The following is a 56,579-nucleotide window of genomic DNA, read 5'->3' as shown; positions in this document are numbered from 1 at the left end:
GCCCAAGGTTCAGGAATTGCGTGAACGCGTGACCGCGTTCATGGATGCATACGTTTACCCAGCCGAGCCGGTGTTCGAACGCCAGGTGGCCGAAGGCGACCGCTGGCAGCCCACCGCGATCATGGAAGAGCTGAAAGCCAAGGCCCGCGCCGAAGGCCTGTGGAACCTGTTCCTGCCCGAATCGGAACTGGGCGCCGGCCTGACCAACCTGGAATACGCGCCGCTGGCCGAGATCATGGGCCGCTCGCTGCTGGGCCCCGAGCCGTTCAACTGCTCGGCGCCCGACACCGGCAACATGGAGGTGCTGGTGCGCTACGGCAGCGAGGAGCACAAGCGCCGCTGGCTGGAGCCGCTGCTGCGCGGCGAGATCCGCTCGGCGTTCGCCATGACCGAGCCGGACGTGGCCTCGTCCGACGCCACCAACATGGCCGCCCGCGCCGAGCGCCAGGGTGACGAGTGGGTGATCAACGGCCGCAAGTGGTGGACCTCGGGCGCCTGCGACCCGCGCTGCAAGATCCTCATCTTCATGGGCCTGAGCAACCCGGACGGGCCGCGTCACCAGCAGCATTCGATGATTCTGGTGCCGGTGGACACCCCCGGGGTGAAAATCGTGCGGCCGTTGCCGGTGTTCGGCTATGACGATGCGCCCCACGGCCATGCCGAGGTGCTGTTCGACAACGTGCGCGTGCCTTACGACAACGTGCTGCTGGGCGAGGGGCGCGGTTTCGAGATCGCCCAGGGGCGCCTGGGCCCGGGCCGTATCCACCATTGCATGCGCTCCATCGGCATGGCCGAGCGGGCGCTGGAGCTGATGTGCAAGCGCTCGGTCGAGCGCACCGCCTTCGGCCGGCCGCTGGCGCGGCTGGGCGGCAACATCGACAAGATCGCCGACTCGCGCATGGAAATCGACATGGCCCGGCTGCTGACCCTCAAGGCCGCCTACATGATGGACACCGCCGGTAACAAGGTGGCCAAGAGCGAGATTGCGCAGATCAAGGTGGTGGCGCCCAACGTGGCGCTGCGGGTGATCGACCGCGCCATCCAGATCCATGGTGGCGCAGGTGTCAGTGGGGATTTCCCGCTGGCCTACATGTACGCCATGCAGCGCACCCTGCGCCTGGCCGACGGCCCGGATGAAGTGCACCGCGCGGCGATTGGCAAATACGAGATCGGCAAGTACGTGCCCAAGGAGCTGCTGCGCAGCGCGCGCGAGCAGGGTTGACCCCACCGGTGTAGCAGCAGCGAAATCCTGCACACACCGCACCCGTAGCAGCGGCCGCAGGCCGCGTCCGCACTCAATACACCCACACCTCCACCCGCCGGTTCTTGATGCGGCCTTCGTCCATGTCATTGGTCGCCACCGGCATCTCTGCCCCCAGCCCGCGAATGTCGCGCAGCACCACGCCGCTGCGCGCCAGCTCGCGGCGCACGGTCATGGCCCGCAGGCGCGACAGCAGCAGCGCGCGGGCGCTGTCGTCCTTGGCATCGCCGAAGCCCACCAGGGTCACGTCCTTGAAGGTCTTGCCGCGCGCGCGCAGGTAGGCCAGCACCCGCTGCACGTCGGCCATGGCCTTGTTGTCGAGGCTGGCACTGCCCTCGGCGAAACGGAAATTCACTGACAGGCGCTGGGCGTCGGCCGCCAGCTGGCGATAGTCGGCGGGCATGTTCGCCGTGGCGGGCACCTGGATGGCCTGCACGGTCTGCGAGACGAAACCGTAGCGGGCGACGATGGCCTGGCCCTTGTCGCTCTGGGTAAAACGCACCAGCGCCTGGGCCCAGGGGTTGTTGCGCGCCGGCGGCAGGTAGAAATACAGGCGCCGCGACAAGGGATAATCCTCGGTGGCGATCAGGCTGATGGTGGGCGCCATGGCTTGCGCGGCGCCGTCGCCGATGGCCAGGGCGCGGGCCTGGCGCACGTAGGGCAGGCCGATGAAGCCGATGCCCTGGGGGTCGCGGCTGACGTCGTCCGACAGCTGTTCGCTGGACTCCAGGCGCAGGGCCTGGGGCGCCAGGTTCTTGCCGCGCGGGGTCAGCACTAGCTCCTTGAACGTCTCCCAGGTGCCGGACTGGTCATCGCGTGCGTACAGGTGAATGGGGCCGTGGCCCAGGCCCACCTCGGCCCAGTCACGCACCTCGCCGGCGAAAATCCGCGCCAGTTGCTCGGTGCTCAGCTGCCGCAAGGGGTTGTCGGGGTGCACGATCACCGCCACGCCATCGATGGCGATCACCTGCTCGGCCTCGGCGCTCTTCAGGTCACCCAGGCGGTCCAGCGCCACCAGCTCGCTGTCCTTGATGGGCCGTGAGGCGGCGGCCAGGTCGGCCTCGCCATGCTCCAGCGCGCTGAAACCGGTGCTGGAACCATGGGCGTCAATCTCGATGCGCAGCTGCTGGCCATCCACGGTCACGGCCGACACCTGCTGTTCGTTGGCGTGGTCGCCGGGCTCCACCTTGACCTGCTTCAACCCCTGGTCCTGCAGCATCGCCTGCACCAATGCCGGGCCCAGCTCGGCGCCGATGGTATTGGAACCCTGGATACGCAGGACTGGCACCTCGGCCCAGGCCGTGAGGGGCAGGGCCAGGCAGATGAAAAACAGCAGGCGGGGGAGGCGGGACATCGTCGCAGGCACCGGGGAGGCCGAAGGGGTGCCGGGGAGAATAAGACAAGCAGGTTACCAGTATGTGAACAAGCAGGACGCCTGGGTTTGCTCCCCGACGTGACCTGGCGGCTTGTAGCCGCTGCCGCCAGGCTGCGCTGGCCCTGGTGTTCACTGGAGATCTCCAACGTGAATAAGGGCCGGCGTCGCCTTCGCCAACGGCTACCGAGCTATAGCGGTACGGATCGCACTCAGCTCAACTTCAACCAGATCGGCGCGTGGTCCGACGGCTTTTCCATCCCGCGCAGTTCATAGTCCACGCCAGCATCCGCCACCCGTGGCAGCAGGCCGTGCGAGGCCATGATCAGGTCGATACGCAGGCCGCGCTTGGGCTCGTCCTCGAAGCCGCGGCTGCGGTAGTCGAACCAGCTGAAGCGGTCGGCGACGTCGGGGTTGAGGTGGCGGAAGCTGTCCACCAGGCCCCAGTTCTTCAGGCGCGCCATCCACTCGCGTTCCTCGGGCAGGAAGCTGCACTTGCCAGTCTTCAGCCAGCGCTTGGCGTTGTCCGGGCCGATGCCGATATCGCAGTCCTCGGGGGAAATATTCACGTCACCCATCACCACCAGCGCCTGGTCGTTGCTGAACTGGCCTTCCAGCAGCGCCTGCAGGTCGGCGTAGAAGCGCTGCTTGGCCGGGAACTTGGTGGGGTGGTCGCGGCTTTCGCCTTGGGGGAAGTAGCCGTTCATGATGGTTACCGGGTTGCCGTTGGCGTCGGCGAAGGTGCCCCAGATGAAGCGGCGCTGGGCGTCTTCTTCATCGGTGCTGAAGCCCTTGTGCAGGGCCAGCGGCGCCTGGCGCGACAGCAGGGCCACGCCGTAGTGGCCCTTCTGGCCGTGGTAATGCACGTGGTAGCCCAGGGCTTGCACCTCGGCCAGCGGGAACTGCTCGTCGCTGACCTTGGTTTCCTGCAGGCCGATGACGTCGGGCTGGTGTTTTTCGATCAGCGCCGCCAGCTGATGGGGCCGGGCGCGCAGGCCGTTGATGTTGAACGAGACAATCTTCATGGAGGCGGCAGTCCTGGGTAAAACGCCGATGCTAACGGATGGGCCCGGTTGGGGCCAGCATGGCGAGCTGGGGCCGGCACTGCTAAGGTCCAGTTGGATGGAACCTCGCGACCCTGCCGTATCCCAATACAAGAACGCGCCGCACTCAAGCGGCGCCGTGTGCACAGGAGCTTGACCATGTCCCAGTCTGCCACCGAGACAGCCCAGGTAGTCATGCTGGACGGCGGCTACGCCAGCGAGGTGCGTTCGCTGCTGTACCACGCCTATCGCCACGAACCGACTTTCGCCTACGTGTTCGAGGCCGACCGCACCGGCTACGAGCAGCGGGTGCGGGCCACGGTGCGCGAACTGGTCAAGCAGCATTTCTTCCAGGACCTGCCCGGCATCGGCCTGCTGCATGAAGACCGCCTGGTGGGCGTGGCCCTGATCGCACCGCCCCAGCGCCGCCTGGGCATCACCGAAAGCTGGGCCTGGCGCCTGCGTATGCTGCTCAGCACCGGCCTGGGTTGCACGCGCCGCTACCTGGAATATTACCAGTCGGTGCTGGCCTGCCTGCCCAGCGAAGCGGTGCATGTGCTGCCCCTGCTGGCGGTGCACCCGCAGTACCAGGGGCATCACTTTGGCGAGCAGTTGCTCACCGCCGTGCACAATTGGTGCGCCGACGACGAGCATTCCGACGGGGTCGTGCTGGACACCGGCAACCCCCGTTACCTGGCGTTCTACCAGCGCCAGGGCTACGAGGAAATTGGCGAGATTGCCGTGGGACCGGTCCGTGAACATGTGTTTTTTCATGCAAGCCCGCAACATTTGGAACACATTCGTGTCTAGAATCAGAATCTTGCGAGGGCCGATCCGCTCTTAAAACGCCGCTTTACCGTGATAGCATCCGCGCCATGAAGTTTTCAGGACGATTTACCCGCGGTCTGGTGTTGCTGTTCACGAGTTTTGCCGCGCACGCGCAAAGCGAACTGGTGGTACAGGTAAAACCAGCCAATTCCGAGCTCAAGGCCAATGTCGAAGGCTACATCGGCAGCCTCGGCGACCGTGACGCCGAAGCCCTCGAGCGTTTCAGCCACGGCGCCGAAGAGCAGGCCGCCAAGGCCGCCCAGGCCCTGGGCTACTACCAGGCGCACATTGCCAGCCGGGTGAAGGACGGCGCGAACCCGCAACTGGTGCTGAGCATCGAGCCGGGCGAGCCCATTCACCTGCGCAACGTCACCATTCGCCTCGAAGGGCCGGCCAGCCAGTTCAAGGGCTTCCGCCTGCCCAACAGCGCCGACCTGCGCCCTGGCGCCGTGCTCAACCACGGCCATTACCAGGACGCCAAGCAGCTGATCCTCAACCAGGCCTCGCGCTACGGCTATTTCCAGGGCCATTTCACCCAGCAGCGGCTGGCCGTGGACCCGGTCGCCGGCGTGGCCGACATCGAGCTGGTGTACGACAGTGGCCCGCGCTTCACCCTCGGCGCCGTGCATTTCGAAGGCGACACGCCGTTCGACGACGACCTGCTGCAACGCATGGTGCCGTTCAAGCCCGGCACCCCCTATGACTCGCAGCTGGTGGCCGAGCTCAACCAGGCCCTGCAATCGAGCGGCTATTTCGAAAGCATGCGCGTGGACGCCGCGCCCACCTCTGCCGAAGGGCAGGTGATACCGGTGGACGTGCAACTCAAGACCCGCAAGCCGCGCACCATCGGCATCGGCCCCGGCTATTCCACCGACGTGGGCCCGCGGGTGAAGGCCAACTGGACGCGCCACTGGGTCAACTCCCACGGCGACAGCTACGGCACCGAGGCCGAGGTGTCCGCACCGCGGCAGAACATCGGCCTGTGGTACGACCGCCCGCTGGACCCACCGCTCACCGACAAGCTGCGTTGGGCCGCCGGTTACCAGTACGAGGAAATCGCCGACACCGACAGCCTCAGCAAGCTGCTGACCGTGGGCCCCGAGTGGCACAGCAAACTGCCCAGCGGCTGGCAGCGGGTGATCTCGCTCAAGTGGCAGCGCGAGGAATACCGCCTGGGCAACGACAGCGGCCTGAGCACGCTGCTGATGCCGGGCATCAGCTACTCGTACCTTAAAAGCGACAACAAGGTCGACCCGCACAACGGCTACCGCCTGCAGTTCGACACCCAGGTGGCCAAGGAAGGCCTGGGCTCGGACGCCAACCTGGTGCACGGCAACGTGCTGCTCAAGGGCCTCACCACCCTGGGCGAGAACCATCGCCTGCTGGGTCGCGTGCAGTTCGGCGGCAGCCTCACCAACGGCTACAAGGCCATCCCGCCGTCGCTGCGCTTCTTCGCCGGTGGCGACCAGAGCGTGCGCGGCTACGATTACCAGACACTGTCGCCGGAAAACTCCGATGGCGACAAGATCGGCGGCCGCTACCTGGTGGCCGGCAGCGTCGAATACCAGTACTCCATCGCCGAGAAATGGCGCATCGCAACCTTCGTCGACCAGGGCAACTCGTTCAACAACCTGGAGCTGCCCAGCCTCAAGACCGGCGTCGGCGTGGGCATCCGCTGGGTGTCCCCGGTGGGCCCGATTCGCGTCGACCTGGCGCACGCCCTGGAAGACCCGGGCGGCTTCCGCATTCACTTTTCCATAGGGCCTGAGCTTTGAACCGGGTGTTGAAACGCGGCCTGCTGTGGGCCGGTGGCGGCGTGGCCGTCGTGGCGGGGCTGGTGGTGGCGGGCGCCGTGCTGGTGCTGGAAACCACTGGCGGCAGCCGCTGGGCCCTGGCCCAGGTGCCGGGCCTGGCGGTGGACAACTTCCGCGGCCACCTGGGTGGCCACTGGAGCGCCGACGAGGTGCGCTGGGAGCAGGGCGGCACGCGCCTGCTGCTCAAGACGCCGTTGCTGGAGTGGTCGCCCTCGTGCCTGTTGCACCTGACCCTGTGCATCGAACGCCTGGAAGTTGAACAGATCAGCCTGACCCTGCCGCCCAGCGCGCCGTCCGAAAACAGCGGGCCGCTGCAACTGCCGGACCTGAAGCTGCCGATCAAGCTGCAAGTCGGCGAGATCTATCTGGGCAGCCTGTCCATCGACGGCAGCGAGCAGGTGCAGAAGCTCAAGCTGGCCGCCCAATGGACCGCCGATGGCCTGCGCATCGATTCGCTGCACGCCCAGCGCGATGACCTGGCCCTGGACCTGAGCGGCACCATCGCCCCGGGCGGGCGCTGGCCGCTCAAGGCCACCGCCCAGCTGCAACTGCCCAAGGTGGGCGAGCAGCCGTGGCAGCTGGCGCTGGACATCGACGGCAACCTGCTCGACAGCCTGCAGCTGCACGGCCAGAGCAGCGGCTACCTGCCGGCCACTGTCAGCGGCGAGCTGCAGCCGCTGGCCGACAACCTGCCGGCCCAGCTGCATATCGTCTCCGCGGCATTCAAGGCGGCGCCGAGCCTGCCTGACACGCTGCAGCTCAACCAGCTGGACTTGAGCGCCAAGGGTGACCTCAAGTCGGGCTACCAGATCGTCGGCAAGGCGCAGTTGCCCGCCGAAGGCGAGGCCATGAACCTGGCCCTGACCGGCGTCGCCGATGCCAAGGGCGCCAAGGTCCAGGGCCTGCAACTGGGCGCCAACGACAACCAGCGGGTCAAGCTCGACGGCCAGCTGAGCTGGCAGGGCGGCCTGAGCGCCGACGCGCGCCTGGACTGGCTGGACTTCCCGTGGCACCACCTGTACCCCGACGTCGCCGAGCCCCAGGTCAGCGTGCACCGCTTCAGCACTGAAGTGGCGTACCGCAACGGCAAGTACATGGGCAATTTCAGCGGCGACTTCAACGGCCCCGCCGGCGCCTTCAGCCTGGCCAGCCCGTTCAGCGGCGACCTGGGCGCGGTGTTTCTGCCCCAGCTCAACCTTGCGGCCGGCAAGGGCACCGCCAGCGGCAGCCTGAAGCTGTATTTCGCCGATGCCGTGCGCTGGGACGCCGCCCTGGACCTGAGCAACCTGGACCCTGCGTTCTGGGTCGCGGAGCTGCCCGGCAACCTGGCGGGCCCTCTGCGCAGCAAGGGCGAGCTGGCCGGCGGCAAGCTGCAACTGGACGCCGACCTCGACCTCAAGGGCCGCCTGCGCGGCCAGCCGGCGGTGCTCCAGGCCAAGGCCCAGGGCGCCGACCAGCGCTGGACCCTGGCCAACCTCGACATCCGCCTGGGCGACAACCACATCAACGGCAGCGGCAGCCTGGACCAGCGCCTGGCCGGGCGCATCGACCTCGACCTGCCACGCCTGGGCCAGCTGTGGCCGCAGTTGCAGGGCCAGTTGAAGGGCCGCATCGATGCCGCCGGCACCTTGCAGGCGCCCCAGGGCGAGTTGGCCCTCAAGGGGCAGGGCCTGGGCCTGGGCGACAACCGCCTGCAGGCCATCGACCTGGCGGCCACGCTCAGCAAGGCCCAGCAGGGCACGTTGGCCCTGACGGCCTCCGGCATCCGCGCCGGCGAAACCGCCCTGGGCACGCTGACCGCCAAGGCCGCCGGCGACCTGCGCAAGCAGCAGTTGCAACTGGACCTCAAGGGCCCGCAACTGGTGCTCGCCACCGCCCTGGACGGCACCCTGGACAAGGGCAACTGGCGCGGCCGCCTGGCCAGCGCCGACATCCAGGCTGGCGGCCAGGACTGGCGCCTGGCCGGCCCCGCCAAGCTGGAGCGGCTGGCCAACGGCACCCTCAACCTGGGCGCCCATTGCTTCCAGTCGGGCGGTGCCAGCCTGTGTGGTGAAGACCAGCGGCTGATGCCCGAGCCCAAGCTGCGTTACCACCTCAAGCAGTTCCCGCTGCAAAGCCTGGCCCAATGGCTGCCCAAGGACTTCGCCTGGCAGGGCCTGCTCAACGCCGACCTGCAACTGGACCTGCCCGCCAGCGGGCCCAAGGGCCAAGTGCTGGTGGACGCCAGCGGTGGCACCTTGCGCCTCAAGGACAAGGACCAATGGCTGGATTTCCCCTACCAGGTCCTGCGCCTGAGCAGCACCCTGGGCCCGCGGCGCATCGACACCCAGTTGCAGTTCCAGGGCGAGCGCCTGGGGCAACTGCAGGTGAACGCCCGCATCGACCCGCTGGCCCGCAACAAGCCACTGAGCGGCGATTTCCGCCTGCAGGGCCTGGACATCGGCATCGCCCGGCCGTTTGCGCCCATGGTCGAGAAACTCGCCGGGCGCCTGGACGGCAGCGGCCAGCTGGCCGGCACCCTGGTGGCCCCGCAGGTCAATGGCACGGTCAAGCTCAGCGGCGGCGAGATCGCTGGCGCGCAGCTGCCGGTCAGCTTCACCGACCTGCAGGTGCAGGCACAGATCGCCGGCGAGAGCCTGCACCTGCAGGGCGACTGGAAAAGCGGCAAGGCCGGCCAGGGCAGCCTGGGCGGCCAACTGCAGTGGGGCCAGGCGCTGGCGGCGGACATCAGCCTCAAGGGCACGCGGCTGCCGGTCACCGTCGAACCCTACGCCGAGCTTGAGGCCGCACCTGACCTGCACATCGTGCTGGCCGACGATAAGCTGGCGGTTACCGGCAAGGTGTTGATCCCCACGGGGGCGATCACCGTGCGCGAGCTGCCGCCGTCCACGGTCAAGGTCTCGGAGGACACGGTGATCATCGGCCACCAGGCGCCGCCTGCGGCCGCGCCAATGGCCATGGCCATGGACATCAATGTCGAGGTGGGGCAGGACAAGCTGACCTTCACCGGCTTCGGCCTGAGCGCCAACCTGGCCGGCCACCTGCACATCGGTGACAACCTCGACACCCGCGGCGAGCTGAACCTCAACGACGGCCGCTACCGCGCCTATGGCCAGCGCCTGACCATTCGCCGCGCGCGGCTGCTGTTCGCCGGGCCCATCGCCCAGCCGTACCTGGACATCGAAGCCATTCGCCAGACCGATGACGTGATCGCCGGCATTCGCCTGAGCGGCAGCGCCGAACAGCCGACCACCGAGGTGTTCTCCGAACCCACCATGAGCCAGGAGCAGGCGCTGTCCTACCTGGTGCTGGGGCGCCCGTTGAGCACCACCGGCGAGGACAACAACATGCTCGCCCAGGCGGCGCTGGGGTTGGGGCTGGCGGGCAGTTCGAAGGTGACCGACACGCTGGCCAAGGACCTGGGCATCCAGGACTTCCAACTCGACACCCAGGGCAGCGGCACCACCACCAGCGTGGTGGCCAGCGGCAACCTGTCGGAGAAGCTCACGTTGCGCTACGGCGTGGGGGTGTTCGAGCCCGCCAACACCATTGCCTTGCGCTACAAGCTGAGCAAGAAGGTGTACGTGGAAGTGGCCAGCGGCGTGGCCAGCTCATTGGATATCTTCTACAAGCGCGATTTCTGACCGCTGCCTGCGGCAAACCCGTAGCCGCCTTGGGCGGCTACGGGACCCGCTGCCATGGCTTACGACGGGTCGGCCAGGGCCGCGGCTTCCTGGCGACGGATATTGCCGATCTGGCGTAGGCTCAGGCCGTACTTGTCCGCCAGCTCACTGCGCGAACTGCCCTTGGAACTTTCCTCCTGGATCTGCCGGTTGCGCAATTGCCGGCTGAAGTGATCGGCCTTGGGGATCTCCAGCGCCAGCCCGGCGAAACGTTCAATCAGCCGTGCCAGGGCTTCGGGCGGCAAGTGCTTGGCCAGCGCCGTGCGCTGCGCATGCTTGGGGATGTACTTGGGGCGCCCACCGTACAGGCAGGTGAGGTGATAGGCGTTCTCCACGCCAATGCAGTCGATCAGGCGTTGCAGCGAATGGGGCAGTTGGCTGATATCGACTTGCTTGAGGTCATTGATGTCCATGCTGACGTCCTTGTAATGGCGAAGGAGCTGGATGCCCTTCCAGATAGGGGGTTGTGCCAGGCAAATTCTAAGGCGTATCGCGCGCAGCTACAGACGGCAACGGTGATGTGTGCGGTAGGAAAATGGGTGTTGTTGTGTAGTGCGAATCGGCGTGTCGAGGAGGAGGGGCGCAGAAACAGGCGTTGTGGCGTTTAGCCGCTAGCGTGAGGGTGCTGAAAGCATGGGGGAGGGATAAAAAAGCTGCCACGGGCATGGAAAAAGCGAGCCCGCAGGCTCGCTTCCGGAATCAGCGTCCTTGCATGAAGCCGGGGCCGCCACCATGGCCGCCACCGAAACCGCCGCCACCACCGCCGCCACCACCGCCACCGTGGCCACCGCCGCCACCGCCTGGTGGCATGAACATCCAGCAACCGCTCAGCGATGCGATCATGAGAAGGGGAATCAGCAGAGTGATTCGACGCAACATGGGTAAATCCTCATAGAGTGAAGCACCCGTCCACAAAGCAGGATGGGCACTGTACTATGAGACCCTGAAAACCCCGGCGCATCCCCGCGATCGGGTATGTGCTTGGTGTGGTTGTTGACACCCATTCGATACAAATGAACCAGGAAGTACCCCATGACCCAGAAGCAACGCCTGATCTATTCCGTCTTTATTTCCATCGCCGTGCTGGCCATCATGCTGGGCCTGTCGTGGATGCAGAAGGACGGCCTGATCAGCGAGAAACTGTTCCAGTACATCGCCATTGGCGTCGCCGTGGTAGTGGTCGTGTTGAACGGCATCATGCGCCGCAAGGTCAAGCCCTGAGCCCGGTTGTGCCGTGACGCGGCCTGGCGGCCGCTGCTACGGGGAGGCTGCGTCAGTGCGGGCGCAGCATGCCCAGGGCGTGCTCGCTGAGGCCGTAGGTCTTGTCGGCGTGCATCTCGATCACGCCTTCGCTGCCCAGGCGCTTGAGCACCTCGCGCACGCTCAGGAACGACAGCGGGATGTCCAGCTCCTGCAGGTGCGTGTGCACCGCCCGCACGCCAATGCTGCGGCCCTCGCGCTCGGCACCCAGCAGGGCGTCGATCACCTTCAGGCGGATCAGGCTGGTGCGCAGGCCGTACGCCTTGAGCAGTACCTTGATCTGGCTGTTGCTGCAGCGCTCGGGCAAAGGCTGCGTCGCGGTTTGCGGGCGCGCCGCGGCCAGGGCGGGGGTGGGCATTGGCGAGTTGTGCATGGGAAAACTCCTGTTCCAGAGCTGGTCCGGTGAAATATCGCTCCTACGTATAGGACGAATGGACCGCTTGAATCATGAACCCCCAACTGTGGAAAATTCGTGATTTCCCCGTGTACAGGTTGGAAAAGATTCACATCAAGGCTGGGCAGGAATGCTGTTGAGCACCGTGTTGCCTTCGTTGTTCTGGGTCAGGTAGATGGGCAGCACCTTGGGCAGGCTGGCCACCAGGTTGCGGATGCGCGTGGTGTCGTACATGCCGCCGATGCGGATGTGTGCGCTGTGGTCGTCGCCCAGCACCAGGGGCTTTTCCAGGTAGCGGTTGATCAGCGGCAGGGCGTCGGCCAGCGGCAGGTTGTCGAGGATCAGCTTGCCGTCGCGCCAGGCCAGGCTGTTGTCGCCGGCGTAGGTCTGGCTCAGCTGCGGCTCGTAGTCGCCGGCCTTGTAGCGCGCCTGCATGCCTGGGCCCAGGCGGAAGCCACCGTCCGGGTCGGCGTTGATGCTGCTGACCAGCACCGAGCCTTCCACCAGGGTCACGCGCACCTGGTCCTGGTATTTCCACACGTTGAAGCGGGTGCCGGTGACCTTGATGCGGCCCTCGGCGGCCTTGACCACGAAGGGGTGCTGGGCGTCGTGGGTGACCTCGAAGAAGGCTTCGCCGCGGCTCAGCCGCACCTGGCGGTGGTCCTTGAAGTTGGTGTAGCTCAGCTCGCTGTCCAGGTTCAGCTCGACCCGCGTGCCATCGCCCAGCACCACGTGGCGCAGGGCGCCCTGGCTGGTCTCGTGCTGGTACGCATCCGGCAGCCAGCCGGCGCTCCAGCCGGTGTAGGCAGCCAGGGGCAGTGCCACGGCGCTGATCGCCGCTGCCACGGCCCAGCTACGCAGCGCGGGACGACGTTGGGGAAGGTGCACCCGTGGGGCGGGCGCAGGCCGTGGCAACTGGTCGGACAGCGTCCAGATCTCTGCCATGGCTGCATATTCCTGGGCATGCAGGGGGTCTTCACCCAGCCACTGTTCGAACTGCGCGCGCTCCTGGGCCGAGCAATCCTCGGCGTGCAGGCGCATGCACCACTGGGCGGCGGCCTCGGTGATGGCGTCAGAGTGTTCAGGGGTGGCGGGCATTTCGATGGCAGGCTCCAGAAGCAATGCGCCATTCTAACCCCTGGCCTCGAATGGCTGGAACCCGCAATCATGGCAATTCGCTTATAGACCCGCACTTATTGTTTATCGAGGCCCCCTGCTGCCGTGGCCAGGGGGCTGGCGCAAGCGGGTTACCAGAGCTCACGCCCCAGCGACGTTGCCAGCAGGGTGACGGAGTCGGCGTTGTCGAGAATCACCTGGGCGCGGCGCAACGGGTCGAGCATGAACACCTCCCTTGCCGCGTCGAGTTCCGTGGTTGCGGTGTGCTTGTACACCCGCTCCAGGGCCTTGCCGTCTTTATCGGCCAAGTCACGCAGCACGCCGCTCGTTCGGTCTTCCACCTTGAACAGCCGGTTATGAGGCGTCTGCAGCGACAGGCCGCGCCGGTGCATGTTCAGCTGCTGGATGTAGAATTGCTGGCCGGCGCTGGTGTTGTACAGGGTATCGACCGGCGGGTAGCCGGAGTTCAGGTAGGCGATGTCGGTGGTGCGGTTGGCCTGGTGTGACACTTCATGAATCAGGGTGGTGGCCTGGGCGTGAAGTAACGGGTCGATCATCCGCTTGAGCGGATCGACGTTGAGCAGGATGCTGAAGTCCAGCTGAAAGAATTGTTCGGTCAGGAAGATGCGCCGGTGGTGATCGCCGCGAAACACGAAACCGTGAGTGCGGGTGTAGCCCGGCCGGTTCAGGCCGAATATCAGCCGGCGGGAGTTGAGCGGTTCCAGGGAGCGGTCTTGCAGCCCCGACAGCACGCTGGTCAGGGCACGGCGCACCTGGTGCAGCAGTTTCGGGGTGGTGGCGGCTACGCCAAACGTGTCCATCAACAATGATTCGGTGCGGGCCGGCAGCGACTTTTGCGGTTGGCGGGCATTGAGGTTCTCCAGTGCTGTGATCAGGTAATGGGAGGCTTGGGCGTGGGCTGCGCACACCTGCTGGGCCTTCGCGGGGTCGCCAGTAAATAAGCGCGCCATGCCTTTGTACTGGGTGATGAATACACGGTTGATCTGCTGGTCAGTGCCATGCTGGTCGAGGATGCGCAGGATGTTGTAGCCGTTGCTCAACGGTGGCACCGATATCACCAGTTCCCAAGCGCCGCTCGCCTGCCATTCGATGCGTGGCCCCTCGCGCTGGTCGCGGGTGAGGAACCATTGGCCGTTTTCTTCGCGCACCTTGCACACGCGCCCCTGTATCACTACGTAGAGTTCATGTGCGTAGACATAGACGTTGCGGCTGGTGTCGAAGGTCATGCGCCGCAGGTCCACCTCAGGTGCCTCGAACAAACTGATGCGCTCGGTTTTCGCTGCCTCCAGGCGGAAGTTCGGGATAGCCGGCAGGCCTGCCGCGGGGCGCGGGGCGGCGGGCCACAGGCGACGGCCGATGCCCATCATGTGTTCGGCAGAGTTTTCCGAGCCGGCGAGCAGGCCAAGGGCTGCAACGAAGTCGGTCAAGGCTTCGCCCCAGCGTTGCCGGGACGCGGCGTCGATCGAAGCCTGGAACCAGCTCTCGCTCTGCCACAGGTTGAGCACTTTGGCCAGGGAGCCTGGCAGGAGGATGGAGCCCTGCTCGATGCCCAGGGTCATCAAGTAGCGGAAGGTCGTCCAGTTCGCTTCCTCGGTGGTCACCGTGGCCGTCTTGTTGGCCCGTTTCAATACCACCAGGTTGTCCTGGAACAGGTAGTGCAGCGCACTGCCGGCGACCGGGGTGGCGGGGTGTATCCGGGTGCCATCGGGCCGCAGTTCCACGTCCAGGGGCGATTCACCCAGCATGGGCAAGTGGGGGTGGTTAAACCCGTGGCGTGCGTAACGGTTGCTGATGGCCGGGTCCAGTTGGGCGATGACTTCAGCCTGCATGGCCGTGTCGGTGCGCAATTTGGCCAGCAGGTCGTCGGCATTGGCGTACTCACGGAACACCGATTGTTCGTTGTAGGGGGTGTAGAGCACCAGCGGCCCCTGGGTGATGTCCTTGGGACCGATCAGGTGCATGCCTGTCGCCGTGTCCGGGTCAAGGTAGCTGGCGGCTTGAAACTGCAGGGGGCGGATCACCACATCGACACCGGCCAAGGGTTGCCGCGCCAGGGCATCGGGCATGGTCAGCACGGCCGCCACATAGCGGTACGCAGTATCGCTCAGGCGCTTTGCCAGTTTTTGCTGATAGGCCGCGGTGATCAGTTCTGCCGTCAGCTGGCGGCTATAGCGCAACTGCCGGGTCGCGTAGTCGGCATCGTCGGGGCTCAGGCGGGTGGCCAGCAGCTGGCGATACTGGCTGGCGACGTCGAGGCTGGCCACCATCTTGCGCACGTAGTCGCTGTCCAGCCCCGCCGGCAATGGGCTGGCGTCGGTCATCTCGAGGATGGCAGGCGTACCGGGCAGCAAGGTCAACTGGTCGATGGCGGCGGTGGTCAGGGTCTCGCGTTGCACCTGGGTAGCGGCAGGCAGTTGCGAGGGGATCTCACCGGCCCCCACCAGGCCGGGGGTAAAGTGGCGCAGGGTGATGAGCACATCGTCCGGTTGCGGCGCCTTGTCGCCCAAGTCCTGCTGCAGCCTTTCAGTCACGCGCCCACGGGTGAAGGTCCTGAGGTCGGGGATGTCGAACAGATAGTCCTCGCCCAATGCCTGCAGGCGCGCGCAGGTGCCAACCAGCGCGGTATAGGTGGTGAGCTCCTGGGAGGAAGCATCGGTGAGCCAACTTGGCAGGGTGGTCTTCAGGTGCCAGTAGTCCAGGGCAGTATCCAGTCCCTGCAGGTAGGTGGTGAGGGCGTCCTTGACCGCGGTGAGGTGCACGTAGCGGCGAACCAGCTCACCGCTGAAACGCAGTGTGCAGGTGAGTTGATAGGCACTGCGGGCGGCCTGGCGTTGACGTCGGCGTTCATCGAGTTGCAACCGGCGGGGCACCGAATCGGTGATCGGCCAGGTCGACAGGCTCAGGGGCACCTCGGGTGTGCGGCCCAGCGCCCGGCTCAAGGCTTCATCATCGTCAGGTGGCAACAACGACAGCCAGTCGACGTTCAGTGGCGGGGTACGCAGGCGGTCCCCCAGCGATTGCAGCAGCAAAGTGCGGGTGCTGAATACCTCCACGCCTGCCAGCACCGACCAGAGCAGCACCTGGCCAGAATCATCGCCGTCGGTGTGTACCACGAACACGTTGCTCAGCACCGCCTCGGGCCGGTCGTTGAAGCGCACGCTGACGCCGTGGGCCTTGGCCTGGCCTGCGCCAGTGGGGCGTTGATGTTCCAGTGGGTAGTCCAACACCTGTTGCAACGGGTCGAGGGCGCCGGCCGCAAGCTTGCCAAAACGCCGTTGCATGCCCAGCTCCAGGCGCAGCAGGCCCTCGCGGATCTGCCGGGATTCGGCTTGGGGCCAGGCCCACAGGCCTTGCAGGCGCAAGCCGCGGTCGGCTTCCAGCACCGTGGTAAAGGTCTTGTCCAGGCGTGAGCCTGCGTGGTTCAGCAGCGCTGTCACCAGGCTTTTCGGCAGTGCCTGGAGCACCCCGCCGTGTTGCTCCTGGGCCGCTGGCAGCCAGCGCGGGCGCCCTTCGGGGCGGCTGACGCGCTCTACCAGGACGTCCGCCAGGCTGACCCACAGCGGTTGTTCGTCCCCCGGGGCGCTCAGGTCGAAGGTCACTGACTGGCTCGACAGGTGTGCGCTGATCACGCTCAAGGCCGGGTCCAGTACATCGGCAGCACTTTCCTCCAGGTCGGCAATACCACCGCGCAGGGCTTGGTGGCGGTTGTTGAATTCGTGCAGTTGCTTCATCCACTGGGCGGTCTGTTTCAGCGCGCCGGGCCGCGCCAGCAGCACGCCTTGTTGCAACAGTGGCACCGGCCGCCAGCGTCGCGTTGGGTCCAGGTTCAGCAGGCGCTGGTCGAGCAGCCCCCGAACGTCCAGCGCCTGGTCGACCAGCACCATGGCGCGGCCGGGGCTTGCGCCGCGTTGCAGCAGGCAGCTGCGCAGGTTGCGCGCCTGGCACTGGGCGATGGCGTCCATGCACGCCAGCAGCGGGGTAGGGCCCAAGGGCGGGGTCAGCAGCTGCGGGCGTGCCAGCCCTGCCCATGCCTCATGGTCGGCTTGGCCCACGGCGGCAGGCGCTTCAGGCAATGTGGTCAGGTAAAGCATCAACGACATATGGCTGGCGTGGCGCTGCAGTTCGCCCTGGCCATCGTAGACATACACCGAGGGCCCGGCAGGGTCGGCGATCAGCAGTGCACCCGCCACGGTCACCAGTGGCGTGGTTTCGCCATGTTCTGCCAAGGCCAGCCCGCAGGCCTGGCCCCCGGTCAGGGCCGCGCGCAGCCAGGGCCAGTGCTCGCCCAGCAATTGACCGTTGGCGCGCGCTTGCAGCAGGGCCTGGTAGAAGGCCGCGCCATAGAGTTGGGCAAGGGATGCACGCTGGGGTTGCCAGGCCTGCTGCAGCGCCGCGACATACGCATCGGGCAGGGCGGTGAAGCTCTCGTCCAGCGTGGCTTGCAGCGCAGTGCGAGTCTCGTCGCTCAGCGGCTGGTCGTCGTGGGGCAGCCAGTTGAGCTGCTCGTCGCTGGCCAGCGGTTGCCCGGCGAACACTTGCAGGTGGTATTCGGCCAGGGTCTGGGTCTGCCTGACCGTGCCATCGTGCTGGCTGACGCGTTGTAGCCAGACGTTGTCGGCGTCGGGGGCCTTGTCGGAGAAATGGGCTGACAGAGTTGTTTCCGCGCGTTTGTGCAGCTGGCCGTCCAGGCTGGGCAGTTGCCCGAACCAGCGGGCTGCTTCGGCCAGGTGGTCGGCGCGTTGCAACACATAGGTGGCGCTGATGCTGTCGAACAAGGGTTGCTGCACCTGCTCCAGTTCAAACTGCGCCTGCGGCGCCCCTTGCAATGTGCGCAGGCGAGTCTCCAGGGCCGTGCGGTCGGTAAAGGGCTGGATGCCGTCCAGCAGCGTCCACAGGTAAACGGAGGGGTTTGCCGGGTCGGGGTAGCTGAACACCATGGCGCCTGCCAGCTGCGGGTCCAGGCGCTGGTCGGGGGCCAGCAGCGGTTGGTCGACGCGCAAGGTATCAGGCGATTTGTCGGCCAGCAGCAGCCAGTCGTGCTCCACCTGGCTGAGGCGTTCGTCTCTGAAGGCCTGGCTGACGTTGCTGATAAACCGGCTGCGCAGCAGGTCGGGGTGGAAAAACGGCACATGAACGATAGGGGTAGGCATGACGGCTCCAATTGCCGCGAAATGGGCGCCCAAAGTAGTTTTTCCATGCCTGTTGGCGGCGTTAGTTGTGTACCACCGCCCCTCCGGCGCCTCTGCTATTGACACGGGAGCGGGGGCGGTGTGATTAATCGGCTATCCCCCCTGCTAGGAGCTTGTGATGCCTGCTGTCGACACTCCACATACCACGACCCTGGCCTTCGACCAGCTGGTGCCGTTGCTAAGCCAGATATTCCAGCGCCATGGCGCCTCGGCCTCGGTGGCCCAGGTGCTCGCGCACAACTGTGCCACCGCCCAGCAGGACGGCGCCCACAGCCACGGCGTGTTCCGCGTGCCGGGCTATGTGTCGTCCATGGCGAGCGGCTGGGTGGATGGTGCAGCGGTGCCGGTGGTCGAAGATGTGGCGTCGGGATTCGTGCGTGTGGACGCTGCGCGCGGGTTCGCCCAGCCAGCCCTGGAGGCGGCCCGGCCGCTGCTGCTGGCCAAGGCGCGTGAAGCCGGCATCGCGGTGCTGGCGATTCGCAATTCGCACCACTTCGCCGCGCTGTGGCCCGATGTCGAGCCTTTCGCCCGTGAGGGGCTGGTGGCCTTGAGCGTGGTCAACAGCATGACCTGCGTGGTGCCCCATGGCGGCCAGAAGCCCCTGTTCGGCACCAACCCCATTGCCTTCGCCGCGCCGTGTGAAGGCCATGATCCGATCGTCTTCGACATGGCCACCAGCGCCCTGGCCCATGGCGACGTGCAGATCGCCGCGCGCCAGGGCACGGTCGTGCCGCCCGGCACCGGCGTCGATCGCCACGGCCAGCCCACCACCGATCCCAAGGCCATTCTCGATGGCGGTGCGTTGTTGCCGTTCGGCGGGCACAAGGGCTCGGCGTTGTCGATGATGGTCGAGTTGCTGGCCGCTGCGCTGACGGGTGGCAACTTCTCCTTTGGTTTCGACTGGAGCCAGCACCCTGGGGCGCAGACGCCCTGGACCGGCCAGCTGATCATTGTCATCGACCCGAGCAAGGCGGCCGGCAATGACTTCGCCGCGCGCAGTCGCGAGCTGGTGGAGCGCATGCAGGAAGTGGGGGTAACGCGGATGGCCGGGGAGCGGCGTTATCGCGCGCGGGCCAAGGCCCGACAGGAAGGTGTGCAGATTGGCGTGGAGGAGCTGGCGCGCCTGCAGGCCCTGGCGCTGCGTGAATGACGCGGCCTGCGGCCGCTGCTACGGGGGAAGTGTGTAGCAGCTGCCGCCAGGCGGCGTCCTGCGCGCCCGTTACGAACGGCGGCCCAGCAGCAGGCCCACCACCAGGCCGAAGCCGGCGGAAATGGCCACGGTCTGCCAGGGGTGGCCACCGATGTATTCCTGGGTGGCTTCCACTACTGGCTGGGCACGGTCGCGAGCGCCGCTGACCGACTCCCGGGCTTGCTTGAGCTTCAAGCCAACCTGTTCACGCCAGGTCTCGGCTTCTTCCCCCACCAGTTCCGCGCCATTCTTGAGCAGGGCTTCGGATTCCTCGATCAGCGCCTGCAGTTCACTGAAGGCTTGATCCTTGATCTGATCGGCGGCTTGCGAGGCAGTTTTACGGGCCATATGCGTTGCTCCTGGTAATTGATGGCAGTGAACAATGGATTGCAGCAGTGGGCGAAAGTTGCAGCGGTGTTCAGGTCCGGCTGCCCGACAGTGTAAGATAGCGGCCAATTTTCACGCTGCAGGGTTACCCCATGAGTTTCAATCTGGCTAACATGAGCCTCGCCGAGCGGGCGATGATCGAGGACGAGAAATCCCGCCTGTTCGACCTCTGGCAGTCCAACCTGGGCAAGGCCAAGGCCGACGCCGCGCGCCTGATCAGCGAGAAGTCCAAGCGCAAGGGCCGCTGGGCCGAATGGGTACGCGCAGAGCTTGATGGCATGTCGCCGCCCGAGTACGCCAACATGGTACGTGCCGAGGTCAACCGGCTAATGGCCGCCAACAAGTAACGCATCGCCCACGCAGGCACTGATGGCCTCGCGGACGCGCAGCAGCGCCGGGTCGATCTGCGCGTGGGTGCGCCAGCCCATTTCGATGGGGTAGCGCGGCAGGTTCAACGGGCAGGGCAGGGTCGCCAGCCCGCACACCTGGGCAATGCGCCACGCCGCATGCGCCGGCACCGTGGCAATCGCCCGTGAGCCCTTGAGCAGGTAGGGCAGGGCGGCGAAGTGGGTGGTCGAGGCCTGCACCTGTCGGGTGCGGCCCAAGGCCGCCAGGGCTTCGTCGATGATGCCGATGAAGCCACCTGAGGAAATCAGGATCTGCTCACGGGCGACGAATTCGTCCACTTCAATCTCGGCCTGCCCAGCTGCCAGGCTGGCCGGGTCCACCAGGCTCAAGTAATCGCCTTCACCCAACACCTGGCGGCTGAGCATGCGTTCGTTGAAGCCGCCGGCGGTGATGGCCAGGTCCAGGGTGCGCTCGCTCAGGGCCTGGGCGACGATCTGCGTGTGGGTTTGCCGGAAGATCAGGCGCAGCCCCGGCGCCCGGCGCTCCACTTCCTCGATCAGTGCGCGGCCGAAGGCAATCTCGAAATCATCCGACAGCCCCAGGCTCACCGCGCGGCCGCGGTAGTCGCTGGCGTTGGGGTCGAGCAAGGTCAGGCTCTGCCTGCACTTGTTCAGCGCCTCGCTGATCAGCGGCTTCAACTGGTTGGCCCGCAGGGTCGGCGCCAGGCCGCGCCCGGTGCGCACGAACAGCGGGTCACCATATACCTCGCGCAGGCGTCGCAACGCCGCGCTCACCGCCGACTGGGTCACGCCCAGGCGCAGGGCCGCACGGCTGGCGCTGACTTCGTCGTGCAAGGCTTCGAAGACTTTCAGCAGGTTGAGATCGACGTCGACGATATTCATCTGGTTCATATCATTCAGAATTGAATGGGGCTTTATTCATGATTCACCAGCCGCCGACAATGTGCAAACAGTCCTGCACACGGAAGCTACCTGCTATGTCGAAATCCATCGTTGCCGCCCTGCAAATCGGCGCCTTGCCCGGCGGCAAGGCCGACACCCTGGCGCACATCCTCAGCTACGAAGACGCCATCCGCGACGCCGGCGCCCAACTGGTGGTCATGCCCGAAGCGCTGCTGGGCGGCTACCCCAAGGGCGAGACCTTCGGCACCCAGTTGGGCTACCGCCTGCCCGAGGGCCGCGACGCCTTCGCCCGCTACCACGCCAACGCCATCGACGTGCCTGGCGCTGAAACCGAGGCCCTGGCCGGCCTTGCCCAGCGCACCGGCGCCAACCTGGTGCTGGGGGTGATCGAGCGTAGCGGCCACACGCTGTTCTGCACCGTGCTGTACTTCTGCCCGCAACAGGGCCTTGTGGCCAAGCACCGCAAACTCATGCCCACCGGCACCGAGCGGCTGATCTGGGGCAAGGGCGACGGCTCCACCCTGCCAGTGGTGGAAGGCGCGGCCGGGCGCATCGGTGGTGCGGTGTGCTGGGAAAACTACATGCCGCTGCTGCGCATGGCCATGTACGCCAAGGGCGTGGACATCTGGTGCGCGCCCACGGTGGATGAGCGCGAAATGTGGCAGGTGACCATGCGCCACGTGGCCTGCGAGGGCCGATGCTTCGTGGTCAGCGCCTGCCAGGTGCAGGATTCGCCAGCGGCCTTGGGCACCGAGGTGGCCAACTGGCCGTCGGAAAGGCCGTTGATCAACGGTGGCAGTGTCATTATCGGGCCGTTGGGGGATGTGCTGGCGGGGCCGTTGGTGGGGGCACGAGGGTTGCTGGTGGCTGAAATCGACAGTGAGGATTTAGTGCGTGCTCGCTATGATTTCGACGTGGTTGGGCACTATTCGCGCCCTGATGTCTTCGAGTTGGTGGTGGATGAAACGCCGCGCCCGGGGGTGAAATTCATATAAACACTTCAGCGCCACACACACACACACACGGCTCTTGATCTTGATCCCGTGCGGCCTTTGATCTTGATTGTGTGCCCCATAAAGCGCCAGGGCCGACTGGAGGCGTCGGCCGAGCGGTCCACGGCGTAGCCGGGGAAGACGGAACCGGAGGCGCTTCTATTCCGGGCCGTCGGCCGCTTGGACGACGCCGGAAGGAGGGGACCCGCAGCGAAGCGTAGGGACCAAGCAGGGGCAAGCCTTTTTTGCTTACTTTTTGTGGCGTTTGACAAAAAGTGAGCCGGCGTAAGGCCGGAAAGGTGATTGTGCATCACCCTAGGAAATGGATATGTTCACGATGGTCGGATCCCGCTTCTGACGTTTCTGGATATATCCATTTTCGGGGTGCGACCACCGACCGTTTCGCCCTTACGGCGACTCACTTTTTGGCAGTCGCCCCCCGTGTCAGCCTACCTGTCACCTTTGTTGATTGACTCAATCATCCAAGGGGGCGAAGGTGCAAGGCAATGACGAAGCGTTATGACAATGACTTCAGAGACTGGGCGGTTCAGCAAATGATGCCGCCCCTGAACCGCTCCGTGGCAGAGCTCGCCGTCGCAATCGGCGTCACTCCACAGTCGCTTAGGAACTGGAGACAAATGGCTAGAGATAAAGGGTTGATCGTTCCTGGAAACAACAAGACCAGCGATCAATGGTCCAGCGCTGACAAGTTCAACGCTGTCATGGAGACCGCGCCGCTGAGCGAGGTCGAGCTTTCCCAGTACTGCCGGATCAAGGGTATTTTTCCCGAGCAGATCCAGCAATGGCGCCTGGCCTGTCAGAACGCCAACGCGGCGCTCGATGTTCAACCCAGCAAAAAGCAGACTGCCGATTCACGGCGAATCAAGGAGTTGGAGCGACAATTATCGCGCTCTGATGCCGGTCGCAAGGAGGCGGAGGCTTTGCTGGAACTCAGAAAAAAAGCCAATGCGATCTGGGGCAAGGACAAGGAAGGCTGATCAGCGCCCCCGATCGCATGCAGGCTCTGGTATTGATCGCTGCTGCCGTCGACGCCGGCGCACGCCGGTTTCGTGCTTGCAACGAGCTGGGATTGTGCCTTCGGACCGTGCAGCGTTGGCGTCACAGCGACGCCGACAAGCGTCAGACAGTCCCGCGCAAACCGCCGCCGAACAAGCTCAGCGAAGCCGAGCGCCAGGCTGTGATGGACGCGGCCAACCAGCCGGGTTATTCGAGCCTGACGCCGCATCAGATTGTGCCAAAGCTGGCGGACGAAGGGATTTACCTGGCCTCGGAGTCGACGTTTTACCGAGTATTGAAAGCGCACAACCAGCTCACGCGACGCGGCCGTGCAAAGGCCCCCAAGCGTCGCATCTTGACCACGCATCGGGCGGATGGCCCCAACCAGGTCTGGTGCTGGGATATCACCTGGTTGCCGAGCACGGTGAAGGGTCGTTTTTTCTACTGGTACATGGTCAAGGACATCTACAGCCGCAAGCTGGTGGCCAATGAAGTGCACGAATCCGAATGTGCGGAACATGCCTGTGTCTTGCTGGAAAAGGGCTGTTTACGCGAGCGTACGGCCGGTCGAGCGCTGGTGCTGCACTCGGACAACGGCCATGTGATGAAGGGCTCGTTGCTGCGCGAGAGCATGATTTCACTAGGTGTCGAGCCTTCGTTCAGCCGTCCGCGGGTGAGCAATGACAATGCCTATGCGGAGACGCTTTTCCGCACGGCCAAATACTGCCCGCAATGGCCTGAACGTCCCTTTGACAGCTTGCTTGAAGCGAGGCTGTGGGTGCAGAAATTTGTTGAATGGTACAACGAGGAACACCGCCATAGCGGCCTGAAGTACGTAACACCGAACGAGCGTCACGAAGGCTTGGCCCCCAAATTACTGGAGGCCCGAGATAGGTTGTATGCAGCTGCCCGGGAAAGGAACCCGGTTCGGTGGAGCCGGAACACGCGTAATTGGCAGCTTGCCGAGGCGGTGTATTTGAACCCGGAGCGGCCTGATGCCGGGGTTGCTATCGTGAGTTGAGGCAGGAATTAGGCGACAGGTACATTGACACGTACCGGTCGCCCCAAAAAGTAAGCAAAAAAGGCTTGCCCCTGCTTGGGCCCTCCGCTGCGCTACGGGTCCCCTCCTTCCGGCGCCGATCAACGGGCAGACGGCACCCGCTATAGAAGCCTGCGGGTTACCGTCTCTTCGGCCTGCGGCCTCGGCCCTTCGGGCAGCCCGTTGATCGACGCCTCCAGTCGGCCCGGGCGCTTTACGGGGCATACAATCAAGATCACAAGCCAGATCACAAGCAGATCACAAGCCAGATCACAAGCAGATCACAAGCAGATCACAAGCAGATCACAAGCAGATCACAAGCAGATCACAAGCAGATCACAAGCAGATCACAGGCCAGGTCAGAAGCAGATCAAAGGCTTGGTCATGGCGATTCGCCGCCCCTTCGGGGGGGTAGATGCTGGCCCAATGCAATAATTTCACATCCCATTCGACTAACTGTCATTAAACCGAAATATTCAAAGCATTAAATCGTCACGGCCAAACCCGTGTGGGTAGGACCCACTCAAACCAATTTGCCGAGGTGTTGCCGTGACGCTGCTGAATAAAAATCGTCTGTCGCTTTTGCTGGCCTCCCTGTGCCTTTCGGGCCTGGCCCACGCGACCGATGTAACCGGTGCGGGCTCCAGCTTTGTTTACCCAGTGCTGTCCAAGTGGTCCCAGGACTACAGCAAGCAGAAAGACAACCGCATCAACTACCAGTCCATCGGTTCGGGCGGCGGCATCGCCCAGATCAAGGCAGCCACCGTTGACTTCGGCGCATCGGATGCCCCGCTCAGCGCTGACGACCTGAAAGCAGCCGGCCTGGGCCAGTTCCCCAGCGTCATCGGCGGCATCGTGCCGGTCTTCAACGTCGAAGGCGTGGAAGGCGGCAAGCTGAAGCTGGACGGCCAGACCCTGGCTGACATCTTCCAAGGCAAGATCACCAAGTGGAACGACAAGGCCATCGAGGCCCTGAACCCAGGCGTCAAGCTGCCTGAAACCGCCATCACCGTGGTGCACCGTTCGGACGGCTCGGGTACTTCGTTCAACTTCACCAACTACCTGTCCAAGGTCAGCCCAAGCTGGAACGACCAGCTGAAGTTCGGCACCACCGTGGCCTGGCCTGTGGGTGTGGGCGGCAAGGGCAACGAAGGTGTGGCTGCCTACGTGAAGCAGATCAAGGGCTCCATCGGCTACGTCGAATACGCCTACGCCCTGCAGAACAAAATGGCCACTGCCCAGCTGAAGAACGCCGCCGGCAAGTTCGTCGAGCCTAACGCCAAGGCCTTCCAGGCTGCCGCCGATACCGCCGACTGGGCCAGCGCCAAGGACTTCAACCTGATCATGACCAACGCCCCGGGCGACAACGCCTGGCCGATCACTGCCACTACCTGGATCATCATGTACAAGCAGTCCAAGAACGCCGAGCAGAGCAAGGCCGCCTTTGACTTCTTCAAATGGTCCCTGGAAAACGGCCAGCAGCAGGCCAGCGCCCTGGACTACGTAGCACTGCCGAACTCGCTGGTGCAGAAGATCGAAGGTTACTGGAAATCCGATTTCGCCCATTGATGTGAAGTAAACCGGCGCGCCCCCGCCGGACCTCGGGTCCGGTGGGGGCGTACGCCTTGCGAGTGGATTGCCATGACAGATAACACCCAATACATGACCTCGACCAGCTCTACCACCGATGCCAGCGAAGCCCGTGCGGCACGCGACCATCGCCACGACATGTGGTTCCGGCGCACCATGATGGGTGCCGGCATGCTGGTGCTCGTGCTGCTGCTGAGCATCGCCGGCTCCACCCTGTGGGGCGGCAGCGAAGCGTTTCGCACCTTTGGTTTCGGCTTCCTGACCAGCACCCAATGGGATGTGGTCAACGGCCAGTTCGGCGCCGTCGTGCCTGTTTTCGGCACACTGGTGACCTCGCTTTTGGCGTTGCTGATCGCCGTTCCGGTGAGTTTCGGCATCGCCATTTTTCTTACGGAAGTGGCGCCCATGTGGCTGCGCATGCCGATTGCCTCGGCGATCGAGCTGCTGGCCGGTATCCCGTCGATCATCTACGGCATGTGGGGGCTGTTCATCTTCGGCCCGTTCATGGCCGCGCACCTGGCGCCGTGGATCAACGACCACCTGGGCGCACTGCCCGTGGTCGGCGCGCTGTTCCAGGGCCCGCCCCTGGGTATCGGCATGCTTACCGCCGGTATCGTGCTGGCGATCATGATCACCCCCTTCATCACCTCGGTGATGCATGAGGTGTTCCGCAGCGTGCCTACCACGCTGAAGGAATCGGCCTACGCCCTGGGTAACACCACCTGGGAAGTGGTCTGGGACATCGTGCTGCCCTACACCCGCTCGGCGGTGGTCGGCGGTATCTTCCTGGGCCTGGGTCGCGCCCTGGGCGAGACCATGGCGGTGACCTTCGTGCTGGGCAACGCCCACCAGTTCTCCGCTTCCTTGCTGATGCCCAGCAGCTCGATCGCCTCGGTGATCGCCAACGAGTTCAGCGAGGCCTACACCGACCTGCACCGTTCGGCGCTGATCGCCCTGGGCTTCCTGCTGTTCGTCGTCACTTTCGTGGTGCTGGCGGCTGCCCGCCTGATGTTGATGCGCTTGTCGCGTAAAGAGGGACTATGAACGACAACGAGCGGCTGTACCGTGTTCGCCGCCTGAAGAACCGTATTGCCATGGCCCTGAGCTGTGGCGCCACGGCCTTTGGCCTGCTGTGGCTGGTGTGGATCCTGATCACCACCCTGATCAACGGCTTCAAGGCGCTGAACCTTGCCCTGTTCACCCAGATGACCCCGCCACCGGGCACCGAGGGCGGTTTGGCCAACGCCTTCTACGGCAGCGCCCTGATGTCGGTGCTGGCCCTGCTGATCGGCACGCCGATCGGCCTGGCCGCCGGTATCTGGCTGGCCGAGTTCGCCCGCCACTCCAAGCTGGGCAACACCGTGCGCTTCATCAACGACATCCTGTTGTCGGCGCCGTCCATCGTGCTGGGTCTGTTCATCTACACCGCGGTGATCCTGCCGCTCAACCACCTCACCAACCACCAGGTGGGCTTCTCGGCGTTCGCCGGTGCCCTGGCCCTGGCGCTGCTGGTGATTCCGGTGGTGGTGCGCACCACCGATGAAATGCTGCAACTGCAGCCTTCGACCATGCGCGAAGCCGCGCTGGCCCTGGGTGTGCCGCAGTGGAAACTGACCCTGCAGATCGTCCTGCGCGCCGCCAAGGCGGGTGTGGTGACCGGTGTGCTGCTGGCCCTGGCGCGTATCACCGGCGAAACCGCGCCGCTGCTGTTCACCGCGTTCGGCAACCAGTTCTGGAGCAGCAACCTGCTCAAGCCGATCGCCAGCGTGCCGGTGGTGATCTTCCAGTACGCCATGAGCCCCTTCGACGACTGGCACGCCATCGCCTGGGCGGGTGCCCTGGTGCTGACCCTGTTTGTCCTGGCCCTGAGCCTGCTCTCCCGATTGATCCTTTTGCGCAATAGGTCTCACTAATGACAAGTCTTGCCCAGGAACGCACCAAAATCCGTGTGCGCAACCTTGAATTTTTCTACGACCAGCAGCGCTCGCTGAAATCCATCGACATGGACATCCCCGAGAAGCGCGTGACCGCCATCATTGGCCCGTCCGGCTGCGGCAAGTCCACGCTGCTGCGCGTGTTCAACCGTATCTACGCGATGTACCCGAAACAGGAAGCCAAGGGCGAAGTACTGCTCAACGGCGAGAACATCCTGGCCCCGAACTACTCGATGAACCGCCTGCGCAGCCACGTGGGCATGGTGTTCCAGAAGCCGGTGCCGTTCCCGATGTCGATCTACGACAACATCGCCTACGCCGTGCGCCACCATGAGAAACTGGGCCGCCGCGAAATGGACGACCGCGTCGAGCAGGCGCTGCACGGCGCCGCCCTGTGGGGCGAGGTGAAGGACAAACTGAAGCAGAGCGCCCAGAGCCTCTCCGGTGGCCAGCAGCAACGTCTGTGCATCGCCCGCACCATCGCCCTGAAGCCTCAGGTGTTGCTGCTGGACGAGCCGACCTCGGCGCTGGACCCGATCTCCACCGGCCGCATCGAGCAGCTGATCACCGAGCTCAAGGAACAGTTCACCGTGATCATCGTGACCCACAACATGCAACAGGCCGCGCGCTGCTCGGACTACACCGCGTTCATGTTCATGGGCGAGCTGATCGAGCACGGCGACACCGACACGCTGTTCACCAACCCGGCCAAGACCCAGACCGAAGACTACATCACCGGTCGGTTCGGCTGATCTGACGCGGCCTGCGGCCGCTGCTACAGGTTTTGTAGCAGCGGCCACAGGCCGCGTCACGCGTCACACCCGCACGATCAACCGATGCACCCGCTTGCCCGACGACAGGCTGGTCGACTCGTCATCCAGCAGCACCTCCACACTGCCCAATGCCTCGCGCACCAGCCGCCGATCGAAGGCGCTGTACAGCCGCCCGGCCGCGTCGCGAATGGACGCATCCGGGGTCACCCGCCAGCTCAAATACAAGGTCCCGCCTGGGCGCAACAGCTCGCGCAGGCGCCGGGTAGCTGCGGCCACCTGTGCTTCGGGCAGGTGCATGATCACCGTTTCACACAGCACATTCTGCAAGCTGCCAGCCTTAAGGCCCTCCAATTCGGGCAGGTGCATCAGCGCAAAGCGCAGGTCGGGGTGCAGGGTGCGGGCCTGGGTCAGCAGGCCGCTGCTGGCTTCCACGCCCAGTGCGTCGAAGCCCTGGGCGCTGAGCCACGCCAGGTCGCGGCCACTGCCGCAGCCCACGTCCACCGTAGGGCCGGGGCGGAAATGGCGCAGCAGCAGGGCGTACATGTCGCTGGGAGGTGCCTGGTGGTTCCATTCGCGCGCGTAGTCGGGCGCGCGTTGGTCATAGGCCTGGAGGGTCTTGGGGTCCACGTTCGGTTCCTGGAAAAGGCGGCATGCCATCACTCTAGACAATGTGCCAGCACCAGGGGTTCGCTTTAACCTCAGGCGCTCAGTGCCCAGCCCGGCTCCAGGGGGGGCAGCCCGTGGTGGGCGCGGGCGCGGTCGCAGGCTTCGTTGTGCGTGCCGGTCTCCCAGGACGCCTCGAATTCGCGGCAGGTGCTGGAGCGTTGTTCGTACATGGTGCAGCCCACCGAACAGCCGATTTCCCCGGCCAGGCTGGTGCAGCGCGCCGGCTTGCCCTCGGTGCCACGCATGGCCACGTGGTTGGGGCTGACCTGCACGGTCAGTTCATCGGGCACCAGCCCGCCCACCGAGGTGCATTCGCCCCAGTAGAAAGACACACGGAAAAACGCGCAGCAGGCGCCGCAACTCACGCAAGGGTTGTTATCAGACATGATGAAGGCAGGATTCGATACGGGCGGCGAACTCAGGACGAGGACCGCAACCGAGGGCCTATTCTAGGCATCGCCGCGCCGTTGAGAAGAGGGAAACGGGGGCCTTGAGCAAATATATTTGTGTGGCGTTGCGGGCGCTTTTGTGCAGCGCGAACCGGCGCTGGGCCGGTTCGCGCCGCGCCCTGTTTCAGCGCCCGGCCAGCAGGCGCTGGCGCTTGAAATCGCGCTCGGTGAGGTAGCCGAAAATCAGCCCCAGGGCGCTCCACATCACCAGCTGGATACCCAGGGTGGCGAGGCGGAACTGCCAGAGGTTTTCTGCCGGGAAGCCGTCGGGCACCTCGTTGACCGGCGGGAACACCGAGCCGCCCAGGTTCACCACCAGCAGGTACAGGGCGATGCCGATCAGGGCAGCGGTCCAGGCGCCATGGCGCGGCAGCAGGTTGCGGGCGAAGTTCACGGCGATGACCATGGCCACCACCGACAGCATCACCATCAGCAGGAACAGGTGGGTGCGCTCGCGGATAGTGTCGGGGTCGCCGATGGACGGCGGGTTGGCGGGGTATTTCAGCGCCGGCACCACGATCACCGCCACGAACGCCGCCAGCGCCAGCAACGCGGCCAGCCCGCGTGGGCCCAGGCGCCCGACCCGGCCCACGCAGTTGGCGAAGGCCAGGGCAAACAGCGCGCCCATGCCGGCGCTGTACACCACCACGCCGCTGATCAGGCCGATGCCGCTCTGCAGCTCGCGGCCCACCAGCTCGGGGGCCGGGCCCTGATCCAGGTGTTCCTCGAAGGCAAAGGCCTGGTCAATCTGGGGTTCGCCGAAGCATTTGGCGAAACTGAACGCGAGAAAGCCGGCAAGGATGCCGACGAACATGCCACGCAGGAGCAGTGAACCGGTCATGAAGGCGCTCGTCTAGCGAATAGGTGCTGGCGAGTGTAAACCGGCCCCGGGCCATTGCGACGGGGCTGAGTTTTTTGTCATATAGGATGAAAAAGGAGGACCTGCCATGTACAGCCATATTCAACTGGGCGCACGGGACTTGCCGCGGCTGGCGGCGTTTTATGATGCCGTGCTGCATGAACTGGGGCTTGAACGCATGCCGGATGATAACGATGGCGGGCCCCCGGGGGCCGGCTGGCAGGTGCCAGGCCGGCGCTGGCCGCAGTTTTTCGTGCAGGAGCCGTTCAATGGCCTGCCGGCTACCTGGGGCAATGGCGTACAGGTCAGCTTTGCCGCGCGCAGCCGTGCCCAGGTTGATGCGGCGTGGAAGACCGCGGTGCAGCTGGGTGGCCAGGACGAAGGCGCCCCGGGCCTGCGCCCGCAGTATTCAGCCGACTACTACGGCGCCTACTGCCGTGACCCTGAGGGCAACAAACTCTGCTTCGTGCACGCGGAGGGCCTTAACCCGTAGCAGCGGCCCATAGGCCGCGTCCGGGGGCGCTACGGTGTTGGCGTCGGACGCAGCCTGCGGCAGCTGCTACGGGGATAATCTGTAGCAGCGGCCCAAAGGCCGCGTCCGGGGCGCTACGGTGTTGGCTTCGGACGCAGCCTGCGGCAGCTGCTACGGGGCGGGGGTGTCGGGGGTGTCGGAGATGGCGCGGTGCAGGTCGGCGGTCAGGCGTTCGCCGGCGTAGGCCTGGGCCTGGGCGGATTTCTGTACCAGGCTGCCCAGCCCGAAGAACTCATGGGTGACGCCGCTGTACACCCGGCGCTCCACGTTCACGCCGGCTGCTTTCAACGCGGTCTCCATCAAGGCGCCGTCGTCACGCAGCGGGTCGACCTCGGCGTTGATCAGGGTCACCGGTGGCAAGCCCTGCAGGTTGGCGTGCAGCACGTCCAGGCGCGGGTCCTGTTTCTGCCCCGGGTCGCTCAGCAGCTGGTTGAAGAACCACGGCATCATCGCCGCGTTCAACGGCTTGGCGTGGGCGTATTTGGTGTAGGACTCGGTGTCGCTGCCGGTCTGGGTCACCGGGTAGATGGCCAGCACGTGCTTGGGCGCCGCCAGGCCTTGCTCATGGGCAGCGATGGCAGTGGCCAGGGCCAGGTTACCGCCGGCGCTTTCACCGGCCAGGGCCAGGTGCTTGGGGTCGCCGCCCACGGCGCGGGCGTAGTGGGTGAGCCAGCGGTACACGGCCACGCCGTCATCGGCGGCGGCGGGGAAGCGGTCTTCCGGCGCACGGCGGTAGTCGATCGACACCACCACGGCATCGGCCACTTTGGCCAGGGCGCGGGCCGAGCTGTCATAGACCTTGCGGTCAGCCAGCACCCAGCCACCGCCGTGGAAGTACAGGATCACCGGCTTGAAGCCACCGCCATCCGGGGTATAGACCGTGGCCGGTATCTGCCCTGCGGCGCCCGGCACGCTACGGTCGTAGGCCTGCACGCCAGCCGCGTCGCCGGCCACGCCTTGGTCGGCCAGTACCGCCTTGGCGGCGTCGGCCAGGGTTGGCTGCACCCGCGCGGTCGTCACGTCCAGGGTCTCGATGGGTTGCGGGTTGAGGCTGGCCAGCTTGTCCAGCACCAGGCTCATGTCGGCATCGGTACGCAGGTTGGCGGCTTCGATCTGCGCCAGTTGCTCGGGGGTAGGCGCCTTGGGCGTGCTGGAGCAGCCAGCCAGCAGGGCAACGGCGAGCAGGAGGAGGGTGGAGGGTTTGGTCATCGACAGGGGGCCTTGAACAGAAAGAAAAGACTCACCCAACTGTAGCGCCTGGCGCAGAGCGGCGCGACACAAATCCAGTGTCAGGCAAACAAGGCGGACAGCGCCACTCCATCAGGCCATGGCACGGTGCAACAAATGTAGCACCGGCCGGCAGGCCGGGTCGCGCCGTGCGGACGGCGCTCGATCTCAAGACCGCTGCAAAACCCCAGACATGCACTTGGCGGCCATGACGCAATCCTGTAGCCGCTGCCGCCAGGCTGCGCTGGGCAGTGTGAACCCTGAAGATCTGCAGTGTGGTAAAGGGCCAGCGCAGCCTGGCGGCAGCGGCTACGCGATTGCGGGGGATTTGAGAGGTGCATGGCGGGGTTTTTGTGGCGGTCATGAGATCGAGCGCCGCCCGCGCGGCGCATCGCGGCCAAGGCCGGCTCCTACATCTGTTTCGGGCCAGTTATGCCTGTGGCATCACCTCGTCCGCCTTTGTTTGTAGGGCTGGGGATTTTAGGGATGCCAAAAACAAAACACCCCGCACTCGGCGGGGTGTTTTGTTATGGCAGGGTTAATTAACCCACCAACTGAAACCCAGCATGCTGCACCAGGTCCAGCAACGGCTGCGGGTACACGCCCAGGGCGAACGCCAGGATGGCGATGGCCAGCAGCATCACGCCACCGGTGCGCTGTTCCCAGTTGAACGGTGCATCGTGGCGACGCAGGGTCGGCTCGATCAGGTACAGGGTGACCATCACGCGCAGGTAGTAGAACACGCCGATGGCGCTGCCGATCACCAGGGCGCCGGTCAGCCACCACAGTTGCGACTGCACGCCGGTGGCGATGATGTAGAACTTGCCGATGAAGCCGGCGGTCAGCGGGATGCCGGCCAGGGACAGCATCATCACGGTCAGCACGGCGGTCAGGTACGGACGGCGCCAGAACAGGCCGCGGTATTCGTACAGGGCGTCGGCGTCACGGCCGTTGTACGGCGAGGACATCAGGGTGATCACGCCGAAGGCGCCCAGGCTGGTGATGACGTAGGTCACCAGGTACACGCCGATGGCTTCCAGCGCCAGGCCCTTGCTGGCCACCAGGGCGATCAGCAGGTAGCCGAAGTGGGCGATCGACGAGAAGCCCAGCAGGCGCTTGAGGTTGGTCTGGGTCACCGCCAGCAGGTTGCCGATGATGATCGAGGCCACCGCGATCACTTCCAGCACGGTAGTCAGCACGCCGCTGCTGGCCGCAGGCGACAGCTGGAACAGACGCACCACCACCGCGAACACCGCCACCTTGCTGGCCGTGGCCAGGAAGGCCGCCACCGGCGCCGGGGCGCCTTCGTAGACGTCCGGGGTCCACAGGTGGAAGGGTACCAGCGACAGTTTGAACGCCAGGCCCACGAACATCATACCCAGGCCCAGGGCCGCCAGGCTGCTCGGCTTGCCGGTGGCTGCCAGGGCGCGGCCGATCTCGGCGAACTGCAGGCTGCCGGCGTCGGCATACAGCAGCGCCATGCCGAACAGCAGGAAGGCGGAGCCGGCGGCCGACAGCACCATGTACTTGATGCCGGCTTCCAGCGAACGCTTGTTGAAGAACGCGTAGGCGATCAGGCCGTAGGTCGGCACCGACAGCAGTTCCAGGCCAATGAACAGGCTCGACAGGTGCTGCGCGCTGACCAGCACCATGCCACCGGCGGCGGCCATCAGGATCAGCAGGTACAGCTCTTCGCGGTTGCCCGGGTAGCCCGAGCCGCCATCACCCAGGTAGGCGTGGGCCAGGGTCACGCACGCCAGCGTGGCGACCAGGATCAAGGCAATGTACAGGCAGGCGAAGTGGTCGATCTGGATCAGCGAGGTGACGCTGATGGGCGACACCTTGAGGGCCGGCAGCACCGACAGCAGGGCAATGTTCAGCCCCGCCACCGACAGCAGGAAGGTTTGCGAGTGATTGCGCCGCCAGGCGATCGCCAGCATCACCACGACAACGGTGAGGCTGGTGATCAGCAGCGGTGCAAGCGCGATAAAGTGTTGAAGGGTCAGGTCCATAGCGCTCTTACCGGGCCGAAGCGAGTTGAGTGAAAGCGGTGCCGAACCACTGCTGCACACCGGCCATGGTGGCCGAAGAGGTGTCCAGGAACGGTTGCGGATAGACGCCAAGCAGTACCAGCAGGGCGGCAAGGCCCAGCACCATGATCAGTTCGCGGTTGTCCATGCCGGCCAGGATCGCGTCGGATTTCGACGGGCCGAAGTAGGCGCGGTGGATCATGATCAGCGAGTACACCGAACCGAACACCAGGCCGGTGGTGGCGATGATGATCACGATCGGGGCAATCGGGAAGCTGCCGATCAGGATCAGGAACTCGCCGACGAAGTTGCCGGTGCCCGGCAGGCCCAGCGACGCCGCCGCGAAGAACAGGCTGATGGCCGGCAGGTAGGCGATGCGCGACCACAGGCCGCCCATCTCGCGCATGTCACGGGTGTGCAGGCGCTCGTACAACTGGCCGCTGAGGATAAACAGCGCCGCTGCCGACAGGCCGTGGGCCAGCATCTGGATCACCGCGCCTTGCAGCGCCTGTTGCGAACCCGAGTAGATGCCGATCAGCACGAAGCCCATGTGCGACACGCTGGAGAAGGCGATCAGGCGCTTGATGTCGGTCTGCGCGAACGCCAGGAAGGCGCCGTAGAAGATACCGATCAGGCCCAGGGTCATGGCAATCGGCGCAAACTCGGCCGAGGCATGCGGGAACAGCGGCAGGGCGAAACGCAGCAGGCCGTAGGCCGCGGTCTTCAGCAGGATACCGGCCAGGTCCACCGAACCTGCAGTGGGCGCCTGGGCGTGGGCATCAGGCAGCCAGGAGTGGAACGGCACCACCGGCAGCTTCACCGCGAAGGCGATGAAGAAGCCCAGCATCAGGATGTATTCCACGCCGTGGGGCAGGTTGGTCTTGAGCAGGTCGCTGTAGTTGAAGGTCAGCACGCCGGTGGCGTTGTAGTTGAACAACACCAGGCCCAGGATCGCCACCAACATGATCAGGCCGCTGGCCTGGGTGAAGATGAAGAACTTGGTCGCCGCGTAGATCCGGGTCTTCTTGCCGTCTGCCGAGCTGTGACCCCAGAGCGCGATGAGGAAGTACATCGGCACCAGCATCATTTCCCAGAAGAAGAAGAACAGGAACAGGTCCAGGGCCAGGAACACCCCGACCACGCCGCCCAGGATCCACATCAGGTTGAGGTGGAAGAAGCCGACGTGGCGCTGGATCTCTTTCCAGGAACACAGCACCGACAGCACGCCGAGCAGGCCGGTCAGCAAGATCATCAGCAGCGACAGGCCATCGAGGCCCAGGTGCACGCTGATGCCGAAGCGCTCGATCCACTGGACCTTGAATTCATAGGCCCAGACAGGTGCGGCGCCCGGGGCAGGGGCCAGGTGGTAGTCGCCATGGGCCCACAGCCAGAGGCCGAGGGCGAGTTCCAGGGACATGGTCAGCAACGCGATCCAGCGTGGTAGGGTGGCGCCGGAGCGCTCACCCAGCCAGCACAGAAGGCCGCCGATAAAGGGGATCAGGATCAGCCAGGGCAGAATCATGACGGGCTCAATTCCTTTCGCAAAGTCGCAAGGTTCATAGTCAGACCGCAGCCAGCACAACGGCGCCCAGTACCAGCACGGCACCGGCGGCGATGGAAGCGGCGTACCAGCGCAGCTGGCCCGTTTCGGTACGGCTCATGGCGCTGTTGCCGCCCTTGGCCATGCGCGGGATCAGACCGATGGTGCGGTCCACGGGGTCCTTGCGCAGCAGGTGGCTGATAGCCAGGTACGGTTTGACGAACAGTTTGTCGTAGATCCAGTCGAAGCCCCAGGCGGCGAACCACCAGGCCGACAGCACGCGGCCAAGGCTGCTGTTGGCGATGGCGGTGGCCACGCGGCGCTTGCCCAGGAACAGCATGGCCGACAGCAGGATACCGGCCAGGGCGATGGCGCCCGAGGCGATTTCCAGGCTGTGCTTGGCTTCACCGCCGGCATGGCCGACGCTTTCCGGCAGCACGCCCGCCAGTGGTGGGTGGATCCAGGCGCCGACGAAGGTCGACAGCACGATCAGCACGCCCAGCGGCAGCCAGTGGGAAATACCGTGGCCGGGGTGGGCGTCGGTCTTGGCTTCGCCGTGGAAGGCGATGAAGATCAGGCGGAAGGTGTAGATCGAGGTCATGAACGCGCCCACCAGGCCTGCGTACAGCAGGTAGGTGTGGCCGCTGGCGAAGGCTTCCCAGAGGATCTCGTCCTTGGAGTAGAAGCCCACGGTCAGGATCGGCAGGGCCGACAGCGCCGCGCCACCGACGATGAAGCAGGCGTAGGCCAGCGGCAGTTTCTTCCACAGGCCGCCCATCTTGAAGATGTTCTGCTCGTGGTGGCAGCCAACGATCACCGCACCCGAGGCAAGGAACAGCAGGGCCTTGAAGAAGGCGTGGGTCATCAGGTGGAAGATCGCGCCTTCCCAGGCACCCACGCCCAGCGCCAGGAACATGTAGCCGATCTGGCTCATGGTGGAGTAGGCGAGGATACGCTTGATGTCGGTCTGCACCAGGGCGGCGAAGCCGGCCAGTACCAGGGTCACGCCGCCGACGATGCCCACCAGGTGAAGGATATCCGGCGCCAGGGCGAACAGGCCGTGGGTACGGGCGATCAGGTACACGCCCGCGGTCACCATGGTGGCGGCGTGGATCAGTGCCGACACCGGGGTAGGGCCGGCCATGGCGTCTGCCAGCCAGGTCTGCAGCGGCAATTGGGCCGATTTACCGACCGCGCCGCCCAGCAGCATCAGGGTGGCGAAGACAATCCAGAAGTCGCCGACCTTGAAGTGCGCAGGGGCCCGTACCATCAGTTCCTGGATGTTCAGCGTGCCCAGCTGCTGGAACAGGATGAACAGGCCGATGGCCATGAACACGTCACCGATACGGGTGACGATGAAGGCCTTCAGGGCTGCGTTGCCGTTGGCGCGGTTGCTGTAGTAGAAGCCGATCAGCAGGTAGCTGCACAAGCCCACGCCTTCCCAACCGAAGTACAGGAACAGCAGGTTGTCGGCCAGTACCAGGAACAGCATGCTGGCGATGAACAGGTTGGTGTACGAGAAGAAGCGCGAGTAGCCCTCTTCACCGCGCATGTACCAGGACGCGAACAGGTGGATCAGGAAGCCCACGCCCACCACCACGCCCAGCATGGTCACCGACAGGCCGTCGACGTACAGGGCGAAGTTGGGTTCGAAGCCGTCCACCGACATCCAGCGCCACAGCACCAGGGTGTAGTGGCCCGCTTCAGGCGGCGCGACGTTGAACTGCCAGATGACCCAGGCGGCGACAATCGCCGACAGGCCGATGGAGCCCACGCCGATCAGCGCCGAGAGGTTCTCGGAGAAGCGCCCGCGCGAGAACGACAGCAGCAGGAAGCCGATCAGGGGGAATACGAAAGTCAGGAAGATTAGGTTCATCCGCGCATCTCACTGGCAGCGTCGATATCAAGCGTGTGGAAGCGGCGGTACAGCTGCAGCAGGATCGCCAGGCCAATGCTGGCCTCGGCGGCTGCCAGGGTGATGACCAGGATGAACATGATCTGTCCATCCGGCTGCGCCCAGCGTGCACCGGCCACGACGAACGCCAGCGCAGTGGCGTTCATCATGATTTCCAGGCTCATCAATACGAACAGAATGTTGCGGCGTACCAACACGCCCATCAGGCCCAGGCAGAACAGCACACCGGCTACTGCGAGACCATGTTCCAGGGGAATAGATGACATGAGTTACTCCTTCGCCTCGTTGCGGCCCAGGTGGAAGGCGGTGACCACGGCGGCCAGCAGCAGCATCGAGGCCAGTTCCACCACCAGCAGGTAAGGGCCGAACAGGCTCACGCCCACGGCCTTGGCGCCCACGGTTTCCTGGCCGATGGCCGCGCCCGAAGGCTCGGCGAACAGCACGTACAGCAGCTCGAACAGCAGCATGCCGGCCAGGAAGATCGGGCCTGCCCAGATGCCGGGCTTGAACCAGCCCCGTTCCTGCAGCACCGACGCCGGGCCCAGGTTGAGCATCATCACCACGAAGACGAACAGCACCATGATGGCGCCGGCGTAGACGATCACTTCCAGCACGCCGGCGAACGGTGCGCCCAGGCTGAAGAAGGTCATGGACACGGCGATCAGCGAGATGATCAGGTACAGCAGCGCGTGCACGGGGTTGGTGTTGGTGATCACCCTGAAGGTGGACACCACGGCGACTCCGGCTGCGAAATAGAAAGCGAATTCCATCTTTCTTCCTTAAGGGAGCAAGCTCTTCACGTTGATCGGCTCGGCTTCGTTCTGCGCAGCGCCTTTCGGCTTGCCGGCAACGGCCATCCCTGCAACGCGATAGAAGTTGTAGTCAGGGTTCTTGCCGGGGCCGGAGATCAGCAGATCTTCTTTCTCGTACACCAGGTCCTGACGCTTGAACTCGGCCATTTCGAAATCCGGGGTCAGCTGGATCGCGGTGGTCGGGCACGCTTCCTCGCACAGGCCGCAGAAAATGCAGCGGGAGAAGTTGATGCGGAAGAAGTCCGGGTACCAGCGGCCGTCTTCGGTCTCGGCCTTCTGCAGCGAAATGCAACCTACCGGGCAGGCCACGGCGCACAGGTTGCACGCCACGCAGCGCTCTTCGCCGTCGGGGTCGCGGGTCAGTACGATGCGGCCGCGGTAGCGCGGCGGCAGGTACACGGCTTCTTCGGGGTACTGCAGGGTGTCGCGCTTGCGGAAGCCGTGGCCGAAAATCATCACCAGGCTGCGCAGTTGGGTACCCGTACCCTTAACGATGTCACCAATATATTTGAACATGGGTCAAATCCTCACTGGGCCGCAACGGCTGGCGTGTTCAGCAACACGACGGCAGCGGTCACCAGCAAATTGATCAGGGTCAGCGGCAAGCAGAATTTCCAGCTGAAATCCATCACCTGGTCATACCGTGGGCGCGGGATCGAGGCGCGCAGCAGGATGAAGATCATGATGAAGAACGCGGTCTTCAGGGCGAACCAGATGAACGACAGTTGCGGCAGGATATCGAACGGGCCGTGCCAGCCGCCGAAGAACAGGGTCACCAGCAGCGCCGAGATCATGATGATGCCGATGTACTCACCGACGAAGAACATGCCCCATTTCATGCCGGCGTATTCAATGTGGTAGCCGTCGGCCAGTTCCTGTTCCGCTTCCGGTTGGTCGAAGGGGTGGCGGTGAGTTACCGCGACGCCTGCGACGAAGAAGGTGCAGAAGCCGAAGAACTGCGGAATGATGAACCACAGGTGCTGGTTCTGGTATTCAACGATGTCGCGCATGTTGAACGAACCCACCTGCGCCACGATGCCCATCAGCGCCAGGCCCATGAACACTTCGTACGACACGGTCTGCGCCGAGGCCCGCAGACTGCCGAGCAGGGCGTACTTGTTGTTCGACGACCAGCCGGCGAACAGCACGGCGTACACCGACAGGCCGGCCATGGCGAAGAAGAACAGCAGGCCGATGTTCAGGTCGGCGATGCCCCAGGTCGGGGTGATCGGGATGATGGCGAAGGCGATCAGCAAGGCACTCATGGCCACCACCGGCGCCAGGGTGAAGATCACCCGGTCGACGAACGGTGGGTTCCAGTCTTCCTTGAAGAACATCTTCAGCATGTCGGCGGCGATCTGGAACATGCCGAACGGGCCGACACGGTTCGGACCGTAGCGGTCCTGCCACCAGCCCAGCAGGCGACGCTCGACGAAGCTGAGCAGCGCGCCGCAGACCACCACGGCCAGCATGATCACCAGGGCCTTCACGACAGCAATGATGATGTCGATCACTTCAGGGGTGAACCAGGTCATTGTGCTGCCTCCTGCAGGCCGTCGACGGTAGCGCCGGCGAACGCAGGCGGAATGCCGGCGAAGCCTGCGGGCAGGGCCACCAGGCCCGCGCCGAGTTCTTCATTGATGCGCAGCGGCAGGCGCAGGGCCACGCCTGCCACGTTCAGGCTCAGCAGCGCGCCGTCGTTGACACCCAGGCGGTCGGCTTCCGACTTGGCCAGGCTGACGTAGGCGGGCTGGATGCGTTCCTGCACCGGCGCTGCGCGGGACGAGTTTTCCTCGGAACCGAACAGGTGGTGCACCGGCACCGCGGTCCAGGTGCCACGGGCCGGGGCGAAGGCGCCCGGGATGGCGCTGTACCAGTTCAGGCTGTCGCCCTGGCTCTCGATCAGGCGGGTGCCCGGGTCGCCTGCGCGCAGGTGACCACCGACCTCGTCCTGGAACTTGTTCCAGGCCTGTGGCGAGTTCCAGCCCGGCGACCAGGCAAACGGCACCTGCTGGCGCGGCTCGGCGGAGCCCGAGTAGCCTTCCATGGAGAAAGCGAACGCGGTGTCCTTGTCCTGCGGGGTGCGCGGCTCGTGCACGCTGACGTTGGCGCGCATGGCGGTGCGGCCGCTGTAGCGCAGCGGTTCACGGGCAAGCTTCAAGCCCTTGATGCGGAACGCGGCCGACGGGGCGGCTTCGACGATGCGCGCCAGGGCCGGCTTGCTGTTGGCCACGGCCTGGGTCACCTGGTCCAGCAGGGTGTAATCGACCTGACGGTCCAAAAGCGTGCTGCGCAGGGCGTGCAGCCAGCGCCAGCCTTCGTGGATCAGGTTGCTTGCGTCCAGGTACGCCGGGTCGAACACCTGGAAGAAGCGCTGGGCGCGGCCTTCCTGGCTGACCAGGGTGCCGTCGCCTTCGGCGAAGCTGGCCGCTGGCAGCACCAGGTGGGCGCGGTCGGCGGTGGCGGTCTGCTGGTGATCGGCGACGATGACAACCTTGGCGGCGGCCAAGGCGGCATCGACCTTGGCGGCCGGCAGGCGGGTGTACAGGTCGTTTTCGAGAATGACCAGGGCGTCGGCACGGCCGTCGATCACTGCGTCCAGCGCAGCGTCAACCGACTCGCCACCGAGCATGGCCAGGCCCAGGCTGTTGGCCTCGGGCACCACCAGGCTCAGCGAGCCTTGCTTGCCGGCCAGGTTCAGGGCCTTGGCGATGTTGGCGGCAGCCTCGATCAGGGCGTTGCTGCCCAGCGAGGTGCCGGACACGATCAGCGGGCGCTTGGCTTTCAGCAGGGCGTCGGCGATGCGTTGCGCCAGCTCCAGGGCTTCGGCGTCCAGGCCAGTCACGGCAGGGGCGCTGGCGTCCAGGGCGTGGGCCACGGCGAAGCCGATGCGCGCCAGGTCTTCGGGTGCAGCGTGCACGCATTCCTCGGCCACGTCATCGAGCTTGGTGTCGGTGAGGCTGGCGATGAACAGTGGGTGCAGGGCGTGCTGGCCGATATTTTTGACCGCTGCGTCCAGCCAAGGCTGCACGCGCATGCCTTCGGCCATTTCCACGGCCTTGCCCTTGACCGACTGGCGCAGGGCCAGGGCCATGCGCGCGGCGGTCTGGGTCAGGTCTTCGCCCAGCACGAACACGGCGTCGTGGTCTTCCACTTCGCGCAGGCTCGGGATCGGCAGCGGGCTGTTTTTCAGCACGTCCAGCACCAGGCGGATGCGGCCCAGCTCAGCGGCTTCGATACCGCTGTAGAAGTGCTCGCCGCCTACCAGTTCCAGCAGCGCGTAGTTGCTTTCCAGGCTGGCGCGCGGCGAGCCGATGCCGACGATGTTGCGGCCGCGCAGCAGCTCGGCGGCCTTGTCCAGGGCAGCGTCCAGGCCCAGCTTCTGCTGGCCCAGCAGCGGCTGGCGCGGGCGGTCCTTGCGGTTCACGTAGCCGTAGCCGAAACGGCCGCGGTCGCACAGGAAGTAGTGGTTGACCGAACCGTTGTAGCGGTTCTCCACGCGGCGCAGTTCGCCGTAGCGCTCGCCGGGGCTGATGTTGCAGCCGCTGCTGCAGCCGTGGCAGATGCTGGGGGCAAACTGCATGTCCCACTTGCGGTTGTAGCGCTCGGAGTGGGTCTTGTCGGTGAACACACCGGTCGGGCAGACCTCGGTGAGGTTGCCGGAGAACTCGCTTTCCAGCACGCCGTCTTCAACGCGGCCGAAGTACACGTTGTCGTGGGCGCCGTACACGCCCAGGTCGGTGCCGCCGGCGTAGTCTTTATAGAAGCGTACGCAGCGGTAGCAGGCGATGCAGCGGTTCATCTCGTGGGCGATGAACGGGCCGAGCTCCTGGTTCTGGTGCGTGCGCTTGGTGAAGCGGTAGCGCCGCTCGTTGTGACCGGTCATCACGGTCATGTCCTGCAGGTGGCAGTGGCCGCCTTCCTCGCACACCGGGCAGTCGTGCGGGTGGTTGGTCATCAGCCATTCGACGACGCTGGCGCGGAACGCCTTGGACTCGTCGTCGTCGATGGAAATCCAGGTGTTGTCGGTGGCAGGGGTCATGCACGACATGACGATGCGACCACGGGTGTCGTTCTCGTCGGTGTACTGCTTGACCGCGCACTGGCGGCAGGCACCAACGCTACCGAGTGCGGGGTGCCAGCAGAAGTAAGGGATGTCGAGGCCAAGCGACAGACAGGCCTGTAACAGGTTGTCTGCGCCATCGACTTCGAGCGCTTTGCCGTCTACGTGGATAGTGGCCATGGTTCAAAGTTCTTCGTTGGCCCGCGTGGGCGGGCGTGGCTAATGGAAAGCTGTGTGCTCGCCCCGCCACCCTTCATGCAAGGGCAGGGGGCGGGCAGCCGGCGGCACGGACCACCGGCTTTTGAGTCTTGTTATGCGCCGACCTGGATCGGGCGCGCCAGGTCCGGGCGCAGGCCGCTGCTTGCGGCGATGCCAGCCTCGAATTCCGGGCGGAAATATTTGATCGCGCTGCCCAAGGGCTCCACGGCACCGGGTGCGTGGGCACAGAAGGTCTTGCCTGGGCCGAGGAAACCGACCAGGCCCAGCAGCGTCTCGATGTCGCCTTGCTGGCCGCGGCCTTGCTCCAGGGCACGCAGCAGCTTCACGCTCCACGGCAGGCCGTCGCGGCACGGGGTGCAGAAGCCGCACGATTCGCGGGCGAAGAACTCTTCCATGTTGCGCAGCAGCGAGACCATGTTGACCTTGTCGTCCACGGCCATGGCCAGGCCCGTACCCATGCGGGTGCCGACCTTGCCGATGCCACCGGCGTACATTTGCGCGTCCAGGTGCTCGGGCAGCAGGAAGCCGGTACCGGCGCCGCCTGGCTGCCAGCACTTGAGCTTGTAGCCGTCGCGCATGCCGCCGGCGTAGTCCTCGAACAGCTCGCGGGCCGGGATGCCGAACGGCAGCTCCCACAGGCCGGGGTTCTTGACCTTGCCGCTGAAGCCCATCAGCTTGGTGCCGGCGTCTTCGCTGCCTTCGCGGGCCAGCGACTTGTACCAGTCCACGCCGTTGCCGACGATGGCCGGCACGTTGCACAGGGTTTCCACGTTGTTCACGCAGGTCGGCTTGCCCCACACGCCCACGGCGGCCGGGAACGGCGGCTTGGAGCGCGGGTTGGCGCGGCGGCCTTCCAGGGAGTTGATCAGCGCGGTTTCTTCACCGCAGATGTAGCGGCCGGCACCGGTGTGCACGAACAGCTCGAAGTCGAAGCCCGACCCGAGGATGTTCTTGCCCAGCAGGCCTGCGGCCTTGGCTTCTTCCACGGCACGGTTGAGGTGCTTGGCGGCGGTCACGTACTCGCCGCGCAGGAAGATGTAGCCACGGTAGGCCTTCAGCGCGCGGGCGCTGATGAGCATGCCTTCCACCAGCAGATGGGGCAGTTGCTCCATCAGCATGCGGTCTTTCCAGGTGTTGGGCTCCATTTCGTCCGCGTTGCACAGCAGGTAGCGGATGTTCATGGATTCGTCTTTGGGCATCAGGCCCCATTTGACGCCGGTGGGGAAGCCCGCACCGCCACGGCCCTTGAGGCCGGAGTCTTTCACCGTCTGGACGATATCGTCCTGGGACAGGTCGGCGAAGGCCTTGCGCGCGGCGGCGTAGCCGTCTTTCGCCACGTACTCGTCGAACCACACGGGTTCGGCGTCGTCACGCAGGCGCCAGGTCAGCGGGTGGGTTTCCGGGGTGCGGGCGATACGGTTCGCCGGGCCGAACGAAGTCAGGGTCATACGTAGCCCTCCAGCAGTTTGGCAACGCCGGCTGGCTGTACGTCACCGAAGGTGTCGTCGTCGATCATCAGCGCCGGGGCCTTGTCGCAGTTACCCAGGCAGCACACCGGCAGCAGGGTGAAGCGCCCGTCGGCCGTGGTCTGGCCCAGGCCGATGCCCAGCTTGCTCTGGATCTCGCTGACCACCGATTCGTGGCCGCCGATGTAGCAGACCATGCTGTCGCACACACGGATGATGTGGCGGCCCACCGGTTGGCGGAAGATCTGGCTGTAGAAGGTGGCCACGCCTTCGACGTCGCTGGCCGGGATGCCGAGGATCTCGCCGATGGCGTACAGGGCGCCGTCCGGCACCCAGCCGCGTTCCTTCTGCACGATTTTCAGGGCTTCGATGGACGCCGCGCGCGGGTCCTCGTAGTGGTGCAGCTCGTGCTCGATGGCCGAGCGCTCGGTTTCGCTGAGGGCGAAACGGTCAGTCTGGATAAGCGTGCTGTTCATGCTTAGCGGTCCACGTCGGCCATAACGAAGTCGATACTACCCAGGTACGCGATCAAGTCCGCGACCATGCTGCCTTTGATCACCGAAGGGATCTGCTGCAGGTGCGGGTAGCTTGGGGTGCGGATCCGGGTACGGTAGCTCATGGTGCCGCCGTCGCTCGTCAGGTAATAACTGTTGATGCCCTTGGTCGCTTCGATCATCTGGAAGGACTCGTTGGCCGGCATGACCGGGCCCCACGAAACCTGCAGGAAGTGCGTGATCAAGGTTTCGATGTGCTGCAGCGTGCGCTCTTTGGGCGGCGGCGTGGTCAGCGGGTGGTCCGCCTTGTACGGGCCTTCGGGCATGTTGCGCATGCACTGGTCGATGATCTTGATGCTCTGGCGCATCTCTTCCACGCGCACCATGCAGCGGTCATAGGCATCGCCGTTGTGGCCCAGCGGCACTTCGAACTCGAAGTTCTCGTAGCCCGAGTACGGGCGCGCCTTGCGCAGGTCGAAGTCGCAACCGGTGGAACGCAGGCCGGCACCGGTGACGCCCCATTCCAGGGCTTCCTTGGTGTTGTAGGCGGCGACACCGATGGTACGGCCCTTGAGGATGCTGTTCTGCAGGGCAGCCTTGGTGTATTCGTCCAGGCGCTTGGGCAGCCATTCGACGAAGTCTTTCACCAGCTTTTCCCAGCCGCGCGGCAGGTCGTGGGCCACGCCACCGATGCGGTACCAGGCCGGGTGCAGGCGGAAGCCGGTGATGGCCTCGATCACCGTGTAGGCCTTCTGGCGGTCGGTGAAGGTGAAGAACACCGGGGTCATGGCGCCCACGTCCTGGATGTAGGTACCCAGGAACAGCAGGTGGCTGGTGATGCGGAAGAACTCGGCCATCATGATGCGGATGGTGTCGACCTTCTGCGGCACCTTGATGCCGGCCAGCTTCTCGACCGCCAGCACGTAGGGCAGGTTGTTCATCACCCCGCCCAGGTAGTCGATGCGGTCGGTGTAGGGGATGAAGCTGTGCCACGACTGGCGCTCGGCCATCTTCTCGGCGCCACGGTGGTGGTAGCCGATGTCGGGCACGCAGTCGACGATCTCTTCGCCGTCCAGTTGCAGGATGATGCGGAACGCACCGTGGGCCGAAGGGTGGTTGGGGCCCAGGTTGAGGAACATATAGTCCTCGTTGGTGCCCGAACGCTTCATGCCCCAGTCTTCCGGACGGAAACGCGCGGCTTCTTCTTCAAGCTGCTGCTTGGCCAGGCTCAGGCTGTAGGGGTCGAACTCGGTGGCGCGCGCCGGGTAGTCCTTGCGCAGCGGGTGACCTTCCCAGGTGGGCGGCATCATGATGCGCGACAGGTGCGGGTGGCCCTGGAAGGTGATGCCGAACATGTCCCAGACTTCACGCTCGTACCAGTTGGCGTTCGGCCAGATACCGGTGACGGTGGGCAGGTTCAGGTCGCCTTCGTGCAGCGCGACCTTGATCATCACGTCGCTGTTCCGCTCCACCGACATCAGGTGGTAGAACACGGTGAAGTCGGCGCCCGGCAGGCCGCGGCGCTGGGTGCGCAGGCGCTCGTCGACGCCATGCAGGTCATACAGCATGGAGTAGGGCTTGGGCACGTTGCGCAGGAAGCTCATCACTTCCTTGAGCTTGGCGCGGGCGATCCACAGCACCGGCATGCCGGTGCGGGTTTCCTGGGCGACGAACGCCTCGGGGCCGAAGCGCTGTTGGAGTTCGACGACCACGTCCTGGTCGTCAGCCTTGTAAGGCGGGATATATAGAGCGGTGTCCGCTGTCATGTTCTCGGTCGCTATTCGTCAACGTACAGAATGAGGCCAGGGTTCTTTGTGGCGGTGCCGGGTAAAGAGCTGGATCAGACTTCGTCGGGGCTGCGCAGGTTGGTGACCGCAATGCGTTGTTCGCGGCGTTGTTCCTTTTGCGACGGCATCTCGGCGCGGTACACGCCTTGATCACCGACGACCCAGGACAGCGGGCGACGCTCTTGGCCAATCGATTCCTGCAACAGCATCAGGCCTTGCAGGAAGGCCTCTGGGCGCGGCGGGCAGCCGGGCACGTAAACGTCCACGGGCAGGAATTTATCCACCCCCTGGACGACCGAGTAAATGTCGTACATGCCACCGGAGTTGGCGCACGAACCCATGGAGATCACCCACTTGGGCTCCAGCATCTGCTCGTACAGGCGCTGGATGATCGGCGCCATCTTCACGAAGCAGGTGCCGGCGATGACCATGAAGTCGGCCTGGCGTGGCGATGCCCGGATCACTTCCGCGCCGAAGCGGGCGATGTCGTGGGGCGCGGTGAACGCGGTGGTCATTTCCACGTAGCAGCACGAAAGCCCGAAGTTGTACGGCCACAGGGAGTTTTTACGCCCCCAGTTGACAGCACCGCTCAGGACGTCCGAGAGCTTGCCCATGAAAATGTTCTTGTGGACCTGATCCTCTAGCGGATCGGCTACGGTTTCCCGTTCGCCGATCGGATACTGGTCGTTGGGTGCATCCGGGTCGATTCTGGTGAGATTGTATTGCATTGCCAAAGCCTCATTGTTTCAGCTTCGCTTGCCGCTTACGGCGACCTTCGGGAGCCCAATCGAGCGCCCCCACCCGCCAAAGGTAGACAAGACCTGCCAACAGAATTGCTATGAAAACGAGTGCTTCGACGAATCCGGCCCAGCCGCTTTCGCGTACCGACACAGACCATGCAAAGAGAAAGAGGGCTTCGATATCGAAGATCACGAACAGCATCGCGACCAGATAGAATTTGGCGGAAAGGCGCAGGCGGGCGCTGCCGACCGGCAGCATGCCGGATTCGAATGGTTCGTTCTTGCTGCGGCCCCAGGCCTTGCTGCCCAGCAGGGCCGACAGCCCCAGCATGAAGGCGCAGAGCCCGGCGACACCCAAAAGGAAGATGGCAAAGCCCCAGTTGTGGGCCATGAGTCCTGTCGAATCGGGCATGCTGGAATCCTTAACGGAGAGCAAATGTCTCGGTACTTGAAAAGTAGTAAAGCAGTGACGATATGTCGCAGCTGAATCTATCGCGCTGATTTTATGGGTAAAGCGGTAGCAAGTAAATTTTCTGCAGCAAATTTATTCGTAGGATTAAGCACATACACACCTTGCAAGTGCCTGCAGGCCCCATGGGGCGGGGGTTTCAGGTGGTTTTATTTATACCGTTGTTACACCCGTTTGGAGGTCTTTTTAATGTGTAATGATAATTAATATCATTTAAAGGGTTCCAAATCGTGTCAACCCTCACGTGCGCGTTAACCAACTCGTACGTTCTACGCTATTTTCCCTCTATATAAGTTGGCGTGGATCAAGACTTTGGTTGTAGAAGCGTAGTCGATGTGGGGCGGGGCGAAGGTTTGATTAGAAGGTGCGATGGCGGCGTCGTGCGCCAAGGCTGGCAACGCGAACTCGCAGGCCATGGCGCGTTGCAACAAATGTAGGAGCCGACCTTGGTCGCGATGCGCCGCGCGGGCGGCGCTCGATTTGATGACCGCCACAGGAATATCGGCAGGCACCTCGCGGCGACACCCCATCGTCGCTGCCGAAGGCTGCGGCTACAGGTCGGTGGTGTTGTTTAAAGGCGCATGCCGGTGTTTTCGTGGCGTTCTTTAGACCGAGCGCCGCCCGCGCGGCGCATCGCGACCAAGGTCGGCTCCTACGGTTTGTTGCAACGTGCCATGGCCTGTGAAAGCGGTGTTGTTCCAGGGGCTACAAAAAAAGGCCACCTGCGTGGGGTGGCCTTTTTCGTTACGGCGTGTGCGTTACATCAGTGGAACTGCTCTTCTTCGGTAGAGCCGGTCAGTGCGGTCACCGACGAGGTGCCGCCCTGGATCACGGTGGTCATGTCGTCGAAGTAGCCGGTGCCCACTTCCTGCTGGTGCGCCACGAAGGTGTAGCCCTTGGCGGCGTCGGCGAACTCCTGCTCCTGCAGCTTCACGTAGGCGGTCATGTCGTTGCGGGCGTAGTCGTGCGCCAGGTTGAACATGCTGTGCCACATGTTGTGGATGCCCGCCAGGGTGATGAACTGGTGCTTGTAGCCCATGGCCGAGAGTTCGCGCTGGAACTTGGCGATGGTCGCGTCGTCCAGGTTCTTCTTCCAGTTGAAGGATGGCGAGCAGTTGTACGACAGCAGCTGGTCCGGGTATTCCTTCTTGATGGCCTCGGCGAAGCGGCGGGCTTCGTCCAGGTCCGGCTTGGCGGTCTCGCACCAGATCAGGTCGGCGTACGGCGCGTAGGCCAGGCCGCGGGCGATGGCCTGGTCGAGGCCGGCACGCACCTTGTAGAAGCCTTCCTGGGTGCGGGTGCCAGTCACGAACGGCTGGTCGTACGGGTCGCAGTCCGAGGTCAGCAGGTCGGCGGCGTTGGCGTCGGTGCGGGCCAGGATGATGGTCGGCACGCCGGCAACGTCAGCGGCCAGGCGCGCTGCGGTCAGCTTCTGTACGGCTTCCTGGGTAGGCACCAACACCTTGCCACCCATGTGGCCGCATTTCTTCACCGAGGCCAGCTGGTCTTCGAAGTGCACGCCGGCAGCGCCTGCCTCGATCATGCTCTTCATCAGCTCGTAGGCGTTCAACACGCCGCCGAAACCGGCTTCGGCGTCGGCCACGATCGGCGCGAAGTAGTCGATGTAGCCGTCATCGCCCGGGTTCTTGCCGGCTTTCCACTGGATCTGGTCGGCGCGACGGAACGAGTTGTTGATGCGCTTGACCACGGTCGGCACCGAGTCCACCGGGTACAGCGACTGGTCGGGGTACATCGATTCAGCCGAGTTGTTGTCGGCGGCCACTTGCCAGCCGGACAGGTAGATGGCCTGGATGCCAGCCTTGACCTGTTGCACGGCCTGGCCGCCGGTGAGGGCGCCCATGCAGTTGACGAAGTCCTTGTCCGGACGGAAGGACGGCTTGGCGCCCTGGGTCACCAGGTTCCAGAGCTTCTCGGCGCCCAGGCGGGCCAATGTGTGCTCGGGCTGGATCGAACCGCGCAGACGCACAACGTCGGCAGCAGAGTAGGTCCGGGTTACACCTTTCCAGCGCGGGTTTTCTGCCCAGTCTTTTTCGAGGGCAGCTATTTGTTGTTCGCGTGTCAGTGCCATGGAGATAAACCTCGTCGCATAGGTTTGAATGAAAATTCTCGCTCCGCCGGCGCTGTCCTTACAGAAACACCATTGTGGCGCTCGCAGATCAGAAGCTTAGAAGGTCTGGAACGGGCTTGACGGAGAAGGCGACGATCGAACGGTCGTTCGAAGGAGGGGAAGACAGCTGGCAGGCCAAGGTTGCCCGGGCGCACGTGGCTCGTGGTTGCCGTTGTGCGAACGTTCAGGTCTTGCCGTGATGCCGATTGCGCTTCCGTCCCTCGGGACAACTTCTTCGTTCCAGTCGCAATCTCGTCAGGCTGCCTTGTGGGCGTTCCAGACACGAATCGGCTCAGGTGGGTAGGTTAGAGACCGATCCGAAGGCCCTTTCCAGGACCCCTGATTAGCGGGAGCGAGGCCATCATGCCAAGCACAAATAGTGTCGTCAAATGTTTTGTAGTGGTTTTTTTCTATCACTACATCTTTGGTAGTAGGCGACTTGGCAGTCAGTTTTCGAGGGGCGGGTCGACGACTGGCGGGGCGTTTTCGCGACCCGCAAGTCATGTTTTCAGTCCAGTGGGTCCACTTTTACCCGCAAAGTCATGTCGCTACGCCCCTGGGTGGACCAATTTCGCGTGTAGCCACTGTTATTGGCGGTGCTTTGCTCGTTGGTACCGGCCAGGGTGATCCACTCGCCCAGGCGTCCGCTGACCTGCGTGTCGGTGCTTTGCACGTTCACTACATCCTGACGTTCCTGGCTCATCCGGTCATTATTGGTGCTGATGCTCAGGTGTACGGTCTCACCGGTGACGCTGGCGGTCACGTAGAAGCCCTGGGTAACGTTGCGGTACTGGGTTTGGGTCTGCAGGCCGCCGTAGCTGTCGCTCTGGGCGGTGGTGAAGGGCACGCTCTGGCCCACCTGGATCAGCGCCGGCGTGCCCTCGGTGGCCTGCACCTGCTGGGTGCCGCCGGTGCGGTTGGTGGTGCCGTAGTTGATGATGCGGGTGTTGTTGTTATTGACCGTGTAGCCGCCGCGGTCGCCTTCGTTGCTGTCGCTGGTGTCGACGCTGATCAGCAGGCGCCGGGCGGCCACGTCCAGTTGGGTGATGAGCGCGCGCAGTTGCTGGATCTTGTCCGGGTCGGCGTTGACGATCAATTGGTTGCCGTAGGCGCTGACCTTGCCGTCGCGGCCGATGAAGTTCTGCGCCACGGGCAGCAGGTCGTCGCTGGTGCGGTTGTTCAACTGCACGATCTCGGTGGCGGCGCTGGCGGTGAACGAGGCGAGCAGTGCGCAGGTGGCAAGCAGGGGGCGTAACGGCATGTCCGGAGTCTCCATCATTGGAGTGGACATTATGGCAGAACGGATGAGCGCAAATCCGTGACGCGACGCAGCTCCCGTAGCAGCGGCCGCCAGGCCGCGTCACCGGCGTTGCGGCCGGACGCAGCCTTCGGCAGCTGCTACGGGAGGTATTTCAGCTGTAGCGAACCATATCCACGTGCGGAATGCCCGCCTCGAGGAACTCTTCGCTCACCACCTTGAAGCCGTGGCGCTCATAGAACGCCGTGGCGTGCACCTGGGCGCTCAGGCTTTGCTGCTTGAGGTCCTGGTGCTCGGCCTGGGTGATGGCGGCTTGTAGCAGGGCGTCGCCCACTTTAAGGCCACGCCAGTCCTTGAGCACCGACACCCGGCCGATCTGGCCGTCGGGCAGCAGGCGGGCGGTACCGATAGGGTAGTCGCCCTCGCACGCCAGGAAGTGCACGGCGTCGACGTCATCGGCGTCGAACTCCAGCTCCGGTGGTACCGATTGCTCGGCGATGAACACGGCCTCGCGGATACGTCGAATGTCGGCGATGTCCTTGTGCCAATCAGCCACGCGTACGCGAATCTTATTCATCGGCAAACCCCAGACTTCCTTGTTTGACCAGCTCGCAGATCAGTGTACGACCTTGCTCGTCAATCATCCATGGGCCCAGGTTTTCGATATGCAGGGCGTCGGCCGCGCAGATCAGCTTCAGCAGCTCGCGCATCTCGCCCGGCAGCAGGCGGCTCTGGCCGCTGGCAAACAGCAGCAGGTCGTCGCCCACTTCCGACCAGGCCAGGCGCGCGCTCGGGTTGCGGATCAGGATGGCGCCGTCTTCCAGGCCGCCCAGCAGGTCGTCCTCTTCCAGCTCTTCACCGGCCACCAGCTCGGGGTAGCGTGGCTCGGTCATGAACTGGCCGAACCAGGTCAGCAGCAGGCGCTCGTCGTTCATGTGCTCGTTGAGCAGCTTCTTCAAGCGGTCCAGGGCGTCGTGCTGGATTTGCGTCGGGTCGCTGACAGGCTGGGCGTCGGCGTCGGTGTAGCGCTCTTCGTCCGGCATGAACTGGGTGAGGAAGTCGGTGAAGTGGGTCAGCACTTCAGCGGCGCTCGGCGCGCGGAAACCCACCGAGTAGGTCATGCAGTCGTCCACGGCGACGCCGTAGTGGGCCAGGCGCGGCGGCAGGTAGAGCATGTCGCCCGGCTCCAGCACCCACTCGTCGGTCTGCTGGAAGTCGGCCAGGATGCGCAGGTCGGCGTGGTCGATCAGCGGGCTGTCGGCGTCGCACATCTGGCCGATTTTCCAGTTGCGCTTGCCATGGCCCTGCAGCAGGAACACGTCGTAGTTGTCGAAGTGCGCGCCCACGCTGCCACCAGGGGCTGCGTAGCTGATCATCACGTCGTCGATGCGCCAGCTGGGCAGGAAACGGAACGGCTGCAGCAGTTCGGCCACTTCCGGCACGAATTGGTCGACGGCCTGCACTAGCAGGGTCCAGTCACGCTCGGGCAGCTTGCTGAAGGCGTCGTCTTCGAACGGGCCGCGGCGCATTTCCCACGGGCGTTCGCCGTTCTCGATGACGATGCGCGACTCGACTTCTTCTTCCAGGGCCAGGCCCGCCAGCTCGTCGGGGCTGATCGGGTTGTCGAAATCGGTGAACGCCTGACGGATCAGCAGGGGCTTTTTCTGCCAGTAATCACGCAGGAATTCACGTGCAGTCAGGCCACCCAGCAGTTGCAGAGGAGTATCAGGATTCATGTGTAACCTATTGAATGAGAGCGCTTTTAAGTCACGAATAAAAACGCCCGGCTGAGCCGGGCGTCGTAGCGACGGGGCGGAGCGTCAGATGCGCTTGGCCTGGGCCGCGGCGTTACCGATGTAGGAAGCCGGGGTCAGCTTCTTCAGTTCAGCGCGGGCTTCGGCTGGCATGTCCAGGCCGTCGATGAAAGTTTGCAGCGCGTCAGGGGTGATGCCCTTGCCGCGGGTCAACTCTTTCAGTTTTTCATACGGGTTTTCGATGTTGTAGCGGCGCATCACGGTCTGGATCGGCTCGGCCAGGACTTCCCAGCAGGCGTCCAGGTCTTGGGCGATGCGCACTTCGTTCAGTTCCAGCTTGCTGATGCCCTTCAGGGTCGCCTCGTAGGCGATGACGCTGTGGGCAAAGCCCACGCCCAGGTTGCGCAGCACGGTGGAGTCGGTCAGGTCACGCTGCCAGCGCGAAACCGGCAGTTTGCTGGCCAGGTGCTGGAACAGGGCGTTGGCGATACCCAGGTTGCCTTCGGAGTTTTCGAAGTCGATCGGGTTGACCTTGTGCGGCATGGTCGACGAGCCGATTTCGCCGGCGATGGTGCGCTGCTTGAAGTAGCCCAGGGAGATGTAGCCCCAGATATCGCGGTCGAAGTCGATCAGGATGGTGTTGAAGCGCGCGATGGCGTCGAACAGCTCGGCGATGTAGTCGTGCGGCTCGATCTGGGTGGTGTAGGGGTTGAAGCCCAGGCCCAGCTCGTCTTCGATGAAGGCGCGCGCGTTGGCTTCCCAGTCGATGTCGGCGTAGGCCGACAGGTGGGCGTTGTAGTTGCCCACGGCGCCGTTGATCTTGCCCAGCAGCGGCACGGCGGCTACCTGGGCGATCTGGCGCTCCAGACGGTAGACGACGTTGGCCAGTTCCTTGCCCAGGGTGGTCGGCGAAGCCGGCTGGCCATGGGTGCGCGACAGCATCGGCACGTCGGCGAAGCGGTGGGCCAGTTCGCGGATGTTGTCGGCGATCTGGCGCATCAGCGGCAGCAGCACGGTGTCACGGCCTTCGCGCAGCATCAGGGCGTGGGACAGGTTGTTGATGTCCTCGCTGGTGCAGGCGAAGTGGATGAACTCGCTGACCTTGGCCAGTTCCGGCAGCTTGGCAGCCTGTTCTTTCAACAGGTACTCGATGGCCTTGACGTCGTGGTTGGTGGTGCGTTCGATCTCTTTCACGCGCTCGGCGTGCTCGAGGGCGAAGTCATCGGCCAGGGCGTCGAGGATAGCGTTGGCTTCGGCGGAGAACGCCGGCACTTCGCTGATTTGCGGGTGGGCGGCCAGGCGCTGGAGCCAGCGCACCTCGACCAGGGCGCGGAAACGGATCAGGCCGTATTCGCTGAAAATAGGGCGCAGGGCCTGGGTTTTGCCGGCGTAGCGGCCGTCAACAGGGGAAACCGCAGTGAGCGAAGAAAGCTGCATGGGGTGTTCTCGGACAGTCGGGCAACGAAATGGGGCGCGTATCATACATGAAAATTCATTGCAGGTCGGCAGCCCAGCGCCGACCGCGCCCGTGAGGTGACGAGCGTTAACCGCGCATCATCGGATACAGTTCTTTGAGTAGCTTGCGCCGGCTGAATACCAGTTGCCAGCGGTGGCCGCCCAATTGCCGCCACAAACGCGCCGAACGGATGCCGGCCAGCAGCAACGCGCGGATTTTCGCGGCGTTGCTGGGCTGCTGCAGGTTGCGCATGTCACCCTGCACCTGGATCCGCTGGCGCAGGGTGCTCAGGGTGTCCTGATACAGCGCACCGCTGGCGGCGATAACGTTCTCGTGGGTAATGCCAAAATGTTCTACCTGGGACTGGATCTGCGGCAGGCGCCGGCCGATCACCTCCAGCAGGTCGTCACGCTTGCCCAGCTGGCGCTCCAGGTTGAGCATCGACAGGGCGTAGCGCAGCGGTTCGCGCTGCAGGCTGGCCGGGTCGCGCTCAAGCGCGCTGACCAGGGCGCGGTAGCCGTCGCGCAGGTTCAGGTCGTCGCCGCCGAACACCTCCAGGGTGTCCTTGGGGTCGCGAATCAGCAGGCTGCCAAGCATGCAGCCCATGGCCGCCTCGGCGCTCTGGCCGGTCTTGGCGATGCGGTCTACCAGCACGGCGGCCTGGAAAACCGCACCCAGGGCAATCAATTGCTCCTGAATGGGGTTCATGCAGCGGCGCCTTTGCTGGTCCACGGCTGGGCCACTTCAATGACGCCGCCACCCAGGCAGATCTCGCCGTCGTAGAACACCACCGACTGGCCGGGGGTAACCGCGCGCTGCGGGTCGTCGAACACCGCGCGGTAGCCGCTGGCGGTCTTTTCCAGCGTGCAGGGCTGGTCGCCTTGGCGGTAGCGCACCTTGGCGGTCAGGCGGCGCGGGCTGCTCAGGTCGATGGGGTTCACCCACCAGATTTCCGAGGCCAGCAGGGCGCGGGAGAACAGCCACGGGTGATCATTGCCCTGGCCGACCACCAGCACGTTGCGTTCCAGGTCCTTCTCCAGCACGTACCACGGCTCGTCGCTGGCGTCCTTCAGGCCGCCAATGCCCAGGCCCTGGCGTTGACCGATGGTGTGGTACATCAGGCCGTGGTGCCGGCCGATCACTTCACCTTCGGTGTTCTGGATCTCGCCGGGCTGCGCCGGCAGGTACTGCTTGAGGAAGTCGCTGAAGCGGCGCTCGCCAATGAAGCAGATGCCGGTGGAATCCTTCTTCTTGGCGGTGGCCAGGCCGTGTTTCTCGGCGATGGCGCGCACTTCCGGCTTTTCCAGCTCGCCCACCGGGAACAGGGTGCGGGCAATCTGTTCGCCGCCCACGGCGTGCAGGAAGTAGCTCTGGTCCTTGTTCGGGTCCAGGCCCTTGAGCAGCTCGGTGCGGCCGTCGATGTCACGGCGGCGCACGTAGTGGCCGGTGGCAATCAGGTCGGCGCCCAGCGACAGGGCGTAGTCCAGGAAGGCCTTGAACTTGATTTCGCGGTTGCAGAGGATGTCGGGGTTCGGCGTGCGGCCGGCCTTGTACTCTTCCAGGAAATGTTCGAAGACGTTGTCCCAGTATTCGGCGGCGAAGTTGGCCGTATGCAGCTTGATGCCGATACGGTCGCACACGGCCTGGGCGTCGGCCAGGTCTTCGCGGGCGGTGCAGTATTCGGTGCCGTCGTCTTCTTCCCAGTTCTTCATGAACAGGCCTTCCACCTGGTACCCCTGTTCGAGCAGCAGGAGGGCGGACACGGAAGAATCAACGCCGCCGGACATGCCGACGATGACGCGCTGGGTTTCAGGGGCAGCAGCTGAATCACGCATAGGAATTGAGAGTGTGTCTGGGAAAAGCAGGGGATTCTACCACCAAGCGCCGCGCTTCGCTCGCGGATCAATGTGGGAGCTGGCTTGCCAGCGAGCTGTTGAGGCCAAAAAGCTCGCTGGCAAGCCAGCTCCCACAAGGAAGAAGCGTCAATTACGGATCAGCGCCAGGCTGTGCAGCGGCTGCTCCAGGTAATCATCAATACACTGCAACAACAACTCACTGCGCCAGCGCGGCTTCTGCTCGATGATCTCATCGCGGGTCAGCCACTGCGGCCCGATGATGCCGTGGTCCAGCTTGCGCTCCGGGTCGTGGTGCAGCGGCTTGCCGGCAAAGCACACCCGTTGGTACGTCACGCCGTTGCTGGGCGCGGTGTACAGGTAAATGCCAATGACGCCAGTCAGCTCGACGTCGTAGCCGGTTTCTTCCAGGGTTTCGCGGATGGCCGCCTCGATCAGGCTTTCATCGGGTTCCAGGTGCCCGGCGGGCTGGTTGAGCACGGCGCGGCCGCCCTTGAGTTCTTCGACCAGCAGGAAGCGGCCGTTGTCCTCGATGACAGTGGCGACGGTGACGTGGGGGATCCATGGGCGCATCGATGTTCTCCTGTAGAAAGCACAAAGCCCCGGCACATGACCGGGGCTTCGTGTGTTGCGGGCTAGCTTACTTCAGCGACGCGATCGCGGCGTTCAAGGTAGCGCTTGGGCGCATG

At 64.6% G+C, this 56,579-nt stretch carries 49 protein-coding genes (2 of these 49 only partly in view); 14 read left to right on the top strand and 35 right to left on the bottom strand.

The window, feature by feature from the left end; all coding sequences use genetic code 11:
* On the top strand, positions 1–1,222 hold the 3' portion of the coding sequence (locus RAM80_RS05770) for an acyl-CoA dehydrogenase (RefSeq protein WP_416425268.1). 17 nt of this gene lie to the left of the window's left edge; the window shows 1,222 of its 1,239 coding nt (coding positions 18–1,239); its start codon lies off the left edge, out of view; the stop codon is at positions 1,220–1,222.
* A 73-nt stretch (positions 1,223–1,295) separates the two neighbouring features.
* Here RAM80_RS05770 and RAM80_RS05765 read toward each other — a convergent pair whose 3' ends face one another.
* Together RAM80_RS05765 and xthA are read right to left on the bottom strand one after the other, a co-directional pair.
* Complete coding sequence (locus RAM80_RS05765; protein ID WP_416425267.1) at positions 1,296–2,615, bottom strand: substrate-binding domain-containing protein; 1,320 nt, start codon at positions 2,613–2,615, stop codon at positions 1,296–1,298.
* A 230-nt stretch (positions 2,616–2,845) separates the two neighbouring features.
* Complete coding sequence (gene xthA, locus RAM80_RS05760; protein ID WP_416425266.1) at positions 2,846–3,658, bottom strand: exodeoxyribonuclease III; 813 nt, start codon at positions 3,656–3,658, stop codon at positions 2,846–2,848.
* A 177-nt stretch (positions 3,659–3,835) separates the two neighbouring features.
* Here xthA and RAM80_RS05755 point away from each other — a divergent pair, with 177 nt between their 5' ends.
* The 3 genes from RAM80_RS05755 to RAM80_RS05745 all read left to right on the top strand — a co-directional run bounded on the left by RAM80_RS05755 (position 3,836) and on the right by RAM80_RS05745 (position 9,962).
* Positions 3,836–4,486 (top strand): GNAT family N-acetyltransferase, encoded by a 651-nt coding sequence (locus RAM80_RS05755; protein ID WP_416425265.1) that lies wholly within the window; start codon positions 3,836–3,838, stop codon positions 4,484–4,486.
* Positions 4,487–4,551: 65 nt separating this feature from the next.
* Positions 4,552–6,279, top strand: coding sequence for an autotransporter assembly complex protein TamA (locus tag RAM80_RS05750; RefSeq protein ID WP_416425264.1), 1,728 nt, complete (start codon positions 4,552–4,554; stop codon positions 6,277–6,279).
* Positions 6,280–6,287: 8 nt separating this feature from the next.
* On the top strand, positions 6,288–9,962 hold the full coding sequence (locus tag RAM80_RS05745) for a translocation/assembly module TamB domain-containing protein (RefSeq protein WP_416425263.1): 3,675 nt from the start codon (positions 6,288–6,290) through the stop codon (positions 9,960–9,962).
* A gap of 59 nt (positions 9,963–10,021) precedes the next feature.
* On the opposite strand, the gene RAM80_RS05740 is transcribed toward RAM80_RS05745, so the two are convergent.
* Positions 10,022–10,414: a Mor transcription activator family protein gene (locus tag RAM80_RS05740; RefSeq protein ID WP_416425262.1), complete on the bottom strand. Its 393-nt coding sequence runs from the start codon at positions 10,412–10,414 to the stop codon at positions 10,022–10,024.
* A gap of 286 nt (positions 10,415–10,700) precedes the next feature.
* Positions 10,701–10,880 carry a hypothetical protein gene (locus RAM80_RS05735; RefSeq protein WP_416425261.1) on the bottom strand — a complete coding sequence of 60 codons (180 nt, stop codon included), beginning with the start codon at positions 10,878–10,880 and terminating at the stop codon, positions 10,701–10,703.
* Positions 10,881–11,033: 153 nt separating this feature from the next.
* Here RAM80_RS05735 and RAM80_RS05730 point away from each other — a divergent pair, with 153 nt between their 5' ends.
* Positions 11,034–11,222 (top strand): hypothetical protein, encoded by a 189-nt coding sequence (locus RAM80_RS05730; protein ID WP_416425260.1) that lies wholly within the window; start codon positions 11,034–11,036, stop codon positions 11,220–11,222.
* A gap of 52 nt (positions 11,223–11,274) precedes the next feature.
* On the opposite strand, the gene RAM80_RS05725 is transcribed toward RAM80_RS05730, so the two are convergent.
* From RAM80_RS05725 to RAM80_RS05715, 3 genes are all read right to left on the bottom strand, one after another.
* Positions 11,275–11,634, bottom strand: a complete 360-nt coding sequence (locus tag RAM80_RS05725; protein WP_416425259.1) for a fe2+ zn2+ uptake regulation protein — start codon at positions 11,632–11,634, stop codon at positions 11,275–11,277.
* A 135-nt stretch (positions 11,635–11,769) separates the two neighbouring features.
* Entirely contained in the window at positions 11,770–12,753 is a 984-nt protein-coding gene (locus RAM80_RS05720) for a FecR family protein (protein WP_416425258.1), read from the bottom strand.
* A gap of 149 nt (positions 12,754–12,902) precedes the next feature.
* A complete protein-coding gene (locus tag RAM80_RS05715; RefSeq protein ID WP_416425257.1) occupies positions 12,903–17,942 on the bottom strand; it encodes a dermonecrotic toxin domain-containing protein in 5,040 nt (1,679 codons plus the stop codon).
* Between the two features lie 157 nt (positions 17,943–18,099).
* Here RAM80_RS05715 and RAM80_RS05710 point away from each other — a divergent pair, with 157 nt between their 5' ends.
* Positions 18,100–19,131, top strand: coding sequence for an Ldh family oxidoreductase (locus RAM80_RS05710; RefSeq protein ID WP_416425256.1), 1,032 nt, complete (start codon positions 18,100–18,102; stop codon positions 19,129–19,131).
* Between the two features lie 69 nt (positions 19,132–19,200).
* On the opposite strand, the gene RAM80_RS05705 is transcribed toward RAM80_RS05710, so the two are convergent.
* The gene (locus RAM80_RS05705) at positions 19,201–19,518 is read right to left on the bottom strand and encodes a DUF883 family protein (RefSeq protein ID WP_416425255.1); all 318 of its coding nucleotides are present in this window, start codon (positions 19,516–19,518) and stop codon (positions 19,201–19,203) included.
* Positions 19,519–19,649: 131 nt separating this feature from the next.
* Here RAM80_RS05705 and RAM80_RS05700 point away from each other — a divergent pair, with 131 nt between their 5' ends.
* Positions 19,650–19,904, top strand: coding sequence for a hypothetical protein (locus RAM80_RS05700; protein WP_416425254.1), 255 nt, complete (start codon positions 19,650–19,652; stop codon positions 19,902–19,904).
* Here the strand turns inward: RAM80_RS05700 and RAM80_RS05695 are convergent.
* On the bottom strand, positions 19,884–20,816 hold the full coding sequence (locus tag RAM80_RS05695; RefSeq protein ID WP_416425253.1) for a LysR substrate-binding domain-containing protein: 933 nt from the start codon (positions 20,814–20,816) through the stop codon (positions 19,884–19,886). The genes RAM80_RS05700 and RAM80_RS05695 overlap by 21 nt on opposite strands.
* A gap of 86 nt (positions 20,817–20,902) precedes the next feature.
* Between RAM80_RS05695 and RAM80_RS05690 the strand changes: the two genes are divergently transcribed.
* The 6 genes from RAM80_RS05690 to pstB all read left to right on the top strand — a co-directional run bounded on the left by RAM80_RS05690 (position 20,903) and on the right by pstB (position 28,152).
* A complete protein-coding gene (locus tag RAM80_RS05690) occupies positions 20,903–21,823 on the top strand; it encodes a carbon-nitrogen hydrolase family protein (protein WP_416425252.1) in 921 nt (306 codons plus the stop codon).
* Between the two features lie 503 nt (positions 21,824–22,326).
* Positions 22,327–23,858 (top strand): IS3 family transposase gene (locus RAM80_RS05685; protein WP_416422263.1). Its coding sequence is split into 2 segments (ribosomal slippage): positions 22,327–22,768 and positions 22,768–23,858, totalling 1,533 coding nucleotides; the frame shifts between segments, so codons are not numbered across the junction.
* Positions 23,859–24,425: 567 nt separating this feature from the next.
* Positions 24,426–25,445 (top strand): phosphate ABC transporter substrate-binding protein PstS, encoded by a 1,020-nt coding sequence (gene pstS / locus RAM80_RS05680; RefSeq protein ID WP_416425251.1) that lies wholly within the window; start codon positions 24,426–24,428, stop codon positions 25,443–25,445.
* A gap of 72 nt (positions 25,446–25,517) precedes the next feature.
* Entirely contained in the window at positions 25,518–26,510 is a 993-nt protein-coding gene (gene pstC, locus RAM80_RS05675) for a phosphate ABC transporter permease subunit PstC (protein ID WP_416425250.1), read from the top strand.
* Entirely contained in the window at positions 26,507–27,379 is an 873-nt protein-coding gene (gene pstA / locus RAM80_RS05670; protein ID WP_416425249.1) for a phosphate ABC transporter permease PstA, read from the top strand. Before pstC ends, pstA begins: the two co-directional genes overlap by 4 nt.
* A complete protein-coding gene (gene pstB, locus RAM80_RS05665) occupies positions 27,379–28,152 on the top strand; it encodes a phosphate ABC transporter ATP-binding protein PstB (protein ID WP_416425248.1) in 774 nt (257 codons plus the stop codon). Before pstA ends, pstB begins: the two co-directional genes overlap by 1 nt.
* Before the next feature lie 63 nt (positions 28,153–28,215).
* Here the strand turns inward: pstB and RAM80_RS05660 are convergent, their stop codons facing one another.
* From RAM80_RS05660 to RAM80_RS05650, 3 genes are all read right to left on the bottom strand, one after another.
* Positions 28,216–28,800, bottom strand: coding sequence for a class I SAM-dependent methyltransferase (locus RAM80_RS05660; RefSeq protein ID WP_416425247.1), 585 nt, complete (start codon positions 28,798–28,800; stop codon positions 28,216–28,218).
* A 71-nt stretch (positions 28,801–28,871) separates the two neighbouring features.
* Complete coding sequence (locus tag RAM80_RS05655; RefSeq protein ID WP_416425246.1) at positions 28,872–29,225, bottom strand: YkgJ family cysteine cluster protein; 354 nt, start codon at positions 29,223–29,225, stop codon at positions 28,872–28,874.
* Positions 29,226–29,412: 187 nt separating this feature from the next.
* Positions 29,413–30,129 carry a CbtA family protein gene (locus tag RAM80_RS05650; RefSeq protein WP_416425245.1) on the bottom strand — a complete coding sequence of 239 codons (717 nt, stop codon included), beginning with the start codon at positions 30,127–30,129 and terminating at the stop codon, positions 29,413–29,415.
* Positions 30,130–30,235: 106 nt separating this feature from the next.
* Between RAM80_RS05650 and RAM80_RS05645 the strand changes: the two genes are divergently transcribed.
* Positions 30,236–30,640: a VOC family protein gene (locus RAM80_RS05645; RefSeq protein ID WP_416425244.1), complete on the top strand. Its 405-nt coding sequence runs from the start codon at positions 30,236–30,238 to the stop codon at positions 30,638–30,640.
* 150 nt (positions 30,641–30,790) lie between these two features.
* Here the strand turns inward: RAM80_RS05645 and RAM80_RS05640 are convergent, their stop codons facing one another.
* From RAM80_RS05640 to RAM80_RS05530, 23 genes are all read right to left on the bottom strand, one after another.
* A complete protein-coding gene (locus tag RAM80_RS05640) occupies positions 30,791–31,888 on the bottom strand; it encodes an alpha/beta hydrolase (protein WP_416425243.1) in 1,098 nt (365 codons plus the stop codon).
* 560 nt (positions 31,889–32,448) lie between these two features.
* Positions 32,449–33,918, bottom strand: coding sequence for an NADH-quinone oxidoreductase subunit NuoN (gene nuoN / locus RAM80_RS05635; RefSeq protein WP_416425242.1), 1,470 nt, complete (start codon positions 33,916–33,918; stop codon positions 32,449–32,451).
* A gap of 7 nt (positions 33,919–33,925) precedes the next feature.
* Positions 33,926–35,458 carry an NADH-quinone oxidoreductase subunit M gene (gene nuoM / locus RAM80_RS05630; protein WP_416425241.1) on the bottom strand — a complete coding sequence of 511 codons (1,533 nt, stop codon included), beginning with the start codon at positions 35,456–35,458 and terminating at the stop codon, positions 33,926–33,928.
* A gap of 40 nt (positions 35,459–35,498) precedes the next feature.
* The gene (nuoL, locus tag RAM80_RS05625) at positions 35,499–37,352 is read right to left on the bottom strand and encodes an NADH-quinone oxidoreductase subunit L (RefSeq protein WP_416425240.1); all 1,854 of its coding nucleotides are present in this window, start codon (positions 37,350–37,352) and stop codon (positions 35,499–35,501) included.
* Complete coding sequence (gene nuoK, locus RAM80_RS05620; protein ID WP_008369052.1) at positions 37,349–37,657, bottom strand: NADH-quinone oxidoreductase subunit NuoK; 309 nt, start codon at positions 37,655–37,657, stop codon at positions 37,349–37,351. The genes nuoL and nuoK overlap by 4 nt, the downstream gene beginning before the upstream one ends.
* Positions 37,658–37,660: 3 nt before the next feature.
* Complete coding sequence (gene nuoJ / locus RAM80_RS05615; RefSeq protein WP_416425239.1) at positions 37,661–38,161, bottom strand: NADH-quinone oxidoreductase subunit J; 501 nt, start codon at positions 38,159–38,161, stop codon at positions 37,661–37,663.
* Between the two features lie 9 nt (positions 38,162–38,170).
* Positions 38,171–38,719 carry an NADH-quinone oxidoreductase subunit NuoI gene (gene nuoI / locus RAM80_RS05610; protein ID WP_027979511.1) on the bottom strand — a complete coding sequence of 183 codons (549 nt, stop codon included), beginning with the start codon at positions 38,717–38,719 and terminating at the stop codon, positions 38,171–38,173.
* An 11-nt stretch (positions 38,720–38,730) separates the two neighbouring features.
* On the bottom strand, positions 38,731–39,738 hold the full coding sequence (gene nuoH / locus RAM80_RS05605; RefSeq protein ID WP_416425238.1) for an NADH-quinone oxidoreductase subunit NuoH: 1,008 nt from the start codon (positions 39,736–39,738) through the stop codon (positions 38,731–38,733).
* Positions 39,735–42,446, bottom strand: a complete 2,712-nt coding sequence (gene nuoG / locus RAM80_RS05600; RefSeq protein ID WP_416425237.1) for an NADH-quinone oxidoreductase subunit NuoG — start codon at positions 42,444–42,446, stop codon at positions 39,735–39,737. Before nuoG ends, nuoH begins: the two co-directional genes overlap by 4 nt.
* Positions 42,447–42,577: 131 nt before the next feature.
* On the bottom strand, positions 42,578–43,933 hold the full coding sequence (gene nuoF, locus RAM80_RS05595) for an NADH-quinone oxidoreductase subunit NuoF (protein ID WP_416425236.1): 1,356 nt from the start codon (positions 43,931–43,933) through the stop codon (positions 42,578–42,580).
* On the bottom strand, positions 43,930–44,427 hold the full coding sequence (gene nuoE / locus RAM80_RS05590) for an NADH-quinone oxidoreductase subunit NuoE (protein WP_007970445.1): 498 nt from the start codon (positions 44,425–44,427) through the stop codon (positions 43,930–43,932). The genes nuoF and nuoE overlap by 4 nt, the downstream gene beginning before the upstream one ends.
* Before the next feature lie 2 nt (positions 44,428–44,429).
* A complete protein-coding gene (nuoC, locus tag RAM80_RS05585; protein ID WP_416425235.1) occupies positions 44,430–46,211 on the bottom strand; it encodes an NADH-quinone oxidoreductase subunit C/D in 1,782 nt (593 codons plus the stop codon).
* A gap of 74 nt (positions 46,212–46,285) precedes the next feature.
* The gene (locus RAM80_RS05580; RefSeq protein WP_158156576.1) at positions 46,286–46,960 is read right to left on the bottom strand and encodes a NuoB/complex I 20 kDa subunit family protein; all 675 of its coding nucleotides are present in this window, start codon (positions 46,958–46,960) and stop codon (positions 46,286–46,288) included.
* 10 nt (positions 46,961–46,970) lie between these two features.
* Complete coding sequence (locus tag RAM80_RS05575; protein WP_008369061.1) at positions 46,971–47,384, bottom strand: NADH-quinone oxidoreductase subunit A; 414 nt, start codon at positions 47,382–47,384, stop codon at positions 46,971–46,973.
* Between the two features lie 820 nt (positions 47,385–48,204).
* Entirely contained in the window at positions 48,205–49,530 is a 1,326-nt protein-coding gene (gene aceA / locus RAM80_RS05570; protein WP_416425234.1) for an isocitrate lyase, read from the bottom strand.
* Positions 49,531–50,077: 547 nt separating this feature from the next.
* A complete protein-coding gene (locus tag RAM80_RS05565; protein ID WP_416425233.1) occupies positions 50,078–50,830 on the bottom strand; it encodes a secretin N-terminal domain-containing protein in 753 nt (250 codons plus the stop codon).
* Positions 50,831–50,981: 151 nt separating this feature from the next.
* Complete coding sequence (locus RAM80_RS05560) at positions 50,982–51,404, bottom strand: GNAT family N-acetyltransferase (RefSeq protein ID WP_416425232.1); 423 nt, start codon at positions 51,402–51,404, stop codon at positions 50,982–50,984.
* Complete coding sequence (locus RAM80_RS05555; RefSeq protein WP_416425231.1) at positions 51,397–52,563, bottom strand: JmjC domain-containing protein; 1,167 nt, start codon at positions 52,561–52,563, stop codon at positions 51,397–51,399. The genes RAM80_RS05560 and RAM80_RS05555 overlap by 8 nt, the downstream gene beginning before the upstream one ends.
* A gap of 84 nt (positions 52,564–52,647) precedes the next feature.
* Positions 52,648–54,018, bottom strand: a complete 1,371-nt coding sequence (gene purB / locus RAM80_RS05550) for an adenylosuccinate lyase (protein WP_416425230.1) — start codon at positions 54,016–54,018, stop codon at positions 52,648–52,650.
* 106 nt (positions 54,019–54,124) lie between these two features.
* Positions 54,125–54,745, bottom strand: a complete 621-nt coding sequence (gene hflD / locus RAM80_RS05545; protein WP_416425229.1) for a high frequency lysogenization protein HflD — start codon at positions 54,743–54,745, stop codon at positions 54,125–54,127.
* A complete protein-coding gene (gene mnmA, locus RAM80_RS05540) occupies positions 54,742–55,872 on the bottom strand; it encodes a tRNA 2-thiouridine(34) synthase MnmA (RefSeq protein ID WP_416425228.1) in 1,131 nt (376 codons plus the stop codon). Before mnmA ends, hflD begins: the two co-directional genes overlap by 4 nt.
* A 147-nt stretch (positions 55,873–56,019) precedes the next feature.
* Positions 56,020–56,463: an NUDIX hydrolase gene (locus tag RAM80_RS05535; protein ID WP_416425227.1), complete on the bottom strand. Its 444-nt coding sequence runs from the start codon at positions 56,461–56,463 to the stop codon at positions 56,020–56,022.
* Between the two features lie 67 nt (positions 56,464–56,530).
* Positions 56,531–56,579, bottom strand: partial view of an NADP-dependent isocitrate dehydrogenase gene (locus RAM80_RS05530; protein ID WP_416425226.1) — the 3' end only. Its footprint extends 2,180 nt past the window's final position; the window shows 49 of its 2,229 coding nt (coding positions 2,181–2,229); its start codon lies beyond the right edge, outside the window — the gene reads right to left on this strand; it ends in the stop codon at positions 56,531–56,533.

This window comes from Pseudomonas sp. App30 (genome assembly GCF_047947025.1).
Taxonomy (GTDB): domain Bacteria; phylum Pseudomonadota; class Gammaproteobacteria; order Pseudomonadales; family Pseudomonadaceae; genus Aquipseudomonas.
Note: the sequence above shows the minus strand (reverse complement) of the source record. Positions and strands in the feature narration are given on the sequence as shown.

What these genes read in the sequence shown, in the direction of transcription:
- RAM80_RS05765 (WP_416425267.1), bottom strand. Translation starts at nt 2,615, where the DNA reads ATGTCCCGCCTCCCCCGCCTGCTGTTTTTCATCTGCCTGGCCCTGCCC.
- xthA (WP_416425266.1), bottom strand. Translation starts at nt 3,658, where the DNA reads ATGAAGATTGTCTCGTTCAACATCAACGGCCTGCGCGCCCGGCCCCAT.
- RAM80_RS05755 (WP_416425265.1), top strand. Translation starts at nt 3,836, where the DNA reads ATGTCCCAGTCTGCCACCGAGACAGCCCAGGTAGTCATGCTGGACGGC.
- RAM80_RS05750 (WP_416425264.1), top strand. Translation starts at nt 4,552, where the DNA reads ATGAAGTTTTCAGGACGATTTACCCGCGGTCTGGTGTTGCTGTTCACG.
- RAM80_RS05740 (WP_416425262.1), bottom strand. Translation starts at nt 10,414, where the DNA reads ATGGACATCAATGACCTCAAGCAAGTCGATATCAGCCAACTGCCCCAT.
- RAM80_RS05735 (WP_416425261.1), bottom strand. Translation starts at nt 10,880, where the DNA reads ATGTTGCGTCGAATCACTCTGCTGATTCCCCTTCTCATGATCGCATCG.
- RAM80_RS05730 (WP_416425260.1), top strand. Translation starts at nt 11,034, where the DNA reads ATGACCCAGAAGCAACGCCTGATCTATTCCGTCTTTATTTCCATCGCC.
- RAM80_RS05725 (WP_416425259.1), bottom strand. Translation starts at nt 11,634, where the DNA reads ATGCACAACTCGCCAATGCCCACCCCCGCCCTGGCCGCGGCGCGCCCG.
- RAM80_RS05720 (WP_416425258.1), bottom strand. Translation starts at nt 12,753, where the DNA reads ATGCCCGCCACCCCTGAACACTCTGACGCCATCACCGAGGCCGCCGCC.
- RAM80_RS05715 (WP_416425257.1), bottom strand. Translation starts at nt 17,942, where the DNA reads ATGCCTACCCCTATCGTTCATGTGCCGTTTTTCCACCCCGACCTGCTG.
- RAM80_RS05710 (WP_416425256.1), top strand. Translation starts at nt 18,100, where the DNA reads ATGCCTGCTGTCGACACTCCACATACCACGACCCTGGCCTTCGACCAG.
- RAM80_RS05705 (WP_416425255.1), bottom strand. Translation starts at nt 19,518, where the DNA reads ATGGCCCGTAAAACTGCCTCGCAAGCCGCCGATCAGATCAAGGATCAA.
- RAM80_RS05700 (WP_416425254.1), top strand. Translation starts at nt 19,650, where the DNA reads ATGAGTTTCAATCTGGCTAACATGAGCCTCGCCGAGCGGGCGATGATC.
- RAM80_RS05695 (WP_416425253.1), bottom strand. Translation starts at nt 20,816, where the DNA reads ATGAACCAGATGAATATCGTCGACGTCGATCTCAACCTGCTGAAAGTC.
- RAM80_RS05690 (WP_416425252.1), top strand. Translation starts at nt 20,903, where the DNA reads ATGTCGAAATCCATCGTTGCCGCCCTGCAAATCGGCGCCTTGCCCGGC.
- pstC (WP_416425250.1), top strand. Translation starts at nt 25,518, where the DNA reads ATGACAGATAACACCCAATACATGACCTCGACCAGCTCTACCACCGAT.
- pstA (WP_416425249.1), top strand. Translation starts at nt 26,507, where the DNA reads ATGAACGACAACGAGCGGCTGTACCGTGTTCGCCGCCTGAAGAACCGT.
- pstB (WP_416425248.1), top strand. Translation starts at nt 27,379, where the DNA reads ATGACAAGTCTTGCCCAGGAACGCACCAAAATCCGTGTGCGCAACCTT.
- RAM80_RS05655 (WP_416425246.1), bottom strand. Translation starts at nt 29,225, where the DNA reads ATGTCTGATAACAACCCTTGCGTGAGTTGCGGCGCCTGCTGCGCGTTT.
- RAM80_RS05650 (WP_416425245.1), bottom strand. Translation starts at nt 30,129, where the DNA reads ATGACCGGTTCACTGCTCCTGCGTGGCATGTTCGTCGGCATCCTTGCC.
- RAM80_RS05645 (WP_416425244.1), top strand. Translation starts at nt 30,236, where the DNA reads ATGTACAGCCATATTCAACTGGGCGCACGGGACTTGCCGCGGCTGGCG.
- RAM80_RS05640 (WP_416425243.1), bottom strand. Translation starts at nt 31,888, where the DNA reads ATGACCAAACCCTCCACCCTCCTCCTGCTCGCCGTTGCCCTGCTGGCT.
- nuoN (WP_416425242.1), bottom strand. Translation starts at nt 33,918, where the DNA reads ATGGACCTGACCCTTCAACACTTTATCGCGCTTGCACCGCTGCTGATC.
- nuoM (WP_416425241.1), bottom strand. Translation starts at nt 35,458, where the DNA reads ATGATTCTGCCCTGGCTGATCCTGATCCCCTTTATCGGCGGCCTTCTG.
- nuoL (WP_416425240.1), bottom strand. Translation starts at nt 37,352, where the DNA reads ATGAACCTAATCTTCCTGACTTTCGTATTCCCCCTGATCGGCTTCCTG.
- nuoK (WP_008369052.1), bottom strand. Translation starts at nt 37,657, where the DNA reads ATGTCATCTATTCCCCTGGAACATGGTCTCGCAGTAGCCGGTGTGCTG.
- nuoJ (WP_416425239.1), bottom strand. Translation starts at nt 38,161, where the DNA reads ATGGAATTCGCTTTCTATTTCGCAGCCGGAGTCGCCGTGGTGTCCACC.
- nuoI (WP_027979511.1), bottom strand. Translation starts at nt 38,719, where the DNA reads ATGTTCAAATATATTGGTGACATCGTTAAGGGTACGGGTACCCAACTG.
- nuoH (WP_416425238.1), bottom strand. Translation starts at nt 39,738, where the DNA reads ATGACCTGGTTCACCCCTGAAGTGATCGACATCATCATTGCTGTCGTG.
- nuoG (WP_416425237.1), bottom strand. Translation starts at nt 42,446, where the DNA reads ATGGCCACTATCCACGTAGACGGCAAAGCGCTCGAAGTCGATGGCGCA.
- nuoF (WP_416425236.1), bottom strand. Translation starts at nt 43,933, where the DNA reads ATGACCCTGACTTCGTTCGGCCCGGCGAACCGTATCGCCCGCACCCCG.
- nuoE (WP_007970445.1), bottom strand. Translation starts at nt 44,427, where the DNA reads ATGAACAGCACGCTTATCCAGACTGACCGTTTCGCCCTCAGCGAAACC.
- nuoC (WP_416425235.1), bottom strand. Translation starts at nt 46,211, where the DNA reads ATGACAGCGGACACCGCTCTATATATCCCGCCTTACAAGGCTGACGAC.
- RAM80_RS05580 (WP_158156576.1), bottom strand. Translation starts at nt 46,960, where the DNA reads ATGCAATACAATCTCACCAGAATCGACCCGGATGCACCCAACGACCAG.
- RAM80_RS05575 (WP_008369061.1), bottom strand. Translation starts at nt 47,384, where the DNA reads ATGCCCGATTCGACAGGACTCATGGCCCACAACTGGGGCTTTGCCATC.
- aceA (WP_416425234.1), bottom strand. Translation starts at nt 49,530, where the DNA reads ATGGCACTGACACGCGAACAACAAATAGCTGCCCTCGAAAAAGACTGG.
- RAM80_RS05565 (WP_416425233.1), bottom strand. Translation starts at nt 50,830, where the DNA reads ATGCCGTTACGCCCCCTGCTTGCCACCTGCGCACTGCTCGCCTCGTTC.
- RAM80_RS05560 (WP_416425232.1), bottom strand. Translation starts at nt 51,404, where the DNA reads ATGAATAAGATTCGCGTACGCGTGGCTGATTGGCACAAGGACATCGCC.
- RAM80_RS05555 (WP_416425231.1), bottom strand. Translation starts at nt 52,563, where the DNA reads ATGAATCCTGATACTCCTCTGCAACTGCTGGGTGGCCTGACTGCACGT.
- purB (WP_416425230.1), bottom strand. Translation starts at nt 54,018, where the DNA reads ATGCAGCTTTCTTCGCTCACTGCGGTTTCCCCTGTTGACGGCCGCTAC.
- hflD (WP_416425229.1), bottom strand. Translation starts at nt 54,745, where the DNA reads ATGAACCCCATTCAGGAGCAATTGATTGCCCTGGGTGCGGTTTTCCAG.
- mnmA (WP_416425228.1), bottom strand. Translation starts at nt 55,872, where the DNA reads ATGCGTGATTCAGCTGCTGCCCCTGAAACCCAGCGCGTCATCGTCGGC.
- RAM80_RS05535 (WP_416425227.1), bottom strand. Translation starts at nt 56,463, where the DNA reads ATGCGCCCATGGATCCCCCACGTCACCGTCGCCACTGTCATCGAGGAC.